The organism is Streptomyces sp. NPDC002742, assembly GCF_042888885.1.
GTDB lineage: Bacteria > Actinomycetota > Actinomycetes > Streptomycetales > Streptomycetaceae > Streptomyces.
The window spans coordinates 57,672-113,356 of sequence record NZ_JBIAQF010000028.1; the positions used below are offsets into that span (position 1 = coordinate 57,672).

54 protein-coding genes and 2 pseudogenes (2 of these 56 cut by a window edge) are annotated in these 55,685 nt (G+C 71.3%); 29 read left to right on the forward strand and 27 right to left on the reverse strand.

The window, feature by feature from the left end; all coding sequences use genetic code 11:
* Positions 1-1,415: the beginning of an AAA family ATPase gene (locus tag ACFYW8_RS35990; RefSeq protein ID WP_389088506.1), read on the reverse strand. The gene continues 1,444 nt to the left of window position 1, outside the view; 1,415 of the gene's 2,859 nt are visible here — the first part of the coding sequence; the start codon lies at positions 1,413-1,415; its stop codon lies beyond the left edge, outside the window.
* Positions 1,416-1,566: 151 nt separating this feature from the next.
* A complete protein-coding gene (locus ACFYW8_RS35995; protein WP_365868440.1) occupies positions 1,567-2,418 on the reverse strand; it encodes a helix-turn-helix transcriptional regulator in 852 nt (283 codons plus the stop codon).
* A 101-nt stretch (positions 2,419-2,519) separates the two neighbouring features.
* Between ACFYW8_RS35995 and ACFYW8_RS36000 the strand changes: the two genes are divergently transcribed.
* Together ACFYW8_RS36000 and ACFYW8_RS36005 are read left to right on the forward strand one after the other, a co-directional pair.
* On the forward strand, positions 2,520-4,199 hold the full coding sequence (locus ACFYW8_RS36000) for an AMP-binding protein (protein ID WP_389088510.1): 1,680 nt from the start codon (positions 2,520-2,522) through the stop codon (positions 4,197-4,199).
* The gene (locus ACFYW8_RS36005) at positions 4,196-5,803 is read left to right on the forward strand and encodes an AMP-binding protein (RefSeq protein ID WP_389088513.1); all 1,608 of its coding nucleotides are present in this window, start codon (positions 4,196-4,198) and stop codon (positions 5,801-5,803) included. The genes ACFYW8_RS36000 and ACFYW8_RS36005 overlap by 4 nt, the downstream gene beginning before the upstream one ends.
* Positions 5,804-5,930: 127 nt before the next feature.
* Here ACFYW8_RS36005 and ACFYW8_RS36010 read toward each other — a convergent pair whose 3' ends face one another.
* A complete protein-coding gene (locus ACFYW8_RS36010; RefSeq protein ID WP_389088744.1) occupies positions 5,931-6,857 on the reverse strand; it encodes a hypothetical protein in 927 nt (308 codons plus the stop codon).
* 345 nt (positions 6,858-7,202) lie between these two features.
* On the opposite strand from ACFYW8_RS36010, the gene gcl reads away from it, so the two are divergent.
* Together gcl and ACFYW8_RS36020 are read left to right on the forward strand one after the other, a co-directional pair.
* Positions 7,203-8,987 carry a glyoxylate carboligase gene (gene gcl / locus ACFYW8_RS36015; RefSeq protein WP_389088517.1) on the forward strand — a complete coding sequence of 595 codons (1,785 nt, stop codon included), beginning with the start codon at positions 7,203-7,205 and terminating at the stop codon, positions 8,985-8,987.
* A 99-nt stretch (positions 8,988-9,086) separates the two neighbouring features.
* Positions 9,087-9,995, forward strand: a complete 909-nt coding sequence (locus tag ACFYW8_RS36020; protein WP_389088522.1) for an alpha/beta fold hydrolase — start codon at positions 9,087-9,089, stop codon at positions 9,993-9,995.
* Positions 9,996-10,382: 387 nt separating this feature from the next.
* Here ACFYW8_RS36020 and ACFYW8_RS36025 read toward each other — a convergent pair whose 3' ends face one another.
* From ACFYW8_RS36025 to ACFYW8_RS36035, 3 genes are all read right to left on the reverse strand, one after another.
* Positions 10,383-10,637 carry a hypothetical protein gene (locus ACFYW8_RS36025; protein WP_389088527.1) on the reverse strand — a complete coding sequence of 85 codons (255 nt, stop codon included), beginning with the start codon at positions 10,635-10,637 and terminating at the stop codon, positions 10,383-10,385.
* A gap of 203 nt (positions 10,638-10,840) precedes the next feature.
* Entirely contained in the window at positions 10,841-11,734 is an 894-nt protein-coding gene (locus ACFYW8_RS36030) for a 2-hydroxy-3-oxopropionate reductase (RefSeq protein ID WP_389088532.1), read from the reverse strand.
* A 44-nt stretch (positions 11,735-11,778) separates the two neighbouring features.
* Complete coding sequence (locus tag ACFYW8_RS36035) at positions 11,779-12,618, reverse strand: TIM barrel protein (RefSeq protein ID WP_389088537.1); 840 nt, start codon at positions 12,616-12,618, stop codon at positions 11,779-11,781.
* A gap of 621 nt (positions 12,619-13,239) precedes the next feature.
* Between ACFYW8_RS36035 and ACFYW8_RS36040 the strand changes: the two genes are divergently transcribed.
* From ACFYW8_RS36040 to ACFYW8_RS36095, 12 genes and pseudogenes are all read left to right on the forward strand, one after another.
* Positions 13,240-14,043, forward strand: coding sequence for a phosphate/phosphite/phosphonate ABC transporter substrate-binding protein (locus tag ACFYW8_RS36040; protein WP_389088540.1), 804 nt, complete (start codon positions 13,240-13,242; stop codon positions 14,041-14,043).
* A 540-nt stretch (positions 14,044-14,583) separates the two neighbouring features.
* Positions 14,584-14,775, forward strand: a complete 192-nt coding sequence (locus ACFYW8_RS36045; protein ID WP_389088543.1) for a hypothetical protein — start codon at positions 14,584-14,586, stop codon at positions 14,773-14,775.
* A complete protein-coding gene (locus tag ACFYW8_RS36050) occupies positions 14,775-15,221 on the forward strand; it encodes a hypothetical protein (RefSeq protein ID WP_389088546.1) in 447 nt (148 codons plus the stop codon). Before ACFYW8_RS36045 ends, ACFYW8_RS36050 begins: the two co-directional genes overlap by 1 nt.
* Positions 15,222-15,282: 61 nt before the next feature.
* Entirely contained in the window at positions 15,283-15,543 is a 261-nt protein-coding gene (locus ACFYW8_RS36055; protein WP_365868415.1) for a YciI family protein, read from the forward strand.
* Between the two features lie 37 nt (positions 15,544-15,580).
* Complete coding sequence (locus ACFYW8_RS36060) at positions 15,581-16,207, forward strand: MFS transporter (RefSeq protein WP_389088554.1); 627 nt, start codon at positions 15,581-15,583, stop codon at positions 16,205-16,207.
* A 10-nt stretch (positions 16,208-16,217) separates the two neighbouring features.
* Positions 16,218-16,709 carry an adenylyl-sulfate kinase gene (locus ACFYW8_RS36065; RefSeq protein WP_389088749.1) on the forward strand — a complete coding sequence of 164 codons (492 nt, stop codon included), beginning with the start codon at positions 16,218-16,220 and terminating at the stop codon, positions 16,707-16,709.
* Positions 16,710-17,029: 320 nt separating this feature from the next.
* The gene (locus tag ACFYW8_RS36070; protein ID WP_261704542.1) at positions 17,030-17,290 is read left to right on the forward strand and encodes a thiamine-binding protein; all 261 of its coding nucleotides are present in this window, start codon (positions 17,030-17,032) and stop codon (positions 17,288-17,290) included.
* Entirely contained in the window at positions 17,287-17,655 is a 369-nt protein-coding gene (locus ACFYW8_RS36075) for a helix-turn-helix domain-containing protein (RefSeq protein ID WP_389088561.1), read from the forward strand. The genes ACFYW8_RS36070 and ACFYW8_RS36075 overlap by 4 nt, the downstream gene beginning before the upstream one ends.
* A 174-nt stretch (positions 17,656-17,829) precedes the next feature.
* Positions 17,830-18,327 (forward strand): annotated as a pseudogene (gene uraD, locus ACFYW8_RS36080) (2-oxo-4-hydroxy-4-carboxy-5-ureidoimidazoline decarboxylase); the annotation flags it as partial.
* 119 nt (positions 18,328-18,446) lie between these two features.
* Positions 18,447-18,848 (forward strand): hydroxyisourate hydrolase, encoded by a 402-nt coding sequence (uraH, locus tag ACFYW8_RS36085; RefSeq protein ID WP_365868411.1) that lies wholly within the window; start codon positions 18,447-18,449, stop codon positions 18,846-18,848.
* A gap of 5 nt (positions 18,849-18,853) precedes the next feature.
* Complete coding sequence (gene pucL, locus ACFYW8_RS36090; protein WP_365868409.1) at positions 18,854-19,831, forward strand: factor-independent urate hydroxylase; 978 nt, start codon at positions 18,854-18,856, stop codon at positions 19,829-19,831.
* A gap of 183 nt (positions 19,832-20,014) precedes the next feature.
* Positions 20,015-21,391: an 8-oxoguanine deaminase gene (locus tag ACFYW8_RS36095; protein WP_389088572.1), complete on the forward strand. Its 1,377-nt coding sequence runs from the start codon at positions 20,015-20,017 to the stop codon at positions 21,389-21,391.
* A gap of 169 nt (positions 21,392-21,560) precedes the next feature.
* Here the strand turns inward: ACFYW8_RS36095 and ACFYW8_RS36100 are convergent, their stop codons facing one another.
* Entirely contained in the window at positions 21,561-22,376 is an 816-nt protein-coding gene (locus ACFYW8_RS36100) for a chitosanase (RefSeq protein WP_389088577.1), read from the reverse strand.
* Positions 22,377-22,543: 167 nt separating this feature from the next.
* Here ACFYW8_RS36100 and ACFYW8_RS36105 point away from each other — a divergent pair, with 167 nt between their 5' ends.
* Entirely contained in the window at positions 22,544-22,888 is a 345-nt protein-coding gene (locus tag ACFYW8_RS36105) for a hypothetical protein (protein ID WP_389088583.1), read from the forward strand.
* Between the two features lie 45 nt (positions 22,889-22,933).
* Here ACFYW8_RS36105 and ACFYW8_RS36110 read toward each other — a convergent pair.
* The 4 genes and pseudogenes from ACFYW8_RS36110 to ACFYW8_RS36125 all read right to left on the reverse strand — a co-directional run.
* Positions 22,934-23,197: pseudogene (locus ACFYW8_RS36110) on the reverse strand (acyl-CoA thioesterase); the annotation flags it as partial.
* 5 nt (positions 23,198-23,202) lie between these two features.
* Positions 23,203-23,838 (reverse strand): hypothetical protein, encoded by a 636-nt coding sequence (locus ACFYW8_RS36115; protein ID WP_389088587.1) that lies wholly within the window; start codon positions 23,836-23,838, stop codon positions 23,203-23,205.
* A 54-nt stretch (positions 23,839-23,892) separates the two neighbouring features.
* Positions 23,893-24,543 carry a histidine phosphatase family protein gene (locus ACFYW8_RS36120; protein WP_389088592.1) on the reverse strand — a complete coding sequence of 217 codons (651 nt, stop codon included), beginning with the start codon at positions 24,541-24,543 and terminating at the stop codon, positions 23,893-23,895.
* Positions 24,544-24,717: 174 nt separating this feature from the next.
* Positions 24,718-25,926, reverse strand: coding sequence for a pyridoxal phosphate-dependent aminotransferase (locus ACFYW8_RS36125; protein ID WP_389088598.1), 1,209 nt, complete (start codon positions 25,924-25,926; stop codon positions 24,718-24,720).
* Positions 25,927-26,010: 84 nt separating this feature from the next.
* Here ACFYW8_RS36125 and ACFYW8_RS36130 point away from each other — a divergent pair, with 84 nt between their 5' ends.
* On the forward strand, positions 26,011-26,649 hold the full coding sequence (locus ACFYW8_RS36130) for a winged helix-turn-helix transcriptional regulator (protein ID WP_389088603.1): 639 nt from the start codon (positions 26,011-26,013) through the stop codon (positions 26,647-26,649).
* Positions 26,650-26,864: 215 nt separating this feature from the next.
* Here the strand turns inward: ACFYW8_RS36130 and ACFYW8_RS36135 are convergent, their stop codons facing one another.
* From ACFYW8_RS36135 to ACFYW8_RS36145, 3 genes are read right to left on the reverse strand one after another with little or no spacing between them, the layout of a single operon-like run.
* Positions 26,865-27,698 carry a hypothetical protein gene (locus ACFYW8_RS36135; protein ID WP_365868391.1) on the reverse strand — a complete coding sequence of 278 codons (834 nt, stop codon included), beginning with the start codon at positions 27,696-27,698 and terminating at the stop codon, positions 26,865-26,867.
* A complete protein-coding gene (locus ACFYW8_RS36140) occupies positions 27,698-28,960 on the reverse strand; it encodes a VWA domain-containing protein (protein ID WP_365868389.1) in 1,263 nt (420 codons plus the stop codon). Before ACFYW8_RS36140 ends, ACFYW8_RS36135 begins: the two co-directional genes overlap by 1 nt.
* Before the next feature lie 54 nt (positions 28,961-29,014).
* Positions 29,015-30,526 carry an IucA/IucC family protein gene (locus ACFYW8_RS36145; protein ID WP_389088613.1) on the reverse strand — a complete coding sequence of 504 codons (1,512 nt, stop codon included), beginning with the start codon at positions 30,524-30,526 and terminating at the stop codon, positions 29,015-29,017.
* Positions 30,527-30,618: 92 nt separating this feature from the next.
* Here ACFYW8_RS36145 and ACFYW8_RS36150 point away from each other — a divergent pair, with 92 nt between their 5' ends.
* A complete protein-coding gene (locus ACFYW8_RS36150) occupies positions 30,619-32,148 on the forward strand; it encodes an IucA/IucC family protein (RefSeq protein ID WP_389088618.1) in 1,530 nt (509 codons plus the stop codon).
* Between the two features lie 67 nt (positions 32,149-32,215).
* On the opposite strand, the gene ACFYW8_RS36155 is transcribed toward ACFYW8_RS36150, so the two are convergent.
* The 7 genes from ACFYW8_RS36155 to ACFYW8_RS36185 form a co-directional block, all read right to left on the reverse strand.
* A complete protein-coding gene (locus tag ACFYW8_RS36155; protein WP_389088753.1) occupies positions 32,216-32,953 on the reverse strand; it encodes an enoyl-CoA hydratase/isomerase family protein in 738 nt (245 codons plus the stop codon).
* Positions 32,954-32,997: 44 nt separating this feature from the next.
* Positions 32,998-34,242, reverse strand: coding sequence for a cytochrome P450 (locus ACFYW8_RS36160; protein WP_389088758.1), 1,245 nt, complete (start codon positions 34,240-34,242; stop codon positions 32,998-33,000).
* 99 nt (positions 34,243-34,341) lie between these two features.
* On the reverse strand, positions 34,342-35,724 hold the full coding sequence (locus tag ACFYW8_RS36165) for a cytochrome P450 (RefSeq protein ID WP_389088622.1): 1,383 nt from the start codon (positions 35,722-35,724) through the stop codon (positions 34,342-34,344).
* Positions 35,725-35,734: 10 nt separating this feature from the next.
* Entirely contained in the window at positions 35,735-36,298 is a 564-nt protein-coding gene (locus ACFYW8_RS36170; RefSeq protein WP_365868380.1) for an ATP/GTP-binding protein, read from the reverse strand.
* Positions 36,299-36,682 (reverse strand): DUF742 domain-containing protein, encoded by a 384-nt coding sequence (locus ACFYW8_RS36175; RefSeq protein WP_365868378.1) that lies wholly within the window; start codon positions 36,680-36,682, stop codon positions 36,299-36,301.
* The gene (locus tag ACFYW8_RS36180; RefSeq protein WP_365868376.1) at positions 36,672-37,523 is read right to left on the reverse strand and encodes a roadblock/LC7 domain-containing protein; all 852 of its coding nucleotides are present in this window, start codon (positions 37,521-37,523) and stop codon (positions 36,672-36,674) included. Before ACFYW8_RS36180 ends, ACFYW8_RS36175 begins: the two co-directional genes overlap by 11 nt.
* Positions 37,520-38,701 carry an ATP-binding protein gene (locus tag ACFYW8_RS36185; protein WP_389088634.1) on the reverse strand — a complete coding sequence of 394 codons (1,182 nt, stop codon included), beginning with the start codon at positions 38,699-38,701 and terminating at the stop codon, positions 37,520-37,522. The genes ACFYW8_RS36180 and ACFYW8_RS36185 overlap by 4 nt, the downstream gene beginning before the upstream one ends.
* Positions 38,702-39,644: 943 nt before the next feature.
* On the opposite strand from ACFYW8_RS36185, the gene ACFYW8_RS36190 reads away from it, so the two are divergent.
* Together ACFYW8_RS36190 and ACFYW8_RS36195 are read left to right on the forward strand one after the other, a co-directional pair.
* Positions 39,645-40,559, forward strand: a complete 915-nt coding sequence (locus ACFYW8_RS36190; RefSeq protein ID WP_389088639.1) for a HipA family kinase — start codon at positions 39,645-39,647, stop codon at positions 40,557-40,559.
* The gene (locus tag ACFYW8_RS36195) at positions 40,556-40,840 is read left to right on the forward strand and encodes a SelT/SelW/SelH family protein (protein ID WP_365868370.1); all 285 of its coding nucleotides are present in this window, start codon (positions 40,556-40,558) and stop codon (positions 40,838-40,840) included. Before ACFYW8_RS36190 ends, ACFYW8_RS36195 begins: the two co-directional genes overlap by 4 nt.
* Before the next feature lie 173 nt (positions 40,841-41,013).
* Here ACFYW8_RS36195 and aceB read toward each other — a convergent pair whose 3' ends face one another.
* Complete coding sequence (gene aceB / locus ACFYW8_RS36200) at positions 41,014-42,648, reverse strand: malate synthase A (RefSeq protein WP_389088646.1); 1,635 nt, start codon at positions 42,646-42,648, stop codon at positions 41,014-41,016.
* Between the two features lie 276 nt (positions 42,649-42,924).
* The gene (locus ACFYW8_RS36205; RefSeq protein WP_389088651.1) at positions 42,925-43,524 is read right to left on the reverse strand and encodes an NTP transferase domain-containing protein; all 600 of its coding nucleotides are present in this window, start codon (positions 43,522-43,524) and stop codon (positions 42,925-42,927) included.
* A 222-nt stretch (positions 43,525-43,746) separates the two neighbouring features.
* On the opposite strand from ACFYW8_RS36205, the gene ACFYW8_RS36210 reads away from it, so the two are divergent.
* Positions 43,747-44,070, forward strand: a complete 324-nt coding sequence (locus ACFYW8_RS36210; RefSeq protein ID WP_365868363.1) for a DUF5955 family protein — start codon at positions 43,747-43,749, stop codon at positions 44,068-44,070.
* Between the two features lie 93 nt (positions 44,071-44,163).
* On the opposite strand, the gene ACFYW8_RS36215 is transcribed toward ACFYW8_RS36210, so the two are convergent.
* Together ACFYW8_RS36215 and ACFYW8_RS36220 are read right to left on the reverse strand one after the other, a co-directional pair.
* The gene (locus tag ACFYW8_RS36215) at positions 44,164-44,796 is read right to left on the reverse strand and encodes a response regulator (protein WP_389088658.1); all 633 of its coding nucleotides are present in this window, start codon (positions 44,794-44,796) and stop codon (positions 44,164-44,166) included.
* Positions 44,793-46,073, reverse strand: coding sequence for a sensor histidine kinase (locus ACFYW8_RS36220; RefSeq protein WP_389088663.1), 1,281 nt, complete (start codon positions 46,071-46,073; stop codon positions 44,793-44,795). Before ACFYW8_RS36220 ends, ACFYW8_RS36215 begins: the two co-directional genes overlap by 4 nt.
* Before the next feature lie 223 nt (positions 46,074-46,296).
* Between ACFYW8_RS36220 and ACFYW8_RS36225 the strand changes: the two genes are divergently transcribed.
* On the forward strand, positions 46,297-47,334 hold the full coding sequence (locus tag ACFYW8_RS36225; RefSeq protein ID WP_365868357.1) for an ABC transporter permease: 1,038 nt from the start codon (positions 46,297-46,299) through the stop codon (positions 47,332-47,334).
* Positions 47,335-47,575: 241 nt separating this feature from the next.
* The gene (locus ACFYW8_RS36230; RefSeq protein WP_389088670.1) at positions 47,576-48,262 is read left to right on the forward strand and encodes an ABC transporter ATP-binding protein; all 687 of its coding nucleotides are present in this window, start codon (positions 47,576-47,578) and stop codon (positions 48,260-48,262) included.
* A 169-nt stretch (positions 48,263-48,431) separates the two neighbouring features.
* Here the strand turns inward: ACFYW8_RS36230 and ACFYW8_RS36235 are convergent, their stop codons facing one another.
* Positions 48,432-49,238, reverse strand: a complete 807-nt coding sequence (locus ACFYW8_RS36235; RefSeq protein ID WP_365868353.1) for an IclR family transcriptional regulator — start codon at positions 49,236-49,238, stop codon at positions 48,432-48,434.
* 294 nt (positions 49,239-49,532) lie between these two features.
* On the opposite strand from ACFYW8_RS36235, the gene allB reads away from it, so the two are divergent.
* The gene (allB, locus tag ACFYW8_RS36240) at positions 49,533-50,873 is read left to right on the forward strand and encodes an allantoinase AllB (protein WP_389088677.1); all 1,341 of its coding nucleotides are present in this window, start codon (positions 49,533-49,535) and stop codon (positions 50,871-50,873) included.
* A 172-nt stretch (positions 50,874-51,045) separates the two neighbouring features.
* A complete protein-coding gene (alc, locus tag ACFYW8_RS36245; RefSeq protein WP_389088682.1) occupies positions 51,046-52,194 on the forward strand; it encodes an allantoicase in 1,149 nt (382 codons plus the stop codon).
* A gap of 306 nt (positions 52,195-52,500) precedes the next feature.
* On the opposite strand, the gene ACFYW8_RS36250 is transcribed toward alc, so the two are convergent.
* On the reverse strand, positions 52,501-53,250 hold the full coding sequence (locus ACFYW8_RS36250; RefSeq protein ID WP_365868348.1) for an SDR family oxidoreductase: 750 nt from the start codon (positions 53,248-53,250) through the stop codon (positions 52,501-52,503).
* A 132-nt stretch (positions 53,251-53,382) separates the two neighbouring features.
* On the opposite strand from ACFYW8_RS36250, the gene ACFYW8_RS36255 reads away from it, so the two are divergent.
* The 3 genes from ACFYW8_RS36255 to ACFYW8_RS36265 all read left to right on the forward strand — a co-directional run.
* Positions 53,383-54,198 carry an AIM24 family protein gene (locus tag ACFYW8_RS36255; protein WP_389088688.1) on the forward strand — a complete coding sequence of 272 codons (816 nt, stop codon included), beginning with the start codon at positions 53,383-53,385 and terminating at the stop codon, positions 54,196-54,198.
* Between the two features lie 220 nt (positions 54,199-54,418).
* Positions 54,419-55,027: a dihydrofolate reductase family protein gene (locus tag ACFYW8_RS36260; protein WP_389088693.1), complete on the forward strand. Its 609-nt coding sequence runs from the start codon at positions 54,419-54,421 to the stop codon at positions 55,025-55,027.
* 292 nt (positions 55,028-55,319) lie between these two features.
* Positions 55,320-55,685: the 5' portion of a ribonuclease domain-containing protein gene (locus ACFYW8_RS36265; RefSeq protein WP_389088697.1), read on the forward strand. Its footprint extends 27 nt past the window's final position; the window shows 366 of its 393 coding nt (coding positions 1-366); its start codon is at positions 55,320-55,322; its stop codon lies off the right edge, out of view.

Sequence of the window (55,685 nt, forward strand, 5' to 3'; positions counted from 1 at the left end):
GCGGCGTCGACGACGACCATCCAGGCCCGGACCCGGTCGGTGGGGGCGGTGGCCCGGGACAGCACCTGACGCGCTATGTCCCGCGCGAGGTCCGTCTCCCCGGCCGTCAGCGCGTCCTCGGCCGCCTGCAGACGTCGTTCGTCCGGGCCCGGCCTGGTGTCGGCCGGTGTGTGCCGGGCGGCGAGCAGTCCGAGCCCGACGGCGACGGAGGGGGCGCCGCGGTCACGGGCGGCGGTCGCCGCCTCGCCGAGCCGGGCGGCGACCGCGGGGTCCGTGCCCGTGGTGGCCAGCGCGAGGTGGCGGGCCCGCTCGATCGGATCGGAGGCCGCGCGGGACAGGGCGGCGTGCGCGGCGCGCCGCTCCTGGGCGTCCGCCTCCGCGTACAGGGCGGCCGAGACGAGGGGGTGCGCGAAGCGGATGCCGGGTGTCTCGCGCTCGGTGGCGAGGAGCCCGAGAGCGGTGGCCGAGGCCGTCTCCGCCTCGGCGTTCTCCCGGCCCGCGGCGTGCAGCAGGGCCAGTGTCGGGCGGGCTCCCGCGCTCACCACCAGCAGGGTGCGGCGGGCTTCGGCGGACAGCATGTCCAGACGGCTGAGGACGAGCGCGCGCAGTGACGTCGGCACGGGGAGCGGCTCACCGGGAGACGGCCGGGTCGGGGACTCGGCGAGGGCGCGGCCCAGCTCCAGGGCGAAGAGCGGGTTGCCGCCGCTGGTGCGGTGGATGTCGCGCACGGTGGAGCGGGGCAGCCCGGTGTAGCCGCGCTGTCCGAGGAGTTCGGCCACCTGGGCGTGGGCCAGCGGGGCGACCCGCAGGGCCAGGGTCTCCGGCGGAGACGCGCGTAGAAAGCGGTCGTGGTCCTGTGCCTGCGGCTCGGTCTCCGTACGGACCGCGCAGAGCATGCGGACCGGCGTGCCGCCGAGCCTGCGGGCGGCGAACCCGAGCAGCTCGGCGCTGGCCGGGTCGAGCCACTGCAGGTCGTCGGCGACGATCAGCACCGGCCCCTGGGCGGCCAGCGCGCGGAACGCCGACAGCACCGCGAGCCGCAGCGCGAGACCGTCGCGCTGGAGAGTGGATTCGCCGCGGCCGGTGAGCGCCGATTCCAGCGCGGTGCGCTGCGGCGCGGGCAGCCGGTCGGCGATCTCGTCGACGACCAGACCGAGGAGGTCGGCCAGCGCGAGGAAGGGGAGATGGGATTCGGACTCGGTGGCGGAGCAGCGCAGGACGGTGCGGGCCGAATCGGCGCATTCGGCGGCCAGCGCCCGCAGGACGGTCGACTTTCCAATTCCCGCCGGCCCGTGCACGAGCACACTGCCGCCCCCGGAGAGCTGCTCGCGGGCCCGCGCGAAGAGCTCCTCCCGGCCGATGACCAGGTCGGGGCGCGGTCTCGCAGGTTCCTTGAAGTCCCCTCGCACGGTCACCGCTCCCCTCGTGTGTCGTGTCGTGGCCAATATTAGGCAATGTCTCTTTGAATTTCGGACAGTCTGGGTGGTGAGGGAAATAACAGATGTCGCGCATAAGTCATTTCACGGTCCGGCCGATTGAATGGCGAGCGCCAGAACGCAGGGTCCGCTACGGCAGCACACCGGCCCGGCGCGCCGCGACGACCGCCTCCAGGCGGGTGTGCGCGCCGAGCCTGCGCATCGCCGAGCGCAGATACCCCTTCACCGTCTCCGGCCGGAGCCCGAGCCGTTCGGCGGTGGCCGCGTTGGTCGCCCCGGCCGCGACACAGGCGAGGACGTCCAGTTCGCGCGGAGCGAGTCCGACCTCGCGCGGCACTCCCGCTGACGGTGCCGCCGCCTCGGCCAACCGGCCGCAGGCGGAAAGGAGTTCGGCCCGCAGCTGCGGGTCGGCGATCCGCGGGGCGAGCGCCCGCAGCGTCCCGTGCGCCTCGCGGACCTCCTCCCACGCCGCGCCGCCCGTCGCTCCCGTCCCCGGACCGGGCTCCCGGACGACGCCGAGCAGGTCGCGCACCTCGTCCCGGACGACCAGCGCCTGCTCCACGTCCCGGGCCGCCGCGACGGCCGCCCCCAGCGTGCGGTCGCCCAGGGGCTGTGCCGTCCGCAGGGCGCCGTACAGCACCCCGCGCACCCGCCGCCGTACGACAACGGGAACCGCGAGGACCGAACACAGCCCCTCCGTCGCCACCGCCGTGTCGTACTCGTGGCTGATCTGCCGCGACGCGGAGTAGTCGCTCACCGCGCAGGGCCGGGCGAGGGCCACCGCCTTGCCGCCCAGGCCGTTGCCCGAGGAGACCGCGAGCGCGCTCAGCGCGGGCGTCGCCGTACCGCTCAGCTCACTGATGCGCACCAGCCGGCCGCCGGAGTCGACCAGGCCGCCGAAGGCGACCGGCAGCCCCGTGGCACGGCGGAGCCGCACCAGCGCGGCGCGCACTTCCACCGACTCGGCCGTGTCTGCTGCCACCTGCTCTCCCCTTCATCGCGACGCACCCCCGTTCGGGGGTGGTGAGACCTGCATCACGGAATACACGATGGTAGGCGGCGGTCCGGCAACGAGGAGGACACATGACGGCGACAACGGGCAGGGCGGACGAGTTCCGCGCCGCACGGGACTTCCTGCTGGAGCACCGCGCTGACTACACCACGGCGTACGAGGGCTTTCGCTGGCCCCGCCCGGAGCACTTCAACTGGGCCCTCGACTGGTTCGACGTCATCGCGCGGGACAACGACCGCACCGCCCTGCACATCGTGGAGGAGGACGGCGAGCGTGTCGAGGTCTCCTTCGCCGCGATGTCCGAGCGTTCCGACCGGGTGGCCAACTGGTTGCGCGCCCAGGGCGTTCGCGCCGAGGACCGCATCCTCGTCATGCTCGGCAACCAGGTCGAGCTGTGGGAGACGGCCCTCGCCGCGATGAAGCTGCGCGCCGTCGTCATCCCGGCCACCCCGCTCCTCGGCCCCGCCGACCTGGCCGACCGGGTCGAGCGCGGCCGGGTGCGGCACGTCGTCGTCCGGGCCGAGGACACCGCGAAGTTCGACGCGGTACCCGGCCGGTACACCCGTATCGCGGTCGGCGGCACATGCCCCGGCTGGCAGGCGTACGAGGAGACGGCCGCCGCCGACGCCGCCTTCGAGCCGGACGGCCCCACCCACGCGGACGACCCCCTGATGCTGTACTTCACCTCGGGCACCACCGCCCGGCCCAAGCTGGTGGAGCACACCCACGTCTCGTACCCGATCGGCCACCTGGCCACCATGTACTGGATCGGGCTCAAGCCCGGGGACGTCCATCTGAACATCTCCTCGCCCGGCTGGGCCAAGCACGCCTGGTCGAACCTCTTCGCGCCGTGGAACGCGGAGGCGACCGTCTTCCTGTACAACTACACCCGCTTCGACGCGGGCCGCCTGATGGCCGAGATGGACCGGGCCGGCGTCACCACCTTCTGCGCCCCGCCCACCGTGTGGCGCATGCTCATCCAGGCCGATCTGAGCCTGCTGCGGACCCCGCCGCGCGAGGTCGTCGCCGCGGGCGAGCCGCTGAACCCCGAGGTCATCGAGCAGGTGCGGCGCGCCTGGGGTGTCACCATCAGGGACGGCTTCGGGCAGACCGAGACCGCCGTCCAGGTGTCCAACAGCCCCGGTCAGCCGCTCAAGACCGGCTCCATGGGCCGTCCCTGCCCCGGGTTCCGCGTCGAGCTGCTGGACCCCGTCTCGGGCGCGCCCGGCGCGTCCGAGGGCGAGATCTCCCTCGACCTGTCCGAGCATCCCGTGGGCCTGATGACCGGCTACCACGGCGACCCCGACCGTACGGCGGAGGCGATGGCGGGCGGCTACTACCGCACCGGGGACATCGGCTCGCGCGACGCCGACGGATACATCACCTACGTCGGGCGGAGCGACGACGTCTTCAAATCCTCCGACTACAAGATCTCGCCCTTCGAGCTGGAGAGCGCGCTCCTGGAGCACGAGGCGGTCGCCGAGGCCGCCGTGGTACCGGCACCCGACGAACTGCGCCTCGCCGTCCCGAAGGCGTACGTCGTCCTCGCCGCCGGGTACGAGCCGGGCCCCGACACCGCCAAGCTGCTCTTCGAGCACTCCCGCTCGGTCCTCGCGCCGTACAAGCGCGTCCGCCGCCTGGAGTTCGGCGCACTTCCCAAGACCGTCTCCGGCAAGATCCGCCGGATCGAGCTGCGCGAGGCCACGGCCGTCGGCTCGGACGCCGAGTACCGCGAGGAGGACTTCCGGTGAGTGAACTGTCGTACGCACACGGGACGAGCGGCACCGCGCTGCTCGGCGACACCATCGGGGCCAACCTCGACCGGGCGGTCGCGGCCTGGCCGGACCGCGAGGCGCTGGTGGACGTGCCGTCCGGGCGGCGCTGGACGTACGCCCAATTCGGCGCGGACGTCGACCGGTTGGCGTCCGCGCTGCTCGCCGGTGGCATCGCGAAGGGCGACCGGGTGGGCATCTGGGCGGTCAACTGCCCGGAGTGGGTGCTCGTCCAGTACGCCACCGCCCGCATCGGCGCGGTCATGGTGAACATCAATCCGGCCTACCGCACCCACGAGCTCGAGTACGTCCTCAACCAGGCCGGGATCTCGCTGCTCTTCGCCTCCCTGAGCCACAAGAGCAGCGACTACCGGGCGATGGTCGAGGAAGTGCGCCGCAGATGCCCGCGGTTGAGGGAGACCGTGTACTTCGGCGACCCGGGCTGGGACGCGCTGCTGAGGCGCGGAACACCCGACCTGTACGAGGAGCTCCGGTCCCGCGGAAGCGAGCTGTCCTGCGACGACCCGATCAACATCCAGTACACCTCGGGGACCACGGGCTTCCCCAAGGGGGCCACGCTCTCCCACCACAACATCCTCAACAACGGTTACTTCGTAGGTGAGTTGATCGCCTACTCCGAGCAGGACCGGGTCTGCGTCCCGGTGCCGTTCTACCACTGCTTCGGCATGGTGATGGGGAATCTGGCCGCCACCTCGCACGGCGCGTGCGTGGTCATCCCCGCCCCGTCCTTCGACCCGGCGGCGACACTGAAGGCCGTGCAGCAGGAGCGGTGCACATCGCTCTACGGCGTACCCACCATGTTCATCGCGGAGTTGAACCTCCCGGACTTCGGGTCGTACGACCTGTCCACCCTGCGCACCGGCATCATGGCGGGCTCGCCCTGCCCGGTCGAGGTGATGAAACGGGTGGTCGCCGAGATGCACATGGAGGAGGTCTCCATCTGCTACGGCATGACGGAGACCTCGCCCGTCTCGCTCCAGACCCGCCGGGACGACGACCTGGAACACCGGACCGGCACGGTCGGCCGGGTCCTGCCTCACCTGGAGGTGAAGGTCGTCGACCCGGTGGACGGGGTGACGCGGCCGCGCGGCACCGCGGGAGAGCTGTGCACCCGTGGCTACAGCGTGATGCTCGGCTACTGGAACGAGCCCGAGAAGACCGCCGAGGCCGTCGACGCGGGGCGCTGGATGCACACGGGCGACCTCGCCGTGATGCGTGAGGACGGGTACGTCGAGATCGTCGGCCGCATCAAGGACATGATCATCCGGGGTGGCGAGAACATCTACCCGCGCGAGATCGAGGAGTTCCTGTACGCCCACCCGAAGATCGCCGACGTCCAGGTGGTCGGCATCCCCCACGAGCGCTACGGCGAGGAAGTGCTCGCCTGTGTCATCCCGCGCGATCCGGCCGACCCCCTGACCCTGGACGAACTGCGTGCCTTCTGCGAGGGCCGGCTGGCGCACTACAAGATCCCCAGCCGGCTGCGCGTCCTGGAGACCTTCCCGATGACGGTCTCGGGGAAGGTGCGGAAGATCGAACTGCGGGAGACCTACGCGGAGTAGGCACCCGGGTGCGGTGCGGTGCGGTGCGGTGCGGTGCCGTGCGGTGCCGTGCGGTGCGGTGCCGTGTCCGTTCCCGGGTTCGTGCCCTGCCCGTTCTCGCGTACGTGCCCCTGCCCGTGCCCGGTGGTCAGCCCGTGACGGCGATGAGTTCGTCGGCCGGGCTGTTCACCGGCTGCGGGGTGCCCGTGAGGTCCAGGACGAAGAGGGGGACGCCGAGGGTGTCGGCGCGGGCGCGGGCGTCGTCGGCGTACCCCGCGAGGGAGAAGAACACGCAGTCCGCCGACTCCGTCATGGCGGTCAGCCACAGACACTCCACATCGCGCAGCGAGGCCGGCCGCACGGTGGGGTCGACCTGGGCCAGGATGCCCCGCGCGGCGAGCCCGATCCCGGAGGGGGGCCGCTGGTCCGCGCGCCGGATGTCGCGGTAGCCGAGCCAGCCCAGATAGAGCGCGGCGGCGGTGACGGCGTCGCGGGCGGTACGGATCGTGACCGGCTGGAACGCAGGCCGGCGGTCGGGGGAACCGTCACGACGGCTCCCTGCGATGCCCCGGGGCGCGCCGACCCGGGCACCCCGGTCCGGGGTCTGGACCGGGGCGGTGTCCCGGGGCGTGCCGACTCCGGCGGCCCTGTCCCGTCTTTGGTTTTGGCCCTGGTCCTGGCTCTCGTCCTGGTCCTGGTCCTGGTCGTTGTCCGGGCCCGCGCCCTGGCCGGGGGCCTGATGGTCGTCTCCGGTCCCGTCCGGGGAACGGTCCTGACCGTCGGCCTCGCCGCCGTCAGGAGGGCTGCCCGCTCCGGCGCCCGGCGCCGACGTGTCGCTACCGGCGCGTCGCGGGGGCCCGGCCGTGCCGGGCGCGGTCTCGGCGCGCGGTGACCGGCCGACGGCTCGTTCATCTCGTGGCCCGCGGAGCGGAATCCGCAGCGTCGTTCCACAGGGGCAGCCCAGTTCCGGGTGCGGCCACTGGCTCTGACGGTCGCAGGCGTCGCAGTGGACCGCGGTCCACTCGTCGTCCCACGCTCGGTGGGTGACGGGGCTCGGCTCCGCGCCGCGGTCGATCGGCGCCGTCACGGGTGCTCCGCACACACACGGATACGACGGGGCCGCGTAGAGGTGCTCGCGGCGGCAGACCGGGCACCGCACCGGCACGCTCTCGGCCATGGACCGCTCCAGAAGCTCACGTCGGGTCAGCGCGTCCATCGTCCTCCTGCCGGACGGCGTCCGGCGGCGAAACGCCGCGACGCGCACCGGCCCGGTCCGCAGCGCCGCCCACTCTTGACGCTCCTTGCCCCGACACCTAGATTGTTTCCAGATAGTAGAAGTAACTTTCCGCAATACGGAATAAGCGACTCTCCGCGGGGCGCGACGGGAGTGCGAATCCGACAGCCGAAGCAGGAGTACTCCATGGCTCGTATGACCGCTGCCCGCGCGGCAGTCGAGATCCTCAGGCGCGAGGGCGTGACCGAAGCGTTCGGCGTCCCGGGTGCGGCGATCAACCCCTTCTACGCCGCGCTCAAGGCGTCCGGCGCGATCGGTCACACCCTCGCCCGCCATGTCGAGGGTGCCTCGCACATGGCGGAGGGCTACACCCGTACCCACCCGGGCAACATCGGTGTCTGCATCGGCACATCGGGACCCGCGGGCACCGACATGATCACCGGCCTCTACTCCGCGACCGGCGACTCGATCCCGATCCTGTGTGTCACCGGCCAGGCGCCGACCGCGGTGATCCACAAGGAGGACTTCCAGGCCGTCGACATCGCCTCGATCGCGAGGCCCGTGACGAAGATGGCCGTCACCGTCCTGGAGGCCGCGCAGGTCCCCGGTGTCTTCCAGCAGGCCTTCCACCTCATGCGCTCCGGACGCCCGGGGCCGGTCCTCATCGACCTGCCCATCGACGTCCAGCTCACCGAGATCGAGTTCGACCCCGACACGTACGAGCCGCTGCGGGCGTACAAGCCAGCCGCGACCCGCGCCCAGATCGAGAAGGCGATCGGACTGCTGAACGCGTCCGAGCGCCCGCTGATCGTGGCCGGGGGTGGAGTCATCAACGCCGACGCGGCGGAACTCCTCGTCGAGTTCGCCGAGTTGACAGGGACCCCGGTCGTCCCGACGCTCATGGGCTGGGGCGTGCTGCCCGACGACCACAAGCTCAACGCCGGCATGGTGGGCCTGCAGACCTCGCACCGCTACGGCAACGCGACCTTCCTGGAGTCCGACTTCGTCCTCGGCATCGGCAACCGCTGGGCCAACCGCCACACCGGCGACCTGGATGTCTACACGGCCGGACGGAAGTTCGTGCACGTCGACATCGAGCCCACCCAGCTCGGCAGGATCTTCGCCCCGGACTTCGGTATCGCCTCCGACGCCAAGGCCGCCCTGGAGCTCTTCGTCGAGGTGGCAAGGGAGTTGAAGGATGAGGGCAGGCTGCCCGACCGTTCCGGGTGGGCCGCCTCGGCGCAGGAGAAGCGGGCCACGCTCCAGCGCCGGACGCACTTCGACGACGTCCCGATCAAGCCGCAGCGCGTGTACGAGGAGATGAACAAGGCATTCGGCCCGGAGACCCGGTACGTCACCACCATCGGGCTCTCGCAGATCGCCGGCGCCCAGCTGCTGCACGTCTACCGGCCGCGTCACTGGATCAACTGCGGCCAGGCGGGCCCGCTCGGCTGGACCGTCCCGGCCGCGCTCGGCGTCGCCAAGGCCGACCCCGGCGCTCAGGTCGTCGCCCTCTCCGGCGACTACGACTTCCAGTTCATGATGGAGGAACTGGCCGTCGGCGCCCAGCACCGGATCCCGTACGTCCATGTCCTGGTGAACAACGCCTACTTGGGCCTGATCCGGCAGGCGCAGCTCGGCCTGGACATCGACTTCCAGGTCAACCTGGAGTTCGAGAACATCAACTCCCCGGAACTCGGCGTCTACGGCGTCGATCACCTCAAGGTCGTCGAGGGCCTCGGCTGCAAGGCGATCCGCGTCACCGACCCGGGCGAACTCGGTGCCGCCTTCGAGCGGGCCAAGAAGCTGGCCGCCGAGTTCCAGGTCCCGGTCGTGGTCGAGGTGATCCTGGAGCGCGTCACCAACATCGCCATGAGCCGGACGAACGACATAGGAAACGTAGTGGAGTTCGAGGAGATCGCCACCGAGCCGGGCCACGCGCCCACCTCGATCCGGACACTGAAGGTCTGACGCGGGCGCTCGTCCGCACGCCGAGGGCGGCCCGCTCCAAGTAGTGGGCCGCCCTCGCGCGTTGTTCCCAGCGGCGGGCGGGTCCGGCATGCTCGCCCCATGCGGATGACCGTCCCCACCCCCCTCGGCGACATCGCCGTACGCTGCCGTCCCCCGTTTCCCGGCGCCCGGCCGGAGGGTGCCCCCGTCCCGCCGGACGCCCCCGCGCTGCTGCTTCTGCACGCCAACCCGGGGGACGGCCGTGACTTCGACGCCGTGCTGCCCGCCCTCGCCGACCGGTATCGCACCTTCGTCGTGGACTGGCCCGGGTACGGCGACTCCACCGCCCCGGAACCCGGGCGGGTCACTCCCGAAGGGCTCGTGGAGGTCGCCCAGCGGGTGCTCGACGCGCTCGCCGAGGAGCAGGGTGTGCGGGAGGTCGCCGTGCTCGGCAACAGCGTCGGCGGCTATGTCGCCTGCCGCCTCGCCGAGGGCCCGCGCGCCGCGTCCGTCACCGCCCTCGTCCTGGTGGACCCCGCGGGCTTCACCCGGCACACCGCGCTCACCCGCTGGTTCTGCCGCGAGGTGATGGGCCGTCCCGCCCGCGCCCGTCGGCTCGTCGTCCCACTCGCCCGCGCCTACCTGGGCCGGCTGGGCACGCCGAGCGCGCGGGAGACGTACGCCCGCGTCCGCCGGCTGCCCCATGACGAGCGAAGACTGGCGGTGCACTGCGCCGTCTGGCGCGGTCTCGCCGACCCCGACTTCGGTCTCGCGGACCCGGCCGCCCTGGATCTGCCGATCCTGCTCGTGTGGGGGAGCCGGGACCCGGTCGTCCCCGCCCTCCTCGACGGCCGGCGCGCCCGACGTCTGCTCCCGGCAGGGACGTCGAGTGTTCTGCTGCCCACAGCCCACGAGCCGTACAACGAACGCCCGGATCTCTTCCTGCGGCACATCCTGCCGTTCCTGGAGAATCCGCGGGCGGTGAGTATCGGTGAGCGCCGCCTCCCCAGCCGGCCCCGCCGCAGGTGAAGCCGCTGCCTCCGCCTCGACCGCCTCAGGGTCGTTCGCGCTCCTGCGGTCCGCCGCGACCGTCACGGTCCCGCGGGCCCACACGCGGCAGCGCGACGGTCCGAGGCCCGAGCCTGACCGCCGCGCTCCCACTCATGGTGCTTCCCCCGTGCCCCCGTACCCCCCGTTCGGGACCCGCCGCCCCCGTGCCGGCGGGCCCCGTGTGCCGAGGATGTGCCTCATCCGGCGTGACGTGAAGACCCTGAGGCGGTGTTCAGAGGTTGATTTGAGGGTTCCGTAGGCGTTCTACGCCCGCTTGTGTACGGACGGAGTCCGTTTGCCGCCCGTTTCGCCTCGCGCCTCGCGGCCCACGTTCGGAATGCGGCGGCGGACCCGTGCCCCCGGGCTTCATCCGTCCGAGTGCTCCGAGTGCTCCGAGAGGCCGGGCCAGTCGTCGGGACCACCGCCCTGCCAGTCGATGATGTCGCTCTCCTCGACCTCGATCACGTCGAGGTCGACCTCCGCCTGCCGCAGGATCTCGACCACGTCGTCGAGGTGGTACGCGATGCCGAGGGCCCGGTCGCCCTCGGTGACCCGCCGCGACCCGTCCAGCCCTGGGGTGTGCACCACGATCCTGGGGAAATCCACGCTGTCGGCCTCCATGCTCCCAGGCTCCTGCGCGCGGCCGGAATCCGCACCCGGAACCCGGTGCGCCGGGCTTGCGGGGTTGTGGCCGTCCGACGGCGCGAGGCTGGGCGCGACAGTACGTTCGCGCCGCCGGACGGGGTCTGTGAGGTGAGTCCGGGAGGGTCCGGCCGGGAACCGGCCCGCTCCCCGCCGGTTCCGGGCCGGTTCCCGGCCGTGGTTCAGATCCGCGCGCCGGAGAGGCGTTCGACCGCGCGCAGCAGCGCGGAGTGGTCCAGTCCGCCGTCGCCCTGCGCGCGCAGACCGGCGACGAGCTGGGCGACCACGGCGCCGACGGGCAGCGCGGCACCGACGGTGCGGGCGGCGTCCGTGACGATGCCCATGTCCTTGTGGTGGAGGTCGACGCGGAACCCCGGTTTGAAGTCGCGGTTCAGGAAGTTGTCCTTCTTGCGGGCCAGTACGGTGGAACCCGCGAGACCGCCGCCGAGGACGTCGAGCGCGGCCTTGAGGTCCACACCGGACCGCTCCAGGAAGACCACGGCCTCGGCGCACGCCTGGATGTTCACGGCGACGATCAGCTGGTTGGCCGCCTTCACCGTCTGGCCCGAACCGTGCGGACCGCACAGCACGATGGTCCTGCCGAGCGCCTCGAAGAGGGGCTCCGCCTCGTCGAAGTCGGCCTGCTCGCCGCCGACCATGATCGACAGTACGGCCTCGATCGCACCGGCCTCACCGCCGGACACGGGGGCGTCGAGGACCCGGATGCCCTTGCCCTTCGCCGCCTTCGCCAGGTCCACCGAGGTCTGCGGGGTGATCGAGGACATGTCGACCAGCAACGTGCCGGACCCCGCGTTCTCCAGGATGCCGTCGGGGCCGTACGCGATGGCCTCGACCTGCGGGGAGGCGGGCACCATCGTGATCACCACGTCGGCGTCCCGCACGGCCTCGGCGATCGAGGCGGCGGCGGTGCCGCCGGCGGCGGCCAGGCGCTCCAGCTTGTCCCGCTCCAGTGTGTGACCGGTGACGTCGTACCCGGCCTTGATCAGGTTCTCCGACATGGGCGAGCCCATGATGCCGAGACCGATCCATGCCACCTTGGGGAGGTTGTTGCTCATGACGGTGCCTCTCTGGAATCTCTGTCACGTCATCGGGGTGCCGCTCAGCGGGCGGCTCGGGCGTCGGCGGGCAGCCAGTCGAAGGACTCGGCGCTCGGCCGGTCGCCCGGCTTGTACTCCAGGCCGACCCAGCCGTCGTAACCGGCCTTGTTCAGCTGGTCGAGGAGTTCCTCCAGCGGGAGGGTGCCGGTGCCCGGGGCGCCGCGGCCGGGGTTGTCGGCGATCTGCACATGACCGGTCCGGTCGGCGTGGTCGGCGATCACCCGAGGCAGGTCCTCGCCGTTCATGGAGAGGTGGTAGAGGTCCATGAGGAACCTGGCGTTGCCGAGGCCGGTGGCGGCGTTGACCTTGTCGACGACGGCGACGCCGGCCGGTGCGGTCACCAGCGGGTAGCGCGGCGACTCCCGCTCGTTGAGGGTCTCGACGAGGAGGATCGCGCCGATGCGGTCCGCCGCCCGCGCCGCGAGGACGAGGTTCTCCAGTGCGAGCGCGTCCTGCTCGGCGGGGTCCACGCCCTCGACGCGGTTGCCGTACAGGGCGTTGAGCGCCGTGCAGCCCAGCGACCCGGCGAACTCGGCGGCCACGTCGACGTTGGCGCGGAACCTCGCCGACTCCTTCCCCGGGATCGACAGGGCGCCCCGGTCGGGACCGGGCAACCGCCCGGCGTAGAGGTTCAGCCCCGTCAGCCGGACGCCCGCGTCCTCGATCGCCCGCTTCAGGGCGTCGAGTTCGGACTGCCCGGGGGTGGGGGAGTCGACCCAGGGCCACCACAGCTCGACCGCGGTGAAGCCCGCCGCGGCGGCTGCCGCGGGGCGCTCCAGGAGCGGGAGTTCCGTGAAGAGGATCGACAGGTTGACGTTGAAGCGCTGGTCCGCGAATCCCATGGAGGTCGGCGCTCCCTTCCGCGCCGGCGGCCGTTCTCTCGGCCGGGCCGGCGATCTGGTTTATTTCGTATGGTGGAAGTTAGTTTCTTCTCAATGGAAGATTGCCGCCGTGCCTCGGGGCTTGTCAAGGGGGGTGCCGACGGAAAGCCGTGGCCGTGACCCGCTCGGGCCGCACGGGGCTGCCGGGATGTCCGCGGCGCGCGGTGGGTTGAGCCCGTGCGATGGGGATCGGAGTCCCGCTGCCGGCGGCGACCATGCGGTCGCCGCCGGCAGCGAGCCGGCGGAGCCTGCCAGGTCCCGTGCGGCGGGCCTGGGCTGGAGTTGTTCCTCGCGGAGGGCCCGCATCCCGACGCGCGGAGTCAGCGGCCGCAGACGGGCGGGGGTCTGGTTCCGGTCCCCGTGCGAACGGGGCGCCTGCATCCGATGGTGGCTGCGCTCGAAGCCCCGTCGCCGACGCGCGCTCAAGGTCTGTGGCGGCGCCGCGTTCCGCAAAGAAGCCGGTCTCGAACGGCACTTCCGCGCCTCACGGGCCGCCCGCGTCATGGCGCCCACCACCGGCGCTCTCCTCGACCTCACCGGCCGCGCTCTGCTCGGCCTGCCGCTCCTGGACGGAGCAGCCAAGTGGCCGCACCCCTGACACCGGGCGCTGTCGCCTACGACCCCAAGGTCGTGACCATCTGGGACGGCTTCCGCTCATGGCTCCGCGCCCACGGGTTCCCGTTCGACTACGTCATGTACTCCCATTGCGAGCGGCAGGTGACCGAGTTGCTCGCCGGACGAGTCGACATCGCCTGGAACTCCCCGCTCGCCTTGGTGCGCGCACGGCGTCTCGCCTCCGCCAACGGTCAGCAGGTACGTGCCGTGGCCATGTGCGACACCGACCGCGACCTCAGGTCGGTCATCGTCGTCCGAACCGACTCTCCGGTGACCGCGCCGGTCGACCTCGCTGGCCACGTCATCGGTACGGGCGCCGTCGACTCCCCCCGAGCAACCCTGCTTCCTCTCGACCACCTCCGCTCCACCGGCCTCCGGATCGACCGCTGCCGCGTCGAGCACTTCGACATCGGCACCGGGCTGCACGGCGACCACATCGGCGGCGAACGCGCGGCTGTCGAGGCCCTAAGGACTCAAGCCTGTTCCACCGCATCGGGAAGGAGCACGACATTTCCGGGGAGCCGGAACAGCATGCCGAGGGTCTCCTCGGTACAGCTCTCGACGGCCAGCCTGATGGTGCCGCCGATGTTCTCCTCGCCGATCAGGTGCTGTACGTGGATCTCTCGCTGCCGTTGCTCGTGCTGGAAGACCGCCTCGAGCGGAGCGAGCGACGACCTGAGTTCCGCGAGCTACGAACGCTGGGCCTCGATGGCCTCTTCCACGGGGCGAGCCAGGTTCGCCGCGGCGACGGCCGGCGGTACGGGCATATAACGGACGCACGGAGCGCCGGAATTCGGGGCGCCGGCGTCCTCCAGTTTGCGTAACAGCCCCAGGTACAGCAGACACGGGGGCACTTCACCCACGATTTCACCCTCGCGCGGGGCGGCGCGGTACCGATCAATTCCGGCGCCGCAGATGCCGGTGCAGGCACTCTTGTCCGCTCTTGTGTATTTGATATTCATGTATCCCCGTTTCCTGTATCGGCAGTGCAAGATCAGGATTCCTCTGCTCCTTGATGAGGGGGTAGGGGTGCGTCAGGATCAATTCGCTTCTCGGAAAGCAACGTTGCCGACATTGTCGGTTATGAGAGTGACATCCAATGAATCGAGTCATCGAAAGCGGAGGGTTGCCGGGGGGAGAGTCCAGCAGGCCCGGGCCTGATGCCGATCTACTACGGGAAGTCGCCGGACTGCTGCTCCGGGCCCGGGAGATCCTTGGTGGGGAATTGCCTTCTCGTGGAGGAGCTGGTGCGGGGCACAGGAGTACTCGGTCGAGGCACTCGTCCAGAACCGGAAGATCATCTTCGAGTCGGTGACGCACAAGCGCACCACCGAGGAATCGGGCCGCTGCTTCGTCGAGTTGGCGCACACGGTCCCCGCCCCGTCGTCCCCGGACAACGACCTGCTGCTGGCCGCCAACCGGGACATCGTCGAGCGGCTCGCCGTGGAGAACGCCATCGTCCACACGGAACTGCGACTGCCGGCCGACGGCCTCCGGTGCTGATGGAACTGGCGGTACGCACCCCGGGCGACGGGCTCCTGCCCCTGTACCACCTGGCCACCGGTCGGCCCATGGAACCGGACATCCTCCGGATCGTGCTGGGCGAGCCGGTCGCCCCGCCGCTGCTCGTGCGCCACGCCCGGCAGGTGTACCTGGAGACAGGACCCGGCGTCCCGCGAGACATCGCGGTGCACCATCCGCAGGCCGGGCCGGTCGTGTGGACGGCGAACGGCGGGTCGTGGCCGGAGATCGTGCCAGGCGCCGCGGACGAACCGGCCACGCTGCGCGCCGTTCTGGCACTCAAGTCCCGCGGCGCCCGCGTCGGACCGCTCACCGAGTCCGGCGACCGAGTGGTGACCTACCTGATCGACACACCCTCACCGGACGAACTCGACCGGCTGGAAGCCGAGGTCACGGATTCCATCGAAGTGTCGATCACCGCAGACTGAACGCGGCTCCGGCCGACCTCCGTACGCGGTCCGACCGCACTACCGAAAGGCGCCGTCCCGCATGTGGCTCGTCGAACTCTCCTTCACGGACGCCCCCGAACGCCTCGCCGCCCGTCCCGCCCACCGCGACAAGCTGACCGCGCTCCACGAGAAGGGGCTCGTCCGCATGGCGGGCCCGCTGGCCGACGACTCCGGCGCGGTCCTCGCCTTCGACGTTCCCGACCGGTCCGCCCTGGACCGACTCATCGCGGACGACCCGTACTTCAGCACCGAGGGCGTGCGGATCGAGCGGGTGCGGGAGTGGCGCCCGTTCATCGGCTGACGCCGACCCGGCAAGGATGACGGAGAGGGAACGAGCGATGGGCGGGCATCCGCAGGACTCCACCGACTTCACCGGAGCGAGCACGGACACGCGTCGCGCACTCCTGCGCCTCGCCACCTTTCGCAGGCTGTGGATCGGCGACGTCGTCTCCAGACTGGGCTATCAGACCGCCCTGTACCTCCTTCCCCTGCTCGCCGTGGTCGAGTTGCACAGCAGCGGCACGCAGACGGGGCTGGTGTCGGCGACGCAGTTCCTGCCCGTGGTCGTGCTCGCCCTCGTCGCCGGGCTCTTCGCCGACCGCGTACCCACCCGGCCCCTGATCGTGGTGTGCGCGGTCGTGCGCGCCGCCGCCCTCGCCCTGCTCGGTGTCGGCTACGCACTGTTCGGCCTCACCCTGTGGACGCTGCTCGTGATCGCCTTCGTCGTCGGCTCGGCCACGGTCTTCTACGACATCGGCTACCAGCCAGCCGTCCCCAAGGTGCTGCGCCCGGACGAGCTGGCCGAGGGCAACGGGATCCTGCAGGCCGGCAATTCGGCGACGCAGATGGCCGGACCCGCACTGGCCGGGGTCTTCGTCCAGCTGGCCGGGCTTCCTGTCCGCTCGCACCACCACGCACCTGGCCCGTCTCGCGGGTTCGACTCACTGACCGAGGAAAGAGGTTGATTCGCCCATGATGGTTCGCTCCAGACCGTGCGGCTGCGGCGTGACAGTCTGGCTCACCGGACTGCCGAGCGCGGGAAAATCCACCATCGCGCGGGTACTGGCCGACCGGCTGCGCGCCGAGGGGCATCAGGTGCAGGTGCAGGTGCAGGTGCAGGTGCAGGTGCTCGACGGCGACGAGATGCGCACCTCACTCTCCTCCGGCCTCGGCTTCGGCCGCCGGGACCGCGACACGAACGTGCGGCGCGTCGGCCTCGTGGCCGAAGTCCTCGTCCGCAACGGCCTGATCGTCCTGGTACCCGTGATCGCCCCCTACGCCGACAGCCGCAACGCCGTACGGCAGAGGCACGAGAAGAACGGCGCGCACTTCCTGGAGGTACACGTGGCGACGCCGGTGGCGGTCTGCTCCGTACGCGATGTCAAGGGCCTGTACGCCAGGCAGCCGGTCGCGGAGTCGGTCTCGCTGCTCCGGGGACTCCTCGCGGAGAAGCGCTTCGTGGCATGAGGGACGGCAGAGCCTTTGCTGCCGACCGGCACCGACACCTGCGCCCCTGTGCTCGCACCCAGGAGGAATACGGGCCGGAGCGCGAAGTGTGAGCTGTACACCAACCGGGACGACTTCTAAGGTCGTACCGGAGCGACTGGGGAATCCAGCGCCGCGATGACCTTGAACGTCTACAGTCATTCCTTCCCCGAACCGGAGGAACGGACCAGGGCAGCGGTGGACCAGGCGCTCCGCGCGGTGGTGGCAGAGTGTGCCCCCGATGTGCCCTCTCAGTCGGAGGGTTGAGGAAACATGCAGGTCAGCGATGCCTTGGGGGCACAGTGCGATTGAGAGTGGAGTTCACGACCGAGCCCTTCGATCTCGACGAGGCGCCTCGGCACGCGTTGGTCGCCCGCGAGGTCATCGAGGCGGCCGAACTGGACGCCGTGGACGTCGGCCCGTTCGGCAACACCGCGGAAGGCGGCGCGGACAGCGTGCTCACCGCGGTCGACGCGCTGCTGCGCAAGGTCCTGGAGGCGGGCGCCACCCGGGTCTCGCTCCAGGTGAACGTCGTGGGCGCGGCCGGGGAGGGTGATAAGTGACCGGAATCGGGGACGACCCCTTCGTCGCGGCGGTCAAGCCGCTGGTCGACGCCATGGGGGGAGAGATGCTGCCGCCCGAGCTGGCCGGCGTCGACGACGTCGTGCTGTCCTGGGAGGGCGCGGACGTCGTCGCCGTACGCCTGCCCCAGCTCGCCGACTCGCTGGACCACATCCTCGCGGCGCTGGAGCGCAAGCGGGGCAAGCCGCTCGCGGAGCTCGACCGCAAGGCCAAGCAGGAGGTCGTGCGCATACTGGAAGCGCGCGGGGCCTTCTCCGTGCGGCACGGTGTGGAGACCGTGGCGAGCGCGCTCGGCGTGAGCCGGTTCACCGTCTACAACTACCTGAATCGCGAAAAGGACGTCTGACCGGCGAAAACGCGCCTCAGGACGGCAAGGGTCCGCCCGCCGTCACCCGCCGCCGTCCGGAACGACCGGGCGGCGGTTTTCGTAACCCGAAGTTTTCAACAAAGTGTTGACGCGGCGTTTTCGAGGGCGTTAGCTGTCCGCAGCCCGTCCAGCACAAGGCCACGGAGGCTTCCCGTGACGTCGAGTACGACATCTGGCGGCCTCGACCGCTTCAACGCCCTTCAGGAGCGCGCGGCCCTCGCCGTCCTCCACGAGGTGTGCGCCTCCCGCGCCTGGGCGGAGCGGCTGACCGTCGCCCGCCCCTACCCGACCGCCGACGACCTGTACGCCGCGAGCGACGCCGCCACGGCCGAGCTGACCACCGCGGACCTGGCGGAGGCGATGGCCGGGCACCCGCCCATCGGGCGGCCGAAGCCCGGAGACCCGACCTCCTCCCGCGAACAGCGGGGCATGGCCGACGCCTCCGCGGAGCTCAAGGAGGAGATGCTCGAACTGAACCTGGCCTACCAGGAGAAGTTCGGCCATGTCTTCCTCATCTGCGCCACCGGCCGGACGGGAGAACAGATGCGCGACGCGGTCCGGGAGCGGATCGGCAACTCGCCCGAGCGGGAGCGGGAGATCGTCCGCGTCGAACTGGGGAAGATCAACCGCATCCGGCTCGGCAATCTCGTACACCTGGCAGAGGACGAGCCGGGCGCTCCCCTGCAAGAAGGGACCGGTGGTCCCGTACGGACGGGGTCCGGTGGTCCCGTACCCGAAGAGCCCGGCAGTCCCGTACAGGAAGAAGAGGCATGAGCACCGACACCACGGCCTCCGTGTCCACGCACATCCTGGACACGAGCCGGGGCCGCCCCGCCGAGGGCGTCGCCGTCCGACTCGCCGCCCGTGCGGGGCGCGAGGGCGACTGGCGGGCGCTCGGCGGTTCCGCGACCGACACGGACGGCCGGTGCAAGGACCTTCCGGCCCTGCCGGAGGGCACGACCCATGTACGGCTCGACTTCGAGGTCGAGGCGTACTTCGAGCCGGATTCAGCGACACGTCAAGCCGATGCGCAGCAGGACGCCCCCGCGAACCGGGACAGCGAGACGTTCTTCCCCGAGGTGACGATCACCTTCGCCGTCAGGCCGGGCGAGCACTACCACGTACCGCTGCTGCTCAACCCGTTCGGCTACTCCGTTTACCGAGGGAGCTAGCAGACATGACCGACCCTTCCCGCCGCGGCACCGACCCGTCCGACCGCGGCCGCCCCGTGCTCCTGGGCCAGAACCAGTACGGCAAGGCCGAGAACCGCGTCGTCAAGATCACCCGCGACGGCGGCACCCACCACATCAAGGACCTGAACGTGTCCGTCGCGCTGAGCGGCGACATGCGGGAGGTCCACCTCTCGGGCTCCAACGCGAACGTCCTGCCGACGGACACCACCAAGAACACGGTGTACGCCTTCGCCAAGGAGCACGGCATCGAGTCCGCCGAGCAGTTCGGCATCCACCTGGCCCGGCACTTCGTCACGAGCCAGCAGCCGATCAAGCGGGCGCGCATCCGCATCGAGGAGTACGCCTGGGAGCGTATCGAGGCCTCGGACGCCGAGTCCCGGGCCGCGGTCGCGGACGAGCCGAGGCACTCCTTCGTCCGCAAGGGCCAGGAGACCCGCGTCACCCAGATCACCTACGACGGTGAGGCCTGGGAGGTCGTCTCGGGCCTGAAGGACCTCGTCGTGATGAACACGACCGACTCCGAGTTCTGGGGCTACGTCAAGGACAAGTACACGACCCTCCAGGAGGCGTACGACCGGATCCTGGCCACCCAGGTCTCCGGCCGCTGGCGCTTCAACTGGACCGGCGACGAGCAGCAGATGCCCAACTGGGACAAGTCCTACGACCAGGTCAGGAAGCACATGCTCCAGGCCTTCGCGGAGACCTACTCCCTCTCGCTCCAGCAGACCCTGTACCAAATGGGCGCGCGGATCATCGACCACCGTGACGAGATCGACGAGGTCCGCTTCTCGCTCCCGAACAAGCACCACTTCCTGGTGGACCTGAAGCCGTTCGGCCTGGAGAACGACACCGCCGACGGAGCTGTCTACTTCGCGGCCGACCGTCCGTACGGGCTCATCGAGGGCACCGTCCTGCGCGACGGATGCGAGCCCCGCATCCCGGTGGACCTCACGAACCTGTAGGACCGCGCCCGGCGGTCCGCCCGGACCGCGCCCCGGTACTGCCGCCGGTACCCCCGACTCGGGCGCCGGCGTCACGTTCCAGGGGAGAGCGGGGGCATCCGCGCAATCACAGCACCACGGACCCGGTCGTCACCCCGCTCGGCCCCCGGGTCCGTCCGCCAACGGGAAGAACGAGGAACCGCAGTGGCAGTCCAGCGCACCGTCATCGAGAACTGCGCCATCGCGACCGTGGACGCGGGCGACACCGAGTACTCCTCGGGTCACATCGTCGTCGCCGACAACAGGATCGAGTCGGTGGGTGCCGGAAAGGCCCCCGAGAACCTGGAGAACGTGGTCCGCCGCGTCGACGGCACCGGGCATCTGGCCACGCCCGGACTGGTGAACACCCACCACCACTTCTACCAGTGGATCACCCGCGGCCTCGCCACGGACCACAACCTCTTCGACTGGCTCGTAGCGCTCTACCCGACCTGGGCGCGCATCGACGAGCGGATGGTCTACGCGGCCGCACAGGGCTCCCTCGCCATGATGGTCCGCGGCGGCGTCACCACCGCCATGGACCACCACTACGTCTTCCCCAAGGGCTCCGGCGACCTGTCCGGCGCCATCATCCGGGCCGCCCGTGAGACGGGTGTCCGCTTCACGCTCGCCCGCGGTTCCATGGACCGCAGCGAGAAGGACGGCGGACTGCCTCCGGACTTCGCCGTCGAGACCCTCGAAGGGGCGCTGGCCGCCACCGAGGCGACCGTGGACGAGCATCACGACGCCTCCTTCGACAGCATGGTCCAGGTCGCCGTCGCACCCTGCTCGCCCTTCTCCGTCTCCACCGAACTCATGAGGCAGGGCGCAGAGTTGGCCCGCCGCAAGGGGGTACGGCTGCACACGCACGGTTCGGAGACCGTGGAGGAGGAGCAGTTCTGCAAGGAACTGTTCGGCATGGGCCCGACCGACTACTTCGAGTCGACCGGCTGGCTCGGCGAGGACGTGTGGATGGCGCACTGCGTCCACATGAACGACTCCGACATCGCCGCCTTCGCCCGCACGAGGACCGGTGTGGCGCACTGCCCGTCCTCCAACGCCCGGCTCGCCGCGGGTATCGCCAGGGTCCCCGACATGCTGGCGGCCGGCGTCCCCGTCGGCCTCGGCGTCGACGGCACCGCGTCCAACGAGTCGGGCGAACTCCACACCGAACTGCGCAACGCCCTGCTCGTCAACCGGCTCGGCGCCCACCGCGAGGCCGCCCTGAACGCCCGTCAGGCGCTACGCCTCGGCACCTACGGAGGGGCCCAAGTCCTGGGCCGCGCAAGCCAGATCGGGTCCCTGGAGGCGGGCAAGCTCGCCGACCTCGTGCTGTGGAGGATGGACACCCTGGCGCACGCCTCGATCGCCGACCCGGTGACGGCGCTCGTCTTCGGCGCCGCCGCGCCGGTCACCCTCTCGCTCGTCGACGGAAAGCCGGTCGTCGAGGACAGCCGGCTCCTCAACGTCGACGAGGACGCCATCGCCCGCTCCACGCGGGACGAGGCACAGCGCCTCGCGCGGATCACCGCGCGGGCCTGAGCACCGCAGAACTCCGGCCGAGGGGGACGGCCCTCGGCCGGTGGCCGTGGACCCGAGCGGGGTCCACGGCGACCGCGGCCGGGGCGTGCATCGACGTGCGCGCCCCGGAACGGTCACACGGAGGGCGCGGCACGAGAAGCGTGCCGCGCCCTCCGCCGTGCCGCGCGCCTCAGCCGATGTGGTAGCTGTCGCCGTAGACCTTCCAGTCCAGGGGTGTGTTGAGGTTCAGGTTCCGGTTGCGTACGAACACCCGTTGCTCGGTGTCGACCCGGGTGGTGTCGGAGTGGGCCTCCTCCTGCTTCATGGCCCACACCCGGGCGTCGAGGAACGCGTTCAGGTACGTCACCTCGTCACCGCCCTGGGCCGGCGGCTTGGCCTTCGCCAGCGCGCGCCGCCGGATGTTGCTGAAGCTGGTGCTGTCGCCGCCGTCGCCGTGCATCACGATGGCGTCGTAGTACGTGAACTGGCCGAGGACGCCGATGCCGTCGGTCTTGCCCTGCCCTACGGCGGGGTTGAAGTAGACGCGGTCGCGCTCGTCGTTCTGGGCCTGCTGGAACGCGGAGTCCTGCGCGGCCCTGCGCCAGTCGGCCGGGAAGCCGGGGTCCAGGCCCTCGTGGGAGTCGCTGCCGTCGACCTCGCGCAGTGCGGGCAGGTACTTGGCCAGGACGTTGCCGGGCTTGCGCTGCGTGTACAGCTCGACGAGGTCGAGCATGTCGTGGGTGCCCGAGCAGAACCCGATGATCCCGGCGGTGTAGCCGCGCCCGTCGCCGATGTCCTCGATGTACTTGTACTGCGCCTTCCAGTCCAGCGAGGAGTTCTCCGCGCTGGAGACCAGCTTCATGGCGATCTCCTTCTTCGCCGGGTCGTCCAGGCCGACCGCGGCGGCCGTCGCGGTCTGGGTGGCGATCAGGGGACCTGCCGCCAATGAGGCTCCGATCAGGGTGAGCAGGGTGCGACGCGAAGTGCCTGTGTGGGGGGTGCGCACGGTACCTCCAGTGGGGGAGTGGTGCTGCCGCGTACTGTTAGGAAAGTTTCCTACCAGAGATCGAAGGCGGCGTATACCCGTCAGGGGAAGGCGAGTTGAGGATGCGGAGCCGAAAGCGAACCGCGTTGGGCTACGGTCTGAGCGGACGAACGGCACGAACGGCTCAGGTGTTCAGCTATGTCGCCCGGGTCGACCGCACCCTGATGTTCCTGAATCTGCTCCTGCTGATGGTGGTGGCGGCGATTCCCTGGCCCACGGCGATGCTCGCGGAGTACCCGCGCGAGGGCAGGGCGTTCCGTGTCGCCGCGGTTCGGCCAGGCCGCAGCAGGGCGGTGGCCAGGATCAGGGCCGTGGCCGCGATGGCCGTGGCCACCGTGAACGCTGGCCGGTTGCCGTCCGCCGTCGTCGCGACGACGTGCCCGCCGCGCCGGTCAGCCGCTCGGTACGGCTCGCCGCCGGTGTCGTCGGCACGGCCGGCCCCGGCGAACCGCCCGCCACCTGCGTGGTGTTGAAGAGTCCGGAGGCCAGGTCGGCGTCTGCGGAGCGGTCCGGAGAGGTCAGTCCTCGAAATGACTTGGGTCGGTGGACAGGGACTTGAAGACATCCCGGGGGCCCGGCAGGAGCCGGCGTTCCGTGAGGTCCATCAGCCCGCAGACCGCCGTGATCTCGGCGGACACCGTGCCGTCGGCCTTCCGGACGGTCTGCTCCATGCGGAAGCTCTTGCCCTCACCCCAGATGAAGGCGCACGTCACCTCGACCTCGTCACCGGCGAGCAGCTCGCGCCGATAGCGGATGGTCGTCTCCAGCACGACCGGGCCCACGCGCCTCACGTCCGCCGGGGCGAAGCCAGCGCGTACCGGGCGCCCGTGCGCGGTTCCGTGTGTTCGCCGACCTGCCAGCCCGCCTTCTCCAGCGTGGCCGCGCAGGCTCGCAGGGCCTCCGGGTCGGGTTCGTGCACGGCGACCGCCTCCGGCTGCGGTGTGGCCCGAATCCGGTAGCCGCCGCCCTCCGCTCCGGCCGGCCGGTGTCCCGCCGCCTCCAGCGCGAGCGCGGCGGCCTGCACGAGATGCGTACGCTCCCAGGCGCACGGAAGGTCGGTGGCCGCGTCCGGACGGGTCATCCGGCGCAGCTCCAGGAGCCCCTGCCAGGCGCTGCGCACCTCCCGCAGCCGCGCGGGACCCGCCTCGGGACCCTCCTCGCCGCCGATGCGCGCGGCGAACACCCCGGACGCCGCCGGAGCGGACACCTCGGCGGCGCCGGCCGGCTCGGGTGTCCGGGGGGCCTCACGCAGCCGATGCCCGGCCGGTGTCAGGAAGTGGTCGCGCGGGGGGCGGGGATGGCGGAAGGCGAGCCCGCGCTTCACCAGCGCGGCGAGCTGGGCCTCGGTGCCTCTCAGCCGCCCGGTCACGGGGTCGGCGCTGTCGATGAGGCGCCACTGCGCGGCGCTCGGCGGTCGTGTCACGGCGCGCTCCCTCCACCACCGGGTGGTGCCGCGGCGCTCCTGCCCGGCCGCGGCTCAGTGTTCCTGCGACCCCTCTCCCGCCGGGGCGAGCGGTCCATGGGAACAGTACGCGTCGGGTCTGACATTCCAGCCGGCCACCACATGACGCCGGTGCTCCGTGCTCAGGCGGCTCATCGTCCCGGTGGCGAGCTGGAAGAGGGCGCCGGACTGGGCGCTCAGCCCGAGCCGCCGCGCGGTCAGCACCCGCAGGAAGTGGCCGTGCGAGACGACGACCACGCTGCCCTCCGACTCGGCCAGCGCCGCGTCGATCCTGGCCAGGGCTCGTTCGGCGCGCGCCCCCACGTCGTCCGGGCTCTCCCCGGGGTGATCCGGCGGCCCGGCCGCGACGCCGTCCGTGAACAGGAACCAGTCGGGCCGCTCCCGGTGGATCTCGACGGTGGTGATCCCCTCGTACCCCCCGTAGTCCCACTCGCGGAGGTCGGCGTCGACGTGTGCGCCGACGATCCCGGCCAGCTCGGCCGTCTCCCGCGCCCGGCGCAGCGGGCTGACGAACGCCGCCGCGATGTGGTGCCGCGCGATCAGCGGACCGAGCCGCCGCGCCTGCTCGCGGCCGTTGTCCGTCAGCGGGACGTCGGTCGACCCCGTGTGCCGTCCGGACATCGACCATTCGGTCTCACCGTGCCGTACGAGGAGGAGGTCACCCATCGTCGCGCCCTTTCCGTCCCTGCGTCAGCCGCTGTCCCTCGTACGGTGACACCGGCCGGGCCGGGCCGCAGCACCGACTCCTCCGACCGGCCCCACCCCGTCCACCCGTCCACCCCGTCCACCCGTCCACCCGGTCCGCGCCGTCCACCCCGTCCACGTCCTCCGCCCGGTTCCCTACTGCCGGTACCCGCTCAGGAACCGCCCGATCCGGCTGATCGCCGCGTCCAGGACGTCGGCGTGCGGGAGGGTGAGAACGCGGAAGTGGTCGGGCCGCGACCAGTTGAAGCCGGTGCCCTGCACGACCTGGATCTTCTCGCGCAGCAGCAGGTCGAGGACGAACTTCTCGTCGTCGTGGATCGGATACACGGCGGGGTCGAGGCGCGGGAACGCGTACAGCGCGCCCTTGGGTTTCACGCACGAGACGCCAGGGATCTCGTTGAGCTTCTCCCAGGCGCGGTCGCGCTGCTCGCGGAGCCGGCCGCCGGGTGCGGTCAGCTCGTGGATCGACTGGCGGCCGCCGAGCGCGGCCTGGATGGCGTACTGCGCGGGGGCGTTGGCGCACAGGCGCATGGAGGCCAGCATCGTCAGCCCCTCCAGATAGCTGCGCGCGTGCTGCTTGGGGCCCGTGACGACCAGCCAGCCGGAACGGAAACCGGCGACGCGGTACGTCTTGGACAGGCCGCAGAAGGTGAGGACCACCAGGTCGGGCGCGAGGGCGGCGGCCGAGTGGTGCACGGCGTCGTCGTACAGGATCTGGTCGTAGATCTCGTCGGCGAACACCATCAGGCCGTGCCGGCGGGCGAGATCGAGGATGCCCTCGACGATCTCCTTCGGATAGACCGCGCCCGTCGGGTTGTTGGGGTTGATGATGACGACCGCGCGGGTCCGGTCGGTGATCTTCGCCGCCATGTCGTCCAGGTCCGGGTACCACTCGGACTGTTCGTCGCAGAGGTAGTGCACCGCCTTGCCGCCCGCGAGCGTGGTGACGGCCGTCCACAGCGGGAAGTCCGGGGCGGGGATGAGGACTTCGTCGCCGTCCTCGATCAGGGCCTGCACGGCCATGGAGATCAGTTCCGAGACGCCGTTGCCGAGGAAGACGTCGTCCACGCCGACGTCCAGGCCCCGGTCCTGGTAGCGCTGGGCGACGGCCCGGCGGGCGGACAGGATGCCGCGCGAGTCGGTGTAGCCGTGCGCCCGGGGCAGCATCCGGATCATGTCCTGGAGGATCTCCTCCGGGGCCTCGAACCCGAAGAGCGCCGGGTTGCCGGTGTTGAGGCGCAGCACACTGTGGCCCGCCGCCTCCAGTGCGTCGGCGTGCTCGATCACCGGGCCACGGATCTCGTAACAGACCTCGCTGAGCTTGCTCGACTGCCGGAACTCCATGCGCTGCGCCCTCCGGTTGTGGTGTTGCTTGGTTTTACCAAGTGGGAGCTTGGAAAGTCCAACAAGATAGCTAGACTGCGTCGCATGTCACCGCGCCGAAGCTACGACCAGTACTGTTCCGCCGCCCGTGCCCTCGACGCCGTCGGGGACCGGTGGACCCTCCTGATCGTCCGCGAACTGCTCGGCGGACCGCGCCGGTACACCGATCTGCACGCCGATCTGCCGGGCGTCAGCACCGACGTCCTCGCCTCCCGGCTCAAGGACATGGAACGCGACGGACTGACCACCCGACGGCGCCTGCCGCCGCCGGGGGCCGCCTACGTCTACGAACTCACCACGCGCGGACAGGAGTTGCTGCCCGTCCTTCAGGCGCTCGGGGAGTGGGGCGCGCCCGCGCTGGGCGAGCGGGGGCCCACCGACGCCGTACGGGCCCACTGGTTCGCGTTGCCGCTGCTGCGGGGGCTGGACGCCGCCGGGGCCGGCGAGGGGCTGGTCGAAGTCCACCTGGACGAGGGCCGGTTCCATGTCCGGCTGGGTTCCGGGGAAGAACCGCTCTACAGCGACGGGCCCGCCCCGCGTGAGCCGGACGCCCGGCTGACGCTGGAGACCCGGACGTGCGAGGCCGTGAACCGGGGGACCCTGACCCTGCTCGACGCGCTGCGCGAGCGGAGCGTCCACGTGACGGGCGACGGACCCCTCGCCAAGGCGCTCCGCGAGGCGTGACGCCGCGGTGGCGGGCGCCTTGCGACGGGCGCGGGCCCGCCGGAGCGAAGGCTGAGCGGCCCGCCTGAGGGGCCTGACGGGCCGCTGGAGGGCCTGACGGCGGCGCGGGGACCGGTGGGTGACGGCTCCAGGCCCGCGATGCTCCCGACCGGAGGACCGGGGCCCGCCCTCCTCCTGTGCCGGGAGGAGGGCGGGCCCCGGTGTGGGGTGTGCGGTCAGGCGCCCGGCGGAATCCGGGAAGGGCGTCCGTTGCCCCGCGTCAGCGCGTAGCCGCCGATGCCCGCGAGGGCCGCGAGGACGCCGCCGACGGCGGTCCACACCCAGCGGTCGGACCACCAGTCGGAGCCGTCGGGCCGGAGCGAGGACAGCACCGCCGTCTTGGAGCCGGAACCGTCGTCGGACGTCTTGGACGTCGTGGCGATGCCCGGGACCAAGGGCTTGGCGAGCGAGCCGTCGACCGCCGCCGAACCGCCGATGTCCTTGGAGTCCACCCGCAGTTCCGTGCTCATCGGCAGACCCAGATCGGCCGCCCCGAGACCGGTGGCGGTGAGCCGGATGTAATAGGTGCCCGGCAGCGGGTCGTTGGCCCAGGTCTCCGCCCAGGCGCGGACGGTGCGCAGGGTGCAGGACAGCTCCACGGTGGAAGCGTCCGCCGCCGCCGTCCGGGTCTGCGACCCGTACTGGCAGGCCTGGCGGCGCCGCAGACCGTCGTACACGTCGATCTGCCAGGTCTCGGCGGAGGCACGCTTGGACGCCTCGGGCAGCTTCACCGTCGCCTTCACGGTGGGCCGCTGTCCGGCGTCCGCGGGGAACTGCCAGTACAGGTAGTCACCGGTCGAGGCGCCGGCGGTGGCCTGCACGCCCTGCTCGACCTCGGTCGCCGTACGGAACGACGTACCGGCCTCGGTGGGCGCGGCGTCGTCACCGGACGGGCTCGGGGACGGCGAGGAGTCGGCGACGGCCGGGGAAGCGGCCGCCCCGAGCAGCGCGGGCGCCGCGGCGAGGCCCGCGAGAAGGACGGCGGTGCTCAGCACACGTCGGATACGCATCAGTTGGTCCTCCAGACCGAGAACCGCCAGCGAGAGATCCAGCCCCACAGCACACCCGCGAGGAAGCCGGTGAGCACCAGGGCGCCGAGCAGCCACCAGCCGCGCCCGAGGCCGAAGGAGGCCACGTCACCCGCCTGGTCGGGGCCGTCGACGACGTCCACGGTCAGTTCGAGCGGCAGTCCGGGCGTGACCTTCACGCCGGACGCGGCCGAGAAGGAGTTGGACACCTGCAGACACACGACCTCGGCGGGCGCGTTGTCGTCGTCGCTCTCGGCCTTCGGGTAGCGCAGACCGGTCGAGACGACGTCGGTGCGGCCGTTCCCGGCCGCCTCGCCGCGCACGATCTCCCGGCCGTGCACGGTGACGGCCCGCAGCAACACCCCGTAGTCGGGGTTGACCTGACGGTCGGCCGCGATGCTCACCGAGGCACGCAGCTCCTTGCCCGGCGCCACCTCCACGCGGTACCAGCGGTGCTGCGCGAACTCCTCGCGGTCGGTGTAGAGGCCCGACTTGACGGCGGGAGCGCCGGTGCACGAGTCGGTGCCCTCCACGGCCACCGGCTTCACCACCGGATCGGCGGCGCGGTCCACCAACTGGTTGACGCGGTCGCTGAGTTGCTCCTTGTGCTCCACCGAGGTGTACGTGCCACCGGTGGCCTCGGCGATGCAGCTCAGCTGCTTGCTCACCTTGACGTCGGGGACCAGACCCAGGGTGTCGATGGTCAGGCCGATGCCCTTGGCCGCGATCTCGCGGGCCACCTGGCACGGGTCGAGCGGCTGACAGGTGTCCTCGCCGTCGCTGATGAGCACGATGCGACGGGTGCCCTCACCGCCGTTGAGGTCGTCGGCCGCCTTGAGCAGGGCGGGACCTATCGGGGTCCAGCCGGTCGGGTTGAGGGTCGCGACGGCCGTCTTGGCCTCGGTGCGGTCCAGGGTCCCCACCGGGTACAGCTGGGCCGTGTCCTTGCAGCCCGTCTTGCGGTCGTTCCCCGGATAGTTGGCGCCGAGGGTGCGGATGCCGAGCTGCACCTCCTGCGGCGTCGCGTCGAGCACTTCGTTGAACGCCTGCTTCGCCGCGGACATCCGCGACTCGCCGTCGATGTCCCGGGCACGCATCGAACCGCTGACGTCCAGCAGGAGTTCGACCTTGGGAGCGGTGGCCGTGGTTTCGTCGGCGACCGCTCCGGCCGGGAAGGCGATCCCGGCGGCCAGGGCGGCGAGCAGGGCGATGACGCCCGCCGCCAGCCGTTGTCTTGTGATCATCGGCGGATCCTATTGATCAAAGGTGCCGCGCGTAAAAACGAGGGATGTCCCGCGCTACGACGAGCCGGGTCCGAAGAGCGGCTGTGGCAGCCGTGTCCACAGGTCACCGGGGGTCTCGGGGGAAAGCCGCATCAAGGTCAGCGCTTTGGTGGGGAGCGGCTCGCCGAGGAGCGCGGGGAGGTCCGCGGTAGGCGGAAGATCCGGCGCGACCGTCTCAAGGGCCTCGCGGAGCGCGGCCGCCGAACCCGCCGTCGCGCCCAGCGCGCCGCCGACGAGGGAACCGAAGAGCTTGCGCCGCAGGGCGGTCTCGTCGTCGGTCACGATGCGTCCGGACAGCCGCGGGACCGGGATGCCGTGGCGGGCGAGGCGGGCCGGGCTCACCCGGATGTCGGCCAGGTCGCGGTAGACGAGCCGGACGGGGGAGCCCGCGCGGTCGAGGATCACGAGGAGGTTCTGGCCGTGCGCCTCCAGAGCCACCCCGAGCTCCAGCAGCCGCAGCCCCACGGTGAGGACGAGGCGGGTGAACTCGGCCAGCCAGGAAGCCTTTTCGGGCAGCATGGTCAGGGGAAGGGCGGCCACCGGGACACACCGCTCGCCCGCACCCGCGTACCCGTCCGGTGACTCCCGCACCACCGCCGCGAGATCGGGGAATCCGGCGGTGGCCGCGCCGAGGGTGCGGGTGATGTGCAGCGGCGCGTCCAGGCGTACCGTGATCTCCTCCATGAAGGCCGAGACCGTGTCCGCCGTCTCCACCGAGTACACCGAGATGTCCCGTACCGACGAGGTCAGCCGCGCGCTCAGCGCTGTCTTCACATGCGGCCCGTCCGGCACCGCGAGAGTGCGCAGCGACATCAACGGGCGTGCGGCGAAACCCTCCTGGACCGGGGCGTCCAGTACATGGGCGCTCTGCCAGGGATGCACCGGGATCAGCACCCGCTCGCCGTCCCGCAGCCACTTCGGCCACTCGCCGGTGACGAGTGCGTCGTCCACCGCCACCAGACCAAGCTCCACCGACGTCCGGTGCTCCGGCCCGTACGCGAGCTGATCGGCCACCGAGAACCCCGGCCGCGAGCGGCAGTTGGGGTGGTACGGATGCCCGTCGACGATCCGCTGCTCCCACACCCAGCTCGCCTCGGACGTCCCAGGACCGTCGCCGGACGCCCGGTCCGCCCGTGACAGCGCCAACGAGGCCACGCTGTTGCCGAGTTCGGCCGCGAAGGCACCGCCGTGCGGCACGTCGAGGGCGTCGACGAGGAGCTCCGGACGCTCGTACGCCCGCTCGCCGAGCCGCACTTCGGTGACATAGGCGGAGGTGGCGTACGGGTCGGGGCGCGGTCCATGCAGCGGCCGGCCGTCCGTGAGGTGGACCGTGAAGCCGTCGCGGTCCGTCTCACGGCGGGCGACCCACGGCAGCGGCTCGTACGCCAGCGCGCGCCACAGCCGGGTCAGCACGGCGGCCCGGGCGCCGGGCAGAGCCGCCGCGTACCGCGCCGACAGATCGGGGCGTACGGCGCTCAGTTCCTCGGCGAACGCGGCCTCGGTGTCGGGCGTGGAGGGACGGTGCACAGGCGGGCTCCTTGGGTACGGGACCGGATCGTGATCGTCCGCCGGGGCAGACATACTGATCACCAGTGCACCGTATGAATCGAATGAACCGGATGGATCGCGTGGACTTCAAGCCGACCGTGTTCACCCAGTTGACCCGGGGCGACACGGACGAGGCCGCCGACGCGTACGCCGCCGCGCCGTTGCTCAATTGTCTTCTTCGCGAACTGGCCGAGCCCACCGGGCAACCGGGCGTCCACCGGCTGGGCGCGAGCGGCCGGCTGCTTCGCGTGCGGGGCACGCGGCGCCCCTTCCGGCCCGAGGCGCACACCGGCGGGGCCTGGCACCGGCTCACGCACCCGGAACTGGTCGCGCTCACCGCGGAGGAACTGCTCCGGTTCACCGGCGTGGCCAACACCGGGCTCCCCGCGGAGATGACCGACAGCCGGGACGTGGTCGCGGCCCTCCTCCGGGCCCGCGCCCGCACGGCGCCGCCCGCGGACCCGTACCTGCGCTCCGAGCAGTCCCTGATCATGGGGCACCCGTACCACCCGGCGCCCAAGACCCGTGGCGGCGGCCCGGCCGCCGACTGGCTGCCGTACGCCCCCGAGGCGTACACCCGCTTCCCGCTGGAGCTGCTCGCCGTGCGCGAGGACGCCGTCGTCGAGGAGGGCGACACGACGGCGCTGGACGCCGCGGGCCAGGCCCCGCCGGGCTACCGGCTGCTGCCCGCCCACCCCTGGCAGCTCGCGCTGACCGGCGCCCGCCCGGCGATCCGGGACGCCTTCGCGGACGGCCGGCTCCTGCGCCTCGGACCCACCGCCCGCCCGTACTGGCCGACGGCGGCCGTCCGCACGCTCTACGCCCCCGAGGACGACCTGTTCGTCAAGTTCAGCCTCGATGTCCGCATCACCAACGACATCCGCCGGCTGTGGAAGCACGACCTGCTCAAGATGCGCGCCACCGACGCGGCGACCGCCGCCGCCTTCGCCGCGCTGCCGGGGCCCGCCGCCTGGCTGAGCGACCGCGGCTACCGCACCGCCGACTTCGCCTTCGAGGAACTGGCCGTCCTGGTCCGCGACGGACTGCGCGACCACCTCGTCCCCGGCGCGACCCCGCTGCTGGCCGCCGCCCTCGTGGAGGGCTTCGACGGCAGCCCGCTCGACCGGCTCACCGATCCCGCCGCCTGGTGGACCGCGTACCTCCACCGGGTGGTGCCCCCGGTGCTGGAGGCGTTCGCCCGCCACGGAGTCGTCGTCGAGGCCCATCTGCAGAACACGCTGGTGGCCGTGGACGGGGACGGCATGCCCGTCCAGGCCCTGTTCCGGGACGCGGAAGGCGTGAAACTGCTGCCGGGGGTGACCCGCGCGGCCGGCTGGGAACGGCTCGTGTACTGCCTGGTCGTCAACCACCTCGCCGAGCTGGCCGCGCTCCTCGCCGAAAGGTTCCCGGGCACGGACCCCTGGCCCGCCGTACGACAGGAACTCCACCGCCAGGGCTCGGACCACGACCTCCCCGAGATCGCCGCGCTGCTCGCCTCGCCCACCCTCCCGGGCAAGACCAACCTGCTGCTCCGCTGGACGGACGCGGACGGCGCCGACGCGCGCTACGCGCCGCTGCCGAACCCGCTGACCGGCGCCTGACGCCCGGGAGCCGGCACCTGAGACCCCGGGGCCCGGGGCCGCGGGGGGACCTTACTCCAGGGAGGCGTCACGCACTGCTTCGAGACGAGCTCAGGTGGGCCGTCAGAAGGTGGGAGTCGAGCAGTGAGACATCGGCCATGCGGTTGGCTCGCGTGTAGCCGGCCAGCATGCGCTTGGTCAGGACGAGGGCCTCGGGCGACCGGCGTACGAGTGGCCTCGTCCAGCTGCTGATGGTGTCGTCCAGCAGGTCGAGGGGAGCGACCTTGTGCAGGAGACCGATCCGGTGGGCGGTGGGGGAGTCGAAGACGTCGCAGGTGAGCATGAGTTCACGGATTCGCGCGGCGCCGGCCTCCGAGACGAGGCGGCCCATTGCCCCGCCCCACGCGGGCGGGAGCCCCACACCGACCTCCGGCATGCGGAACCGGCAGGTGTCGGCGCCCGCCCGCAGGTCGAAGTAGGCGGCGAGCGCGAGCCCGGCGCCGATGACGCTGCCGTGGAGCCGGGCGACGGTGACGACGTGGGTGGTCTCCAGCGCCTGGCACAGACGGTGCGCCTTGTCCGCGACACGACGCATCGCGGCTCCCGTCGGGTCGGAGGTGAGAGCGTCCTGGTATTCCTGGCGGTCCGCTCCCAGACAGAAGTCCTTGCCCAGGGACGACAGGACCAGGACGCGGACGTCGGGCCGCTCGTGGAGACCGTCGAGCAGGGCGAGAAGGTCGTCGAGGACCGCGGCGCTCAGCGTGTCGTCCTGGGCGGCGGGGTTGAGCCGGACGTGGAGGACGGGGCCGGCCTGCTCCACGTCCATGGTCTCGCGGACCGGTGTGGAGGGCGTGACGAAGGAAGGCTGGTTCATGCGAGGGCGACATCCAGGTTCAGCAGGCGCCGGAACGCCACCCTGGGGGCCCATATCGGGCGGCGGACCAGGGTGAGGCGGGGGAGACGCGTGGTCAGTTGACGGAGCAGGGTGTGGGCCTCCAGCCGGGCGAGGGGAGCGCCGAGGCAGTAGTGGATGCCTCCGCTGAAGGCGAGGTGTCCGGCCTTGCGGTGGGGGTCGAAGAGGTCGGGGTCGGCGTGTCTCGCAGGGTCGCGGTGAGCCGCTCCCACCATGAGATGGACCATCTGGTCGGCGCCCACCTCGACGCCGTCGAGAAGACAGTCCCTGGCGGCGACCCGGCTGATCACATGGGTGGGCGGGTCGTAGCGCAACGATTCCTCGACGAACGCGGGTACGAGGCCGGGGTGTTCGGCGACCATGTTCCACCGCGCCGGGTGCTCGACGAGCAGGAACGTCATGGTCGACAGGAGGGTGGACGTGGTCTCCAGGGCCGCCAGCAGTACGAACAGGGCCAAGAAGTAGACCCCTTCGTCGGCCTTGTCCTGGTCCGGCTCCAGCGCGTCCCATGTCCGTATCCACTGCGAGACGGGGTCGTCGCCGAGACGGGTGCGCCGATCGCGGACCAACTCCAGGAAATAGGAACGCAGTTCGGCCATGGCCGCGTCAGACCGGGCTAACTGGCTCGCGGAGGGCAGCAGTTCCTGGGTGAAGACCTGCTCGTGGGTCAGTTCCCGCAGCCGCGGCCAGTCGGCGGCGGGCAGGCCGAGCCAGTCCCCGATGGTGGCGATCGGGAGTTCCTCGCTGACCAGTGCGGCGAAATCCGCCTCGCCGGTGCGGAGATGGTCCATCAGGGAATCGAGGAGACGGTCGACGATCCCGTCGACCCGTCTCCCCATGCGCTCGATCGTGCCGCGGTCGAAGCTGCCGGCCGCACGGCGTACCCGGGTGTGCTCCGGGGGGTTGAGCGCGGGCAGTGTATTGCCGATCTCCCGGGAGGAGGGCGCACTCCAGCGAGTGCGCTCCCCCTGCCGCTGCCGCCAGCCCTTGTCCGGCTCCAGCCAGTCAGCGCTGCGCAGCACCTGGTCGCAGGCGCTGAAGCCGGTCACGAGAAGACCGCCCCAGGGCGCGGGGCTGACGTCGCCCCGCGACCGGAGCTCCGCGTAGATGGGGAACGGGTCGTCCTGTCCCTCGGGCTTCCGGAGACGGGAGAAGAGAGAGACGGTGACTCGACGGTCGGGCGACGGAGTCGTGACACTCAACCCCACGATGACGGCTCCTTTCTGAGCAACAGCCGCCATACGTACCCGCGGGTTTATTGAAGCATCCAGTACCACCATGTTCTCTTAGGGTTACCTGCGTCACTCCCCTCTCGTCCATGCCAGGAAGCGACTGAACAGCTTGCCCTTGTGCTGTGGCGCCGCGTACGCCGGCCGGGACGCGGGAACCGCGGAGGGCGGATTGGCCGACACGGACGACTGCGCGCCCGGAGGGGTGCCGGCAGCGGTGGACCGGGAGGCGGCAGCCGACAGCACCGTGCGCGGGGTGAACCGGATCGGAACGGTCATCAGCGTGCGGCTCCACGGGCTCGGAGCCCAGACGAGCTCCTTGAACGGGACGCGCGTCTCGACGTCCGGCAGCCGGTTGACCAGGGACTCGACCGCGGTGGCGGCGATCATGAACGCCGGGTCCTTGGCCGGACACGCGTGCGGACCGGCACCGAAGGCCAGGTGGGCCTTGGCGCTGCGGTGTTCGCGGTGCTCGGTCAGCTTGGGGTCGGTGTTGGCCGCCGCGAAGGAGATCAGTACCGGGTGGTTGGCCCTGAGGACCCTGCCGCCCAGTTCGACGTCGTGGGTGGGGTAGTGGGCCGCGTAGTTGGCGATCGGGGCGTAGTTCCACAGCGTCTGCACCACCGCGTCCTCGATCGGCAGGCCGGTCGGCCAGTCGCCGCTGAGGTACAGGGCACTGCTGGTGCCGATGGCGGCGGTCAGCGGCGCGGTTCCGCCGGAGAGCAGCGTCACGAGCTGGTGCAGCACCTCCTCGTCGGTCAGCCGGGCCGAGTGCACCATCAGACGGGTGGTGAGGTCCTCGCCGGGCTGGCGGCGTTTGAGGGCGATCAGTTCGGTGAGGGCGCCACCCAGGACCACGTCGGCATCCGGGGTGCCTTCGAAGATGCCGCTGATCCCGGTGATGACGCGGTCACCGATCTCCGGCGGGCAGCCGAACAGGTCGCTGAAGACCAGCAGGGGCAGCGGCTGCGCGTACGCGGCCATCAACTCGGCCTGACCCAGCGGATCGGAGCTGAAGCCGCTGATCAGGTAGTCGGCGGACTGCCGGGTCTTGCGGGCCAGCCGGCCCTCGTCGACGGTGGCCAGACTGTCGGTGACCGCCTGTCGCAGGCGGGCGTGCGCCGCGCCGTCGCTGAACAGCGCGTTCGGGCGGTAGCCCATCATGGGCAGCGCCGGGCTGTCCTCGGGGACACGGCCCGCGTTCAGGTCCGCCCAGCGGCGTGAGTCCCTGACGAACGAGCCGGGGTTCTGGAAGATGTACAGGCTGGCGTCGTAACTGGTGACCAGCTCGACCTCGACGCCCGGCGCGATGTCGACCGGGGAACTCGGGCCCTTCGAGCGCAGGTGGGCGTAGTAGGCCTCGGGGTCGGATCCGAACTCGGGTCCGAACAACTGGATGTTGCCGTGCGCGGGGCACCCCACCGGTATCCCGGACGGTTCGAATTGCTGTTGCATGCCGCGGCTCCTAGCCAAGTGTGGTCATGAGGTGCTCGACGAGGGTGATCAGTGCCTGTCCCGAGGAGCCCCGGTCGCGGACGTCGCAGTGCACGATCGGGGTTTCACCGGAGAGGTTCAGCGCCTCGCGCACTTCTTCCAGCGGGTAGGCCGGGGTGCTGTCGAAGTGATTGACGCCGATGGCATAGGTCAGGCCGAAACGCTCGACCAGGTCGAGGATGGGGAAGCTCTCGTGCAGCCGCTCGGGGTCCACCAGGACCAGTGCGCCCAGTGCGCCCCGGGACAGGCCCTCCCACATCTCCTTGAAACGTTCCTGTCCGGGCGTTCCGAAGAGATAGAGGACCAGGGTGTCGCTGAGCGTCAGACGTCCGAAGTCCATCGCCACGGTCGTGGTCGTCTTGTTCGGGGTTCCCGAGAGGTCGTCGAAGCCCTCACTGGCCTCGGTTATCTCCTCCTCGGTCTGTAGCGGTTTGATCTCCGAGATGCTGCCGATGCATGTGGTCTTGCCGACCCCGAAGTGGCCCACGACGAGAATCTTCACCGCTTGGGAGACAGCCGGATCAAGGTGCTTCACTTACGCTCCCAAGTGGGTTCGCAGGCCGTCGAGTACGGCGACGAGAAGTTCGCGGTCGTGACCCTCGGCGCGCTCCGGGGGACTCCTCACGATGATGAGGTCCTTGTCCGCCATCTCCGCCAGCAGGATGCGCACGACGCCCAGTGGCAGGTGCGTGTGGCCGGAGACCTCGGCCACGGACAGATAGCCGTCGGCGATCAGGTCCATGACGCGTCGGGCTTCGGGGGACAGGGTGCGGGCGGCGGCCGACGTGTCGGCGTGGGCGATCACCAGGGTGGTGTGCTCGAACTCGTGGGTCGCGGGCAGTCCACGTCCCTGCGTGATGACGAACAGCGGGACTAACGCGGACGTCAGTTCCAGTTCGTCCGGTCCTTCATCGTGCATGGCCGGCCCTCGCTTCCTGAGGCGTTCCCTGCGGCGTGACCATGACCACCACGTCCTTGAGACGCGTGGTGAACTCCTCGATGTCGCAGTCGTGTTCGGCGGCGGCGGCGAGGAAGACGTCCTCGCCCGCGGAGATCAGGAAGATCCAGCCGTGCTGGAACTCGATCACCGTCTGCTGCCACTCGTCGGCCTCCTGGCCGCCCGCGAACTCCGAGGTCGCACGGCTGTAGGCGAGGATGCCCGTCATGGCCGCGGAGATCGTGTCCGCCAGGTCCCTGTCCATCCCCGAACTCGAACCGCGGGGCAGGCCGTCGGCACCGAGCAGCACGGCGTGCCTCGCGCCCGGAACGGAGGAGATCACCTCGTCCAGTTCGGGGAGGACGACCCCCTGGCCGCCCGCCCCCGTCTGCTGCGCCGAGGAGCCGTCGCCGCCCTCGGCCGTACCCGCGCCGCCCGCCCTGGGCCGGGAAGCGAGGTTTTCGCCGAGCCGCATGACCAGGCGGTTCATGCGGAACGACATCTGCTCCATGTCGACGTCGGGCTCGGCGGCGGCGGCCAGGTAGGCGCCCTGCCCCGCACCGATCAGGAACACCCACCCGTGCGAGAACTCGATGATCGTCTGGTTCCACTGCCGATCCTGCGCCGGCCCGGCGAAGTGTGCGGTGGCCCGGCTGAGCGACTGCATCCCGGCCATGGCGGCGGAGATGGTCCGCACGTCCGCCGCGGCCAGGCCGTCCGTAGCCCCGCGGGGGATGCCGTCCGCGGACAGCACCACGGCGTGCAGGGCCCGAGGGACGTTGTCGACGATGTCCTTGACCATCCAAGACATGTCTGTAGTCATGCGTCTTCGGACCCTTCGGGCGACGGGGCGGCGAGGTCGCGGCCCGTCAGCGTGCCGCGCTGGAAAGCGCCCAGGCCACCGCCGGATCCGCGGGAAGTCCTTCTGGATGTCTGCGTCCCTCGCGGGGTGCCGTCCGCGGAGGGAACGCTGGTGATGGGCGTCTGGCGTGCTCCGCGCTTCGGCAGGCCGTGCACCGTGCGCGTGCTGTACTGATCGCGGTTCTCGACACCCCTGATGCTGACGGGGGCCTCCTCGGCCGGGGCCGGCGTCTCCTCCATGGTCCACAGCTCCTCTGGCAGCAGGACGACGGCCCGGACGCCGCCGTAGCGCGAGACTCCGGTGACATCCACCTTGAAGCCGTACTGACGTGCGATCAGGCCGACCACGGAGAAACCGAACTTGGGTTGGGAGCCCAGCTGTGACAGCCGGGGGACGGACTCCCCGGACAGCAGCACGGTCGCCTTCTGCCGGTCTTCGTCGTTCATGCTGACGCCGGCGTCGTCGATCACGATGCACAGGTTCTTCTGGACCCGCTGGAACGTCACCTCGATCGGCGCGTCCGCCTGGGAGAAGGTGGCGGCGTTGTCGAGCAGCTCCGCGACGGCGAGGGCGACCGGGGCGACCGCGGTCGCCTTCAGCGCGATGCCGCTCGGCTGCATGATCTCGACCCGGTTGAAGTTGCGGATCTGGCTCTGGGCGCTGCGCACGACGTCGTAGACGCTGGCGGGCTGGTTGCGGCGGCTGACGGGGGCGCCGCACATGACCGCGATGCCCTGGGCCTTACGGGCCATCTGGGCGTTGGCGTGGTTCACGTCCATCAGGTCGGCGAGGACGGTGTGTCCTCCGTACTTGCGCTGGATGTCGTCCAGGAGCACGGTCTGCTCGGCCGCGAGACTCTGCAGGAAGCGGGCGGCGCCTTTGAGGACGTCCTTGGTGTTCGCCTCCGCCGTCTGCTCGGCGTCCCGGATGACCCGGTCCTGGTTGTCCCGGACCCTCAGCAACTCGTCCTGGGCCAGGTGCAGGTGGCCTCGGACGGTGTCGAGTTCCTGCTCCAGCGCGGCCTCGGACTGCCTCTTCTTCACCCCCAGGGCTCTGTTGCGGAGGACGAGTACCACGACCGCGGCAACGGCTGTCGCCGTGAGCGCGATCAGGCACCACATAAGCGCATCTCGATTCATGGAAAACCTTTCCCGGCGCGTGGCATGAAGACCTTCGCGGATACACCTCGCGAGGGTCCGCGACACTCCACAGGGAACTGCGCAACCGCTGATGCACGAGGAGTGGACCGATCCCGGCCGGAGCCCGAGCCAAGTAGATCAAGGTCGCGGACGCGGGAATGCTATCACCGTGTGCCAGTCCTGAAGCAGCTGCCCCAGCAGCAACAGAGGTAACAACTAGCCTTCTGGAAAAGGTAGTTGACGACTAACTCAATCACCGTCACTGACAGGTGGGCGGGACGGCTGCCGGGTTGATTCGAGTAACTGGCAGCGACTGAAGGCACCTTGAACCTTCAAGGCATCTCCACGCCGGGCGTGCCTGCCGGAGTCGAGGGCGAACTCCCTCCGGAATCAACGCTGTTTCGCTGGCCCGACTGCGAATCGCCATAGACGGGGGTGCCGTGTTCGGCGGTGCGGACGCTCGTGCGGCGGCCGGGGGTCGCCTTGACCGCGCCCGGCGTCCGAAACGGTGCCTGCTCGCCCGCAGGACCGCGTCGAGGCGGACGGTGCCGCTCCTGCTGAAGGAGGAGTGGTCGCCGGAACAGATTCGTCGGCCGGCTGCGTCCGCGCCACGGTGACGACCCGGGATGCGGATCGGCCACGAGACGATCCACCGATCCGTCTGCGCCACCCGATGGAAGGTGGTCCGCCGCGAGCTTCGCCGCCGCGATCACGGCGAGCGACGGGCGCTTACCGGGAAAGGCTCACTATGCTCACTTCATGCCAGAGGCCGGCGGCAACGGGCGGACAGCCATCGATCGGCCGCTGGAGAGGCAGGGAGATTTGGATGGCGGTCGAAACTCCCCGGATCCTCCCCAGTGCTGATGACGGGCGATTCCCGCTGTTTGGCGCCTCCGGCACTGATTGTGGATTGCAAGGTCAATGAAGTGGGTGTCCTGAAATAATGCTGAGAGAGGTCACCGCGACCCGCTACATCGCACCCCTGAACTCCGGTGGCTCCGTGCCCGGAGTCGTCGAGGCCGACGACCTGGGTACCTACGTCGTGAAGTTCACCGGTGCCGCCCAGGGCCACAAGGCGCTGGTCGCCGAGATCATCGTCGGTGAGCTGGCCCGCGCCCTCGGCCTGCGGTTCCCCGAGCTGGTCCTCGTCCACTTCGACCCGGCCGTGGGCGGGCACGAGCCCCACCAGGAGGTCCAGGAGCTGCTGCGGGCCAGCGCCGGGCTCAATCTCGGCATGGACTATCTGCCGGGCGCGAAGGACTTCACCCCGCAGATCGCGAAGACCTTCCCCGTCGACCCGCTGGAGGCGGGCCGGGTGATCTGGCTGGACGCCCTCACGGTCAACGTGGACCGCACGGTGCACAGCTCGAACCTGATGATCTGGCCCACCTTCGGCATCGCGCCACCGCGGCTCTGGCTGATCGACCACGGAGCCGCCCTCGTCTTCCACCACCGCTGGGACGCCTCGTCACCGGAGAAGGCGTACGACTTCCGTCGCCACGCGCTCGGCGGCCACCACCCGGACACCCGCGCGGCCGACGCCGAACTCGCGCCCCGGGTGACCGAGGAACTGCTGCGCGCGGTCCTGGCGGAGGTGCCCGACGCCTGGCTCGCGGACGAGCCCGGCTTCGCGAGCCCCGACGCGGTCCGCGATGCGTACGTCGGCTATCTCCTCGCCCGGGTACGGGCCTCCGCGGCCTGGCTTCCCACGGACTTCCCGACCCGCGAGCAGCTCGCCACCGAGGACGCCGACCGCGCGGAGCGCACCCGGCAGGGGAGGCCCGACTGGCTCAAACGGGTCCCTGACCTGCACGGTAAACCAGCGGCGGAACAGGATTGGTCGGTGCATCTCGGATGACGGACGTCCAGCGGGTCCAGATCGAGTACTGCACCCAGTGCCGCTGGCTGCCCCGCGCGGCCTGGCTGGCCCAGGAGCTGCTCACCACGTTCGAGGCGGAGCTCGACGAGCTGTCGCTGAAGCCCGGCACCGGCGGTGTCTTCGTCGTCCGGGTCAACGACGAGGTGATCTGGGACCGCCGGGAGCAGGGCTTCCCCGAGCCCACGGCGGTCAAGCGCCTGGTACGCGACCGAGTGGCCCCGGAGAGATCCCTGGGCCACTCGGACGGACCGGCGAACTGAGACCGGGCGGACTCTCCGGCGAACTCTGGGACCGGACCGTCGGGCGAACCGGGACGCGGGCCGTCGGGCGAACCGGGACGCGGGCTGTCCGGCGAACCGGGACGCGGGCCGTCCGGCGAACCGGGACCTGGTCCGTCGGGCCGCCCGCTACCGGTCAGCCGCCCGCCACCGGGTCAGCCGGTCAGCTGCTCGTACGCGGGCAGCGTCAGGAAGTCCGCGTAGTCCTCGTCCAGCGCGACCTTCAGGAGCAGGTCGTGCGCCTGCTGCCAGCGGCCGGCCGCGAAGGCCTCCTCGCCGATCTCCGCGCGGATGTCCGCGAGTTCCCGCGCGGCGATCTCACGGGCCAGCTCCGGAGTGGCCGCCACGGTCCGGCCGTCGTGCTCGAAGACGACACCCGCGTTGATCCACTGCCAGATCTGCGAGCGCGAGATCTCGGCGGTGGCGGCGTCCTCCATGAGGTTGAAGATGGCGACGGCGCCCAGGCCGCGCAGCCAGGCCTCGATGTAACGGATGCCGACCTGAACGGCGTTGACCAGACCGTCGTACGTCGGCCGCGCGTCGAGCGAGTCGACGGCGATGAGGTCGCCGGGTGCGACCGACACGTCCTCGCGCAGCCGCTCCTTCTGGTTCGGCCGGTCGCCGAGGACGGCGTCGAAGGAGGCCATCGCGATCGGGACGAGGTCGGGGTGCGCCACCCACGAGCCGTCGAAGCCGTCGCCGGCCTCACGGTCCTTGTCGGCCTTGACCTTCTCGAAGGCGACCTTGTTGACCTCTTCGTCGCGCCGCGAGGGGATGAACGCGGCCATGCCGCCGATCGCGTGCGCGCCGCGCCTGTGGCAGGTGCGGACGAGGAGTTCGGTGTACGCGCGCATGAACGGGGCCGTCATCGTCACCGCGTTGCGGTCCGGCAGGACGAACTTGGTCCCGCCGTCACGGAAGTTCTTGACGATGGAGAACAGGTAGTCCCAGCGGCCCGCGTTCAACCCGGCCGCGTGGTCACGGAGTTCGTAGAGGATCTCGTCCATCTCGTACGCGGCTGTGATCGTCTCGATCAGGACGGTCGCGCGGACCGTGCCCTGCGGGATGCCGACGTGGTCCTGCGCGAAGACGAACACGTCGTTCCACAGGCGGGCTTCGAGGTGGGACTCCGTCTTCGGCAGGTAGAAGTACGGTCCCTTGCCGAGGTCGAGCAGACGCTGGGCGTTGTGGAAGAAGTACAGGCCGAAGTCGACCAGCGCGCCGGGCACGGGCGTGCCGTCGGCGGCGACGAGGTGACGCTCGTTCAGATGCCAGCCGCGTGGGCGCATCACGACGGTGGCGAGCTCGTCGTCCGGCTTGAGGGCGTACGACTTGCCGGAGGCCGGGTCGGTGAAGTCGATGCTCCGGGTGTACGCGGCGATCAGGTTGAGCTGACCGGTGACCACGTTCTCCCAGGTGGGCGCCGAGGCGTCCTCGAAGTCGGCGAGCCAGACCCTGGCGCCGGAGTTGAGGGCGTTGATGGTCATCTTGCGGTCGGTCGGGCCGGTGATCTCGACACGGCGGTCGTTCAGCGCGGCCGGTGCGGGGGCCACCTTCCAGGAGTCGTCCGCCCGGATCGAGGCGGTCTCCGGGAGGAAGTCGAGCGTGGAGGTGCGGGCGATCTCGGCGCGGCGCTCCGCTCGGCGGGCGAGGAGCTCGTCACGCCGGGGCGTGAACAGCCGGTGCAGTTCGGCCACGAAGGCGAGGGCCGCGTCGGTGAGGACCTCCTCCTGCCGGGGCAGGGGCTCGGCGTCGACGATGGCCAGCGGGGACGGCGCTGGTGCGGACATGAGCTGTCACTTCCTTCAGCGAGCTACGTGCGGGCGAGCTGCGTACGGACGAACCGCGTGCGGGCGATCCGCATACGGGTCATGCGAGCGAACCACGGGCGGCGGCACCGCGCCTGGCACCCGGTGCCGTGGCGCGCGGGGACGGCGCCGAGTGCCCTCGACCTGATGGGGCGCTTCTGAGCAGTGGATACTAATTTCCTCATGGTGGAAGTTCAATGATTTGTTGACGTCGAGATTCTTCGGGCCGGCAGAAGGTGGCGCTCGGTGCCATGCCGCTCACTCAAGGTGGACCAGGTCGGCCTCCGTGTCGATGTCGTACGCCCGCGCCACGTCCCCGCACTCGACGAGCGCGACCGTGTCCTCGTGGGCCTTCAGATAGGCGCGCGCTCCCCGGTCGCCCGTGGCGGTCGCCGCGATCCCGGCCCAGTGACCGGCGCCGACGAGCACCGGATGGCCGCGTTCCCCTTCGTAGGCCGCCGCGGCGAGCGTCAGCGGCGAGGCGTACGCGGCGAGTACCCGGGCGACCGCTTCCCGGCCGATCCCCGGCTGGTCGACCAGCGACACCAGTGCGGCCCGCGCCCCGGAGTCCGCCAGCGAGTCGAGCCCCGCCCGCAGCGAGGATCCCATGCCCTCCTCCCACCTCGGGTTGTCCACGAGGACACACCCGGCCAGCGACGCCTGATCCCGTACGGCGTCGGCCCCCGCGCCGAGTACGACATGGACGCGGGTGCAGCCGCCGGCGCGCAGCACCCCGACCGCGTGTTCGACGAGCGGCCGTCCCTTGTGGGGCAGGAGTGCCTTGGGCCGTCCCCCGAGGCGCCGTCCACCTCCGGCCGCCAGCAGCAGCCCGGCCACCTCGTCCTTGTTCTCCGTCATGTCCTTTTCATACCCGACAGGGTCGGAGCACGCCCCGGAACCCGGACCGTCACCCCGGTGTCCTGGGGCTGAATTTCGGTCCGCGCGGTGGCGCCCGGCGCACCGGGTGGCGTTTACTGGCCCGCGTCCCCCGGCGCCCGACCACCGCCACGGGGAGTTCGGGCCGACTTGAGGCCGCCGTGAGAGGGACCGACGCAGAACGGCGCGCGAGGGGGGAGAGCTGTGTTGCGGAGCTTGGGGCAGAGGCCAGTGACCGGCAGCGACGAGGATCCGAGGGTGGCGGAGTTACGTACCGCCGTCTCCCGGCTGCGCCGTGAACTCGCCGCGCATCCGGCCGAGTTCCCCGACCGCGGTATCGCCGAGGACGAGCTCGCGGCCCTCGCCGCGATGGCCGCCACGGGTGTTCCGGAGATCCCCCGGCTGCGCCGCTCGCTCCTCCTGGTCGCTGGTGCGATCGGCTCGGTGAGCGCCCTGGCGACCCGCCTCGCGGATGTCCGCGACGCGGTCGAACTCTTCGGAGAACCACCGCACCGAACCCTGCGGTGACCGCGGGCCGGTGCCGGGCCCGCCCTGCCGCGCCCGCCTGACGCGAACCCTCACCACCGGCCGGGCCCCGCGGGGCCCGAGAACCTGGCCGGCCTAGCCCCGTCTGCGGATGACACCCCGCTCGGTGGCCGCCGCCACCGCCGAGGTGCGGGAGTCCACGCCCAACTTCGCGTAGATGTGCACCAGATGGGACTTCACGGTCGCCTGGCTCAGGAACAGCTTCTTGCTGATCTGCTGATTGGAGAGACCGTCCTTGACCAGTTCGAGGACCTCCAGTTCGCGACGGCTGAGGGCGGCTGAGGGGGTGCGCATGCGGTCCATGAGACGGTCGGCGACCTTCGGGGCGAGCGCCGAGTGACCCGACGCGGCGGTGCGCACGGCGGCGGAGAGCTCTTCGGGTGGGGCGTCCTTGAGGAGGTAGCCGCAGGCACCCGCCTCGACCGCGGCGAGGATGTCCGCGTCGGTGTCGTAGGTGGTGAGGACGAGGACCCGGGGCGCGCCGGGGCGTGCCGTGATGGCCGCCGTGGCCTCCGCTCCGTGCATCCCGGCACCGAACTGGAGGTCCATGAGGACGACGTCCACACCACCCGCCCCGGCGCGTTCCACCGCGGCCTCCGCCGTCGGCGCCTCCGCGACGATCTCGAAGTCCGGCTCGGCGGACAGCACGGCGCGCAGCCCGGCGCGGACGACGGGATGGTCGTCCGCGAGCAGCAGGCGGACGGTCACGTCCGGCTCCCCGCGGCTCGCGACCGCGGAAGGCTCCCGGCGCCCGGGGACACCGTCTTCGGCGGCTCCCCCGTGACGGGCAGCGGCAGCGTGACCGCCACCGCCGTGCCCTGTCCGGGGGCCGACTCGACGCTGAACGTCCCGCCCAGCGACTCGGCCCGCGAGCGCATCGCGGGCAGACCGAAACCCCCGTCCGTCCGGCCCCCGTCTGTCCTGTCCCTCTCCGTCCGGTCACCGTCCGTCAGTGCGCCGCCGGGGGCGAAGCCGACACCGTCGTCGACCACGTCCAGGGCGACCGCGGTGTCCATGAAGCTGAGCGTGATCTCCGCGCGGTCGGCGCGCGCGTGGCGCAACGTGTTGCCCAGGGCCGACTGGGCGATCCGCAGCAGGGCCACCTCGTACGGGGTCGGGAGCGCGGCCGGCGGGCCGCTCACCGAGAAGCGGACGCTCGGCGCGTCCACGGCGGCCGGACGGCACAGCCGTTCCAGCGCGCCGGTCAGCGAGCCGTGTTCCAGATCGGGAGGGGTGAGCGCGCGGACGAAGCGGCGAGCCTCGGCGAGGTTGTCCTGCGCGGTCGCGCGCGCCTGTTCCAGGTGCGGGGCGGCCGGGGAGCCCGCGGGCAGCAGGGGCTGGGCCGCGCGCAGCAGCAGCTGAATGCTGGACAGGCCCTGTGCGAGCGTGTCGTGGATCTCGCGGGCGAGCCGCTCCCGCTCGGCGAGCGTGCCCGCGGCGCGCTCGGCCTCGGCCAGCTCGGCGCGGGTGGCGATCAGCTCCTCGATCAGCTCGCGGCGGCGCTCGCTCTCCCGGTACAGCGCCTCGTACCCGAGGACCGTGGCGACCGCGACCGCCGCCCCCAGCAGCGGGCCGATGAACGCGCCGGGTGTGAGCGGCGCGCCGTGCGCCACGAAGCTCGCGATGGCAGCCCCGGCGGTCAGGGCGACCGCGGGCAGGCTCCAGCGCACCGGCAGCAGGTGCAGTTGCAGGAAGTAGAGCGGGAACGCCACCCACAACCCGTCCGGTGAGAACGCGACCAGCACCAGCCAGCTCGCGCTCAGGGCGGCCACCCACACCGCCGCCGTACGCCGTGAGCCGTGCACCGCCGGGCCGACGGCACCCGCCGCGAGCACCGCGCCGGTCACGAGGACCGACACGACGACCGCCGCCGGGTGCCCGCTGTCCCCGGAACGCAGGGCGGCCAGCAGCAGAAGCCCCGCGAGCAGGACGTACAGGCACAGACGCAGGGTGGCGACGACGGGGGAGCGGCGGCGGACATTCATGGTCGTTCCAGGGTAGGCGGGTCGGGGCCGGCCCCGGTCAACCGAAAGGTTGAAAGCGCGCTGCCTCCTTTGTGGGCAGGGCCTCCCTCCTGTGTCCGGGTGCCTTCGTCCCTCCGGTTCCGGCCGGTCCGTCTCCCGGTGACGGGCGCGCCCCTCTTTCGGCACCGGTGAACCATGCCGTGGCGCGATGCCCCGGACGCGGTCCGGGCCACAGGGTGGAGGCATGTTCGTCGCATGGAGAGATCTGCGGTTCGCCAAGGGGCGGTTCACCCTCATGGGAGCCGTGGTCGTACTGATCACCCTGCTCGTGGGGCTGCTGTCCGGGCTGACCGCCGGGCTCGCCGAGGAGAACACCTCGGCGGTCACCGGGTTGCCCGCCGACCACCTGGCCTTCGCCGCGCCGCCCGCGGGGCAGTCGGTGTCCTTCACCGGCTCGGAGCTGTCCTCTCGCGCCCGGGGGACCTGGGCCGACCGGTCCGGCGTCACCTCGGCGGAGCCGATCGGCATCCGCATCCTGAACGCGTCCGCCGGGAACCGTACGGCCGCGGTGTCCGCCTTCGCCGTGCGGCCTGGCTCGGGTATCGCTCCGGCGGCGGTCGCCCCCGGCCGTGCCGTGCTGTCCGAGAAGGCCGCCGCGGCGCTCGACGTCAGGCCCGGGGGCCGGGTGCGGCTCGGCGGCGCCGAACTGATCGTCGCGGCCGTGGCGGGCCATGCCTCGTACAGCCACACACCCGTCGTGTGGACCGACCTCTCCGGGCCGGCGACCGTGATCGCCCTGCGGACCGGCGGCGCCGACCTTCCGGCGGCCGACCGCGTGGCCGGCACGAAGACCCTCACCAGGGACGAAGCCCTCACCGCCATCGGTTCCTACCGCGCCGAGAACGGTTCGCTCCAGCTCATGCGCGGATTCCTCTTCGTCATCTCGGCGCTGGTCATAGGGGCGTTCTTCACGGTCTGGACGATCCAGCGGTCGTCCGACATCGCCGTCCTGAAGGCGCTGGGCGCCTCCACGCCGTATCTGCTGCGGGACGCGCTGGGTCAGGCGGTGCTCATGCTCGCCGCCGGAACACTGCTCGGTACGGGACTCGCCGCCGGAGCCGGCGCACTCGTGCGGGGCGGCGACGTGCCGTTCGTGCTGGACGGGCCGACCGTGCTCGGACCCGCCGCCGTGATGATCGCCCTCGGGGCGCTCGGCGCGGGCCTGTCCGTCCGGCGGATCACCGCCGTCGACCCGCTGACCGCGCTGGGAAGCGCCCGATGACGGCGGCGGGCGGCGCCCGATGAGGGAATCGGGATTGTGTCCGACGAAGGTGCCGGGGTGGCTGATGAAGGTGCCGCGAGTGCCCGGTGGGGGAACCCGGGGTGGCTGATGAAGGTGCCGCGAGTGCCGGGAGGCGGAGCCCGGAGCGCCTGATGAAGGCGCCGGGGAGTGCCGGAGCAAACCGCCGGGAGTGCCCGGCGACGGCGCGCGGAAGCGCCGGACCGACCAACGAGAGAGTGCCATGAGCCTGACGCTTGACGACATCACCCTCACCTACCCGGACGGCGAGGGCCGCCTGACCGCCCTGGAGGGCGTCGGTCTCCAGGTGCCTGCCGGAACCATGACGGCCGTCGTCGGTCCCTCCGGATCCGGCAAGTCCAGCCTCCTCGCGGTCGCGGCGACCCTCGTCACCCCGGACCGCGGGCGCGTTCTCGTCGGCACTACGGAGACGGGGACGCTGACCTCCGCCGAACGGGCCGTGCTGCGGCGGCGCGAGATCGGGATCGTGTTCCAGCAGCCGAACCTGCTGCCCTCGCTGACCGCGCTGGAACAGCTCCAGGTGATGGGGCACCTGGACGGACGCCGCCAAGTGGTGGACCGGGCCCGGGAGTTGCTTGACTCGGTCGGGCTCGGCGAGCTGGCGCACCGGCGTCCCCACCAGCTCTCCGGCGGTCAGCGGCAGCGGGTGAACATCGCCCGCGCGCTGGTCAACGAGCCGTCGGTGCTCCTGGTCGACGAGCCGACCAGCGCCCTCGACCACGAACGCGGCACGGCGGTGCTCGACCTGCTGGTCCGGCTCACCCGTGAACGCGCCACGGCGACCGTCCTCGTGACGCACGACCGAGCCCACCTCGGCGAGGCGGACGAGGTACGGGAGATGGCGGACGGGCGCCTTGAGGCACCCGTCGGAACGTCGGGCCCCGGCTGAGGCGGCACGGGGTGGATGAGCGCGGACGGCGGGGCGGGGCTCAGGTCGGTCGGCCGGTCAGCCGCCGCCCGGAGCGGAGCCGGACCGGGGCTCGGCCGGGGCGCGGTGATCTGGACCTGCCTGGGCCGGGCCGCGGCGAGCCGGCCGGGACCGGGCTGATCCGGCCGGGTCAGTTGGCGCCCGGACCCGCGCTTGCAAGGGCCTCCGACAGTTCGGCCGCGACCTGCTGGAGCACCGGCACGATCTTCTCGGTGGCGGCCTCGGTGACCCGGCCGGCCGGACCGGAGATCGAGATCGCTGCGGCGGTCGGGGAGTCGGGCACGGAGACGGCCAGACAGCGGACGCCGATCTCCTGTTCGTTGTCGTCGACCGCGTAGCCCGTCCTGCGTACCTCGTCGAGCGCGGCGAGGAAGCCGTCCGGCGTGGTGATCGTCTTCTCCGTCGCGGCGGGCATCCCGGTACGGGCGAGCAGCGCGCGCACCTCGTCGTCCGGGGTGTGGGCCAGCAGTGCCTTGCCGACGCCCGTGGAGTGCGGCAGCACCCGGCGGCCCACCTCGGTGAACATGCGCATGGAGTGCTTGGACGGCACCTGGGCGACGTAGACGATCTCGTCCCCGTCGAGCAGCGCCATGTTCGCGGTCTCGCCCGTCTCCTCGACCAGACGCGCCAGATAGGGGCGGGCCCAGGTGCCGAGCAGCCGGGAGGCGGACTCGCCGAGGCGGATCAGCCGGGGACCGAGGGCGTACCTGCGGTTGGTCTGCTGGCGTACGTATCCGCAGGCCACCAGGGTGCGCATCAGCCGGTGAATGGTGGGCAGCGGCAACCCGCTGCTCACGGAGAGCTCGCTCAGACCGACCTCGCCCCCGGCGTCCGCCATGCGCTCCAGGAGATCGAAGGCGCGCTCGAGCGACTGGACGCCGCCACTGGGAGCGGATGCTTTGGCGGCGTCGGTGGTGCTGGCGCTGGACGGCGGCACGGCGGCGGTCCTTTCGGGCGGGCGGGCAGGAACGCAGCCTACCCGGCGGCCTGTCGACTCCCGGGGTACGCGCCCCTCCATTCTGTCTGCCGGAAGCCTGATTTCGCTCTGTGGAAATTCCCGGAGTCGGGCAGGCCGAGGGCGGGAGTGGGGGCGATCGAGGGAGGCTGGAGAAATGAACCCTTGACGGCGGGAGGGTCGGAGTGAAGACTTCTTCAACAGAAAGTTGAATTCCGTTACGCGGAAGTAAACCGGCCGCAGCGGGAGTCAACGGCCGCGGAGAGAGGGGTCCGGGTGTTCCATGCCGAACTGGTGCTGCGCTCGACGCGTGTCATCACTCCCGAAGGGACGCGCGCCGCTTCGGTGGCGGTCGCCGCGGGGAAGATCACGGCCGTGCTCCCGTACGACGCCGACGTACCGCCCGGCGCCCGGTTCGAGGACTTCGGCGACGACGTCCTGCTGCCCGGTCTCGTCGACACCCACGTCCATGTGAACGACCCCGGCCGCACCGAGTGGGAGGGCTTCTGGACCGCGACGCGCGCCGCGGCCGCCGGCGGCATCACCACCCTGATCGACATGCCGCTCAACTCCCTCCCGCCGACGACGACGGTCGACAACCTTCGTACGAAGCAGGAGGTCGCCCGCTCCAAGGCGCACATCGACGTGGGTTTCTGGGGCGGCGCGCTGCCCGGCAACGTCAAGGACCTGCGGCCCCTGTACGACGCCGGTGTCTTCGGGTTCAAGGCGTTCCTCTCGCCCTCCGGGGTCGACGAGTTCCCCGAACTGGACCAGGAGCAGCTCGCCCGGTCCCTCGCCGAGATCGCCGGGTTCGGCGGCCTGCTGATCGTGCACGCCGAGGACCCGCGTCACCTGGCGGCCGCCCCGCAGAAGGGCGGCCGGAAGTACGCCGACTTCCTCGCCTCACGCCCCCGCGACGCCGAGGACACCGCCATCGCGAGCCTCGTCGCACAGGCCGGGCGCCTGGACGCACGGGTGCACGTGCTGCACCTGTCGTCGAGCGACGCGCTCCCGCTGATCGCCGCGGCGAAGGCCGACGGAGTCCGGCTCACCGTGGAGACCTGCCCGCACTACCTCACCCTGACCGCGGAGGAAGTCCCGGACGGCGCCAGCGAGTTCAAGTGCTGCCCGCCCATCCGCGAGGCCGCCAACCAGGACCTGCTGTGGCGCGCGCTGGCCGACGGCACGATCGACTGCGTGGTCACCGACCACTCGCCGTCGACCGCCGACCTCAAGACGGACGACTTCGCGACCGCTTGGGGCGGCATCTCCGGCCTTCAGCTGAGCCTGTCCGCCGTCTGGACCGAGGCCCGCAGGCGTGGCCACGGACTGGAGGACGTGGTCCGCTGGATGTCCTCCCGCACGGCCGAACTGGTCGGCCTCGGCGACCGCAAGGGCGCCATCGAGGCGGGCCGCGACGCCGACTTCGCCGTACTCGCACCCGACGAGACCTTCACCGTCGACCCCGTCGCGCTCCAGCACCGCAACCGGGTGACGGCCTACGCCGGCAGGACCCTCAGCGGCGTCGTGAAGTCGACCTGGCTGCGCGGCGAGCGCATCGCCGCCGAGGGCCGGTTCACCGAGCCCACGGGACACCTCCTCACCCGCCGCCCGTAAGCCCGCCGCCGTCTCGGCCACCGATCCGCACGACTCCGATCCGCGTCACCGGTTCCCGCGACCCGTCCGCGTCACCGATCCGCACACCGACCGCCGCACCGCACTGAGGCACCCGCACCGCATCCGCATCCGTACCCGCAACGGCCAACCCCCGAAAGGCAGATCGATCATCGTGACGGCGCAGCGCCCCATCGTTTTGGCCACCTTCACCGGAGACGCGAACCCCTACGGAGGCGGCGACCCGTACGCGGACTACCGCACCGCGGATCTTCCGTTCACCCAGTACGTCAACCTCGCCGACCGGCGGCTCGGCGCCGGGGTGATCGCCGCCAACGACGAGTTCTTCGCCCAGCGCGAGAACCTCCTCGTGGCCGAGGCCGCCGCGTTCGATCCCGAGCGCTTCGGCCACAAGGGCAAGATCATGGACGGCTGGGAGACCCGGCGGCGCCGCGGCGCCTCGGCCGGGCACCCGTGGCCGACCGCCGAGGACCACGACTGGGCCCTGGTACGCCTCGGAGCCCCCGGCGTGATCCGGGGGATCGTCGTCGACACGGCCCACTTCCGCGGCAACTATCCCCAGGCGGTGTCGGTCGAGGGCGCGTCGGTGCCCGGTTCGCCCGCTCCCGAGGAACTCCTCGCGGACGACGTGAAGTGGACGGCCCTCGTGCCGCGCACGCCGGTCGGCGGTCACGCGGCCAACGGGTTCGCCGTCTGTGTCGAACAGCGCTTCACGCACCTGCGCGTCAACCAGCACCCCGACGGGGGCATCGCGCGGCTGCGCGTGTACGGCGAGGTGGTACCCGACCCGCGCTGGCTGTCCGTCCTCGGCACCTTCGACGTGGTCGCCCTGGAGAACGGCGGACAGGTCGAGGACGCCTCCGACCTCTTCTACTCACCCGCCACCAACACCATCCAGCCGGGCCGCTCCCGCAAGATGGACGACGGCTGGGAGACCCGCCGGCGCCGTGACAACGGCAACGACTGGATCAGCTACCGGCTCGTCGCGCAGTCCGAGATCCGCGCCATCGAGATCGACACGGCGTACCTGAAGGGCAACAGCGCCGGATGGGCCTCGGTCTCGGTGAGGAACGGCGGCGAGGACGGCGAGGGCGACGCGGGGGAGTGGACGGAGATCCTGCCCCGTACCCGTCTCCAGCCCGACACCGACCACCGCTTCACCCTCACCGCACCCGTCGTCGGCACGCACGCGCGCGTGGACATCTTCCCGGACGGCGGCATCTCCCGCCTGCGCCTCTTCGGCTCCCTCACGGAGGAGGGCGCCGCACGCCTGACGGCACGCCACCAGGAACTGGGCGGCTGAGGACTCCGGATCCGTCGTCCGGACCAGTGGGCACCGGAGCCCGTGGCACAGGCCCCGGTCCCCCTCCCCTTCCTGACCCTTTCCTGGCCCCTTCCTGGCCCTCCGCTCGGGCGGTCCTGAGGGTGCGCGGTCCCGGTCCGGGCGCGCCCGGACCGATGCGGGTACGCCCTCACGGGCCGTGGTCCCGCTTGTGCCCGCTGCCACGTGTGTCCTGGAAGTCGTGGTGGTCCTGCCAGTCCTTGCGATTTGCGATTTGCGGTTTGCGGTTGCGGTCCAGGTACCGGGTGCGCGGTGTGACGTGCCGTGTCACGCCGCGTGGCCTCCGTCCACCGCGAACTCCGCCCCCGTCACGTACCCCGCCTCGCTTCCCGCCAGATACGCGACCATCGAGGCGACCTCGTCGGCGGCGCCGAAGCGGCCGAGGGCGGTCATCGCGCTCTGGTCCGGCGCGTAGGGGCCGTCCGCCGGATTCATGTCCGTGTCGACGGGGCCGGGATGGACGATGTTGGCGGTGATCCCCCGGGCGCCCAGTTCCCGGGCCAGTGCCTTGGTGAGGCCGATCAGCGCGGACTTGCTCATCGCGTAGAGCGTCCCCCCGGGGCCGGGGACCCGCTGTGTCATGCAGCTGCCGATCGTGATGATCCGCCCTCCCGCCCCGAGGTGCGGCGCGGCCGACCGGGAGGCCAGGAAGACCCCTCGCACATTGACGGCGAGCACCCGGTCGACGTCCGCCGGGGACAGCGAGTCCAACGGCCCGAGGACTCCCACCCCAACGTTGTTGACGAGTACGTCGAGCCGCCCGAACTCCGCGACGACCTGGTCCACCACCCCACCGGCCTCCGTCGCGTCCGCGGAGTCCGCGCGCAGGGCGAGCCCCCTGCCGCCGAGCGCCCGGACGCCCCGTACGACATCCTCCGCGGACTCCTTGCCGCTCACGTACGTGACGGCCACGTCCGCGCCCTCACGCGCGAGACGCAGCGCCGTCGCGGCCCCGATACCCCGGCTGCCGCCGGTCACGAGGGCCACCTTGCCGTTCATGGTTCCTTGAGAAGTCATGCCTCCATCCCAGCGGCCCCGGACGGCCGGCACCGGCGGCGAACGGACATCGCGTTCGCCCGGCGCCGCACCCGGATCCACCGTCACCCGATGGGACGGAACTCTTCGCTCCGTCTCCCTCGTTCTTTCGGCGTGACTCTTCAGCAAGAAATCGTCGGCAACGCCATGCAGATGGCGGTGGTCAGCCTGGGCCTCGGCCAGACCGTGTACTGCGAGGCGGGAAAGTTCCTGTTCAAGACGACCAACGTGACCATGGAGACGCGGCTCTCCGGGCCGTCGGGCGGCGCCGACGGCGGCCGGCAGGGCGGTGGCGGCGGCATGGGCGGCATGCTGCGCCAGGCCGTGGGCACCGCGATGCAGGCCGGCCAGCGCGCTCTCGCGGGCGAGTCGCTGGCGTTCCAGTACTTCACGTCGACGGGCGGCGAGGGCACCGTCGGTTTCGCGGGTGTGCTGCCCGGTGAGATGCGTGCCCTGGAGCTCGACGGCACGCGCGCGTGGTTCGCCGAGAAGGACGCCTTCGTCGCGGCGGAGTCGACCGTGCAGTTCGGTATCGCCTTCCAGGGCGGCCGGACCGGGCGCAGCGGCGGCGAGGGATTCGTCCTGGAGAAGTTCACCGGGCACGGCACGGTGATCATCGCGGGCGCGGGCAACTTCATCGATCTGAACCCGGCGGACTTCGGCGGCCGCATCGAGGTCGACACGGGCTGTGTCGTCGCCTTCGAGGAGGGCATTCACTACGGCGTCCAGCGCATCGGAGGCCTCAACCGGCAGGGGCTGATGAACGCGGTCTTCGGCGGCGAGGGCCTGTCGCTGGCCACCCTGGAGGGCAACGGACGGGTGATCCTTCAGTCCCTCACCATCGAGAGTCTCGCCAACGCCCTGAGAAAGGCCCAGGGCGGCGACAAGCAGGGCCCGACGGGCGGACTCTTCTCGACCAACGAGGGGTGAACAGGCGGCAGTCGAAGCGGCGGTGACTCATCCGCCGGCGCGAGGGCGGGCTCTCGACCGGCGTGAGGTGAGCCGGTCGAGAACCCGCCGCACGGGCGGCTCTGTCACGGGACCGTGGAACGGATGCCGGGCGGCTCTGTCACCGGACCGATGAGTTGCGGGCACCGGTGGGGTCTGTCCTCATGACAGCAGACCCCACCGCAAGGAAGCAGGCACCGCCATGGGCAAGCTCACCCTTACCGCCTTCGTCACTCTCGACGGAGTCCACCAGGCGCAGGGCGGTCCGGAGGAGGACCGGAGCGGCGGCTTCGATCACGGCGGCTGGAGCGTCCCCTACGGTGACGAGGACTTCGGGCGCTTCGTCACCGACGGTTTCTCCCGCGTCGACGCCTTTCTGCTCGGCAGGCGCACGTACGAGATCTTCGCGGGCTACTGGCCGAAGATCACCGACCCGGACAACCTGATCGCCACCAAGCTGAACGCGCTGCCCAAGTACGTCCCCTCCTCGACGCTCACCGAGCCCGGCTGGCAGGGCACGACCGTGATCACCGGCGACCTCGGCAAGGAGGTCACCGCCCTCAAGGAGCGCACCGAGGGTGAGCTCCAGGTGCACGGCAGCGCCACGCTGGCCCAGTCCCTGTTCGCGCTCGGCCTGATCGACACCCTGCACCTGATGACCTTCCCCGTCGTGCTCGGCGCGGGTCGCCGCCTCTTCGCCGAGGGTGCAGTCCCCACCGCGTTCCGGCACACCGGAGGCACGACCACCGGCGCGGGCGTCACCATCCACACGTACGAGCGCGAAGGCCGCCCCACGTACGGCAGCTACTAGGCGATCGCTCGTCCGGGGGCCGTAGTCCGGTGTCCGTCGGGTGTCGCGCGGCACCCGGGGGTTCGTCGCGTGTCGCCCGGCACCGAGCCGCCGTGGGCCATTCCGGCCCGGATCGCACTCGGCGGTGATCGTCTCGGGCGAAGGGCCCGGTGGGCGGTGTCGCGGGGCTTGTGAGGGGCGCGTGAGGGCGCCGCGCGACAAGTTAACTCCAGGAAAATTCATCGGACCCGGCGGGAGAAATCAGCTGCCTTGACATTGACATGTCATAGTCTACGCGCGTCATTCTAAGTCCATGAGATTCCCCCCACGAACCACCCGCATCGGCGCCCTCGTGGCCCTCATGTCCGCCCTGCTCGTCGGCGGCACCGCCGTGGCTCCGGCCAACGCGGCGGCGACCGCCGTCGGCAGCATCTGCTACAGCGCGCTGCCGTCCCAGGCGTACCACACGCTGGACCTGATCGACTCGGGAGGTCCCTTCCCGTACTCGCAGGACGGGGCGGTCTTCCAGAACCGGGAGGGTGTCCTGCCCTCCCAGTCCACCGGGTACTACCACGAGTACACGGTCGTCACGCCCGGTTCCTCGACGCGCGGTGCCCGTCGCATCGTGACCGGCAAGAAGACCCTGGAGGACTACTACACCTCGGACCACTACGTCACG

Coding starts and splice junctions, on each gene's coding strand:
- ACFYW8_RS36000 (WP_389088510.1), top strand. CDS start 2,520: ATGACGGCGACAACGGGCAGGGCGGACGAGTTCCGCGCCGCACGGGAC.
- gcl (WP_389088517.1), top strand. CDS start 7,203: ATGGCTCGTATGACCGCTGCCCGCGCGGCAGTCGAGATCCTCAGGCGC.
- ACFYW8_RS36020 (WP_389088522.1), top strand. CDS start 9,087: ATGCGGATGACCGTCCCCACCCCCCTCGGCGACATCGCCGTACGCTGC.
- ACFYW8_RS36025 (WP_389088527.1), bottom strand. CDS start 10,637: ATGGAGGCCGACAGCGTGGATTTCCCCAGGATCGTGGTGCACACCCCA.
- ACFYW8_RS36030 (WP_389088532.1), bottom strand. CDS start 11,734: ATGAGCAACAACCTCCCCAAGGTGGCATGGATCGGTCTCGGCATCATG.
- ACFYW8_RS36035 (WP_389088537.1), bottom strand. CDS start 12,618: ATGGGATTCGCGGACCAGCGCTTCAACGTCAACCTGTCGATCCTCTTC.
- ACFYW8_RS36050 (WP_389088546.1), top strand. CDS start 14,775: ATGGAACTGGCGGTACGCACCCCGGGCGACGGGCTCCTGCCCCTGTAC.
- ACFYW8_RS36055 (WP_365868415.1), top strand. CDS start 15,283: ATGTGGCTCGTCGAACTCTCCTTCACGGACGCCCCCGAACGCCTCGCC.
- ACFYW8_RS36060 (WP_389088554.1), top strand. CDS start 15,581: ATGGGCGGGCATCCGCAGGACTCCACCGACTTCACCGGAGCGAGCACG.
- ACFYW8_RS36065 (WP_389088749.1), top strand. CDS start 16,218: ATGGTTCGCTCCAGACCGTGCGGCTGCGGCGTGACAGTCTGGCTCACC.
- uraH (WP_365868411.1), top strand. CDS start 18,447: ATGAGCACCGACACCACGGCCTCCGTGTCCACGCACATCCTGGACACG.
- pucL (WP_365868409.1), top strand. CDS start 18,854: ATGACCGACCCTTCCCGCCGCGGCACCGACCCGTCCGACCGCGGCCGC.
- ACFYW8_RS36120 (WP_389088592.1), bottom strand. CDS start 24,543: ATGGGTGACCTCCTCCTCGTACGGCACGGTGAGACCGAATGGTCGATG.
- ACFYW8_RS36125 (WP_389088598.1), bottom strand. CDS start 25,926: ATGGAGTTCCGGCAGTCGAGCAAGCTCAGCGAGGTCTGTTACGAGATC.
- ACFYW8_RS36130 (WP_389088603.1), top strand. CDS start 26,011: ATGTCACCGCGCCGAAGCTACGACCAGTACTGTTCCGCCGCCCGTGCC.
- ACFYW8_RS36135 (WP_365868391.1), bottom strand. CDS start 27,698: ATGCGTATCCGACGTGTGCTGAGCACCGCCGTCCTTCTCGCGGGCCTC.
- ACFYW8_RS36140 (WP_365868389.1), bottom strand. CDS start 28,960: ATGATCACAAGACAACGGCTGGCGGCGGGCGTCATCGCCCTGCTCGCC.
- ACFYW8_RS36150 (WP_389088618.1), top strand. CDS start 30,619: ATGGATCGCGTGGACTTCAAGCCGACCGTGTTCACCCAGTTGACCCGG.
- ACFYW8_RS36155 (WP_389088753.1), bottom strand. CDS start 32,953: ATGGACGTGGAGCAGGCCGGCCCCGTCCTCCACGTCCGGCTCAACCCC.
- ACFYW8_RS36165 (WP_389088622.1), bottom strand. CDS start 35,724: ATGCAACAGCAATTCGAACCGTCCGGGATACCGGTGGGGTGCCCCGCG.
- ACFYW8_RS36175 (WP_365868378.1), bottom strand. CDS start 36,682: ATGCACGATGAAGGACCGGACGAACTGGAACTGACGTCCGCGTTAGTC.
- ACFYW8_RS36180 (WP_365868376.1), bottom strand. CDS start 37,523: ATGACTACAGACATGTCTTGGATGGTCAAGGACATCGTCGACAACGTC.
- ACFYW8_RS36185 (WP_389088634.1), bottom strand. CDS start 38,701: ATGAATCGAGATGCGCTTATGTGGTGCCTGATCGCGCTCACGGCGACA.
- ACFYW8_RS36190 (WP_389088639.1), top strand. CDS start 39,645: ATGCTGAGAGAGGTCACCGCGACCCGCTACATCGCACCCCTGAACTCC.
- ACFYW8_RS36195 (WP_365868370.1), top strand. CDS start 40,556: ATGACGGACGTCCAGCGGGTCCAGATCGAGTACTGCACCCAGTGCCGC.
- aceB (WP_389088646.1), bottom strand. CDS start 42,648: ATGTCCGCACCAGCGCCGTCCCCGCTGGCCATCGTCGACGCCGAGCCC.
- ACFYW8_RS36205 (WP_389088651.1), bottom strand. CDS start 43,524: ATGACGGAGAACAAGGACGAGGTGGCCGGGCTGCTGCTGGCGGCCGGA.
- ACFYW8_RS36220 (WP_389088663.1), bottom strand. CDS start 46,073: ATGAATGTCCGCCGCCGCTCCCCCGTCGTCGCCACCCTGCGTCTGTGC.
- ACFYW8_RS36225 (WP_365868357.1), top strand. CDS start 46,297: ATGTTCGTCGCATGGAGAGATCTGCGGTTCGCCAAGGGGCGGTTCACC.
- ACFYW8_RS36230 (WP_389088670.1), top strand. CDS start 47,576: ATGAGCCTGACGCTTGACGACATCACCCTCACCTACCCGGACGGCGAG.
- ACFYW8_RS36250 (WP_365868348.1), bottom strand. CDS start 53,250: ATGACTTCTCAAGGAACCATGAACGGCAAGGTGGCCCTCGTGACCGGC.
- ACFYW8_RS36260 (WP_389088693.1), top strand. CDS start 54,419: ATGGGCAAGCTCACCCTTACCGCCTTCGTCACTCTCGACGGAGTCCAC.